Raw genomic sequence first — 57,671 nt, 5'->3', positions numbered from 1 at the left:
GACTTCACCAACGGCTTTAGCCCTTACTCGGCTACTGCGAACTACGGTTCGCAGGGTATGATCTATGAGACCCTGCTCTTCTTCAATCGCATGAATAGCCAGATCACGCCCTGGCTGGCGCAGAGCTACGATTTCTCCAGCGATGCCAAGACCCTGACCTTCCACCTGCGCCCTGGCGTGAAGTGGTCCGATGGCCAGCCGTTCACGTCGGCAGACGTGGTCTTTACACTGCAGATGCTCAAGCAGTACCCGGCAGCGGATACCAATGGCCTCTGGCAGTATATCCAGAGCGTCCAGGCCTCCGATGATCAGACGGTGACCGTCACTTTGAAGGCCCCCTATACGCCCATCCTCTGGTATCTGGCTGGTCAGACCTGGATCGTCTCAAAGCATGAGTATGCCAGCGCCGGCGATCCGACCAAGTTCGTCGACGCCAATCCTGTCGGCACTGGTCCCTTCATGTTGAAGTCCTTCTCGCCGCAGCTGATTACGCTCAAGAAGAATCCAAATTACTGGCAGCCCGGTAAGCCAGCCGTCGATGAGATCCGCTATCCAGCTTTCGATTCGAATACCAGCGCCGAGCTGCTGCTCAGCCGCGGTGATGTCGATTGGACGGGCCTCTATACGCCCAATATCCAGCAGACCTATGTTGCCAAGGACCCGGCCCATAATCATTATTGGTTCCCCAACCGCAACATTGTGATGCTGTATTTGAATACGGCGAAGGCCCCGTTCAACCAGCTGGCGGTGCGCCAGGCCATTAGCACGGCGATCGATCGCGAGCAAATTTATAAGGTAGCCGAGAGCGGCTACGAGCCAGTGGCCAGCCCCACCGGTCTGGTCCTGCCGGAGAACCAGAGCTTCCTGAATCCGAAGTACGCTAATGTCTCCTTCGCTAAGGACCCCAATCAGTCCCAGCAGCTGCTGGAGAGCGCTGGCTTCCATAAAGGGTCGGACGGCATCTATGTCGACAGCAGCGGCAAGAAGCTGTCGTTCCAGATCGATGTGGTGACCGGCTGGACCGACTGGGTGACAGCGGTGCAGATCATCGCCAGCGATCTGAAGGCGATCGGCATCGATGCGAAGGTGAATTCGATTTCCTTCAATGCCTACTTCAGCGCTCTGCAGATGGGCAGCTACGATATGGCAATCTCCTGGACCAACCCGGGACCGACGCCCTTCTACCTGTATAATTCGCTGCTCAATAGCAGCAACAGTGCCCCTCTTGGAAAGCCAGCAGCCTCCAACTGGGAGCGCTGGATGGACCCGACGACTGATAAGCTGCTGGCCCAGTACGCGACAACGACTGACCAGGCGCAGCAGCAGCAGGCGCTCTATGGTCTGCAGCAGATTATGGTGGAGCAGCTGCCGAGCATTCCTCTGGTCTACGGAGCGACCTGGTACGAGTACAGCAGCCGCAATTTCACCGGCTGGCCGGATGCGCAAAATGCGTATGCTTCCCCGGCTCCCTTCGACTTCCCCGATGCCGAAGTGGTGGCCTTGAATTTGAAGCCCGTTGCCTGAAACCCCGTGCGTAGGCGAGGTGAGGGAGCCGATCGGGTGCGGCTCTCTCTCCTCCCTCCGCATCGGCCCGGCTCGGCCCGGCTCGGCCCGGTCCGCCTGATACCGGCTCCCTCCTGCCAGGGAGGTGGCGCGTTCAGGCCGACTCAGCGCTCCGCTTCCCGAGGAGCGCCCGCGCGACCTGCGCCGCTCGCCAGCAGGCTGCGGCCAGGCCCGGGGCCAACCACAGGCCTTCGGCGCTGACTCCGATGGTGCTCCATTTCGTTTCCGTTCGATGACAATGGACTGGCATGAGTAACGGACAGGCAAGCGGGTTTGCTTTCCTAGCTCAATAATAAGGAACGACTCTGGCCAACACCCGGCAGGGCAGCGCCCGCCGATGCTCTCGGCGGCTGGTGAGCGCTCACCGCTACATCGTCGCTTGGCTGGCTGCATACGGCACGGCTGCCTCTCTCGGCTGGGAGGAAAGGGGACCCAGAATGAGGCATTTACTGCGCCGCCTTGGCTTCTACCTGGTGGCCCTGTGGGCCTCGATTACCTTGAATTTCGTTATTCCGCGCTTGATTCCGGGTGATCCGGCTGGCGCGCTGATGGCCCGTTTCCAGGGACGGATGACGCCCCAGGCCATTCATGCTCTGGAGCTGCAGTTTGGTATCTCTCACGATCCGCTCTGGATGCAATATATTCAGTACCTGGGAAATCTGCTCCACGGCGATCTCGGAACCTCTTTTACCTACTTCCCGACGCCCGTGGCCACTGTCCTGGCTCAAGAGCTGCCCTGGACGCTGACCCTGGTCGGTGCCTCCGTGCTGATCAGCTTTGCGCTGGGGTCGCTGATCGGCGTCTTTATCGCCTGGAGACGCGGCTCGTTTCTGGATAATATTCTGCCACCTTTCTTGACGTTTTTCTCAGCTATTCCCTACTTCTGGCTGGCTCTGATTGCGCTCTATCTCTTGGCCTATACTTTGAGGTGGTTCCCGGTGAACGGCGGCTACGATACGTCCTTGACGGTCGCGCTGACACCGGATTTCTTGCTGAGCGCGCTCAACCATGCCCTGCTGCCCGGCTTCACGATTGTCCTGGCCTCGGTCGCCGGCTGGATGCTCGGGATGCGCAACGCCATGATTACCACCCTGACCGAGGACTATGTCTTGCTGGCCGAGGCCAAGGGCCTCAAGGAGCGCCGCGTGATGTTCTCCTATGCGGCCCGCAATGCTATTCTGCCGAATGTGACCGGCTTCGCCCTCTCGCTTGGTTTTGTGGTGGCTGGCTCGCTCTTGACCGAGGTGGTTTTCTCTTACCCTGGCGTGGGCTTCGCCTTGCTGCAGGCCGCGCAGAATTCCGATTATCCCTTGCTGCAGGGCATTTTCCTGCTGATCGCGCTGGCCGTGCTGGGCGCCAATTTCCTGGCGGACCTGGCTTATCTGGTACTGGATCCACGGGTACGCTAGCGGCGCTGGCGATCGACAGGCTGTGACAGGTGGTCTGTCGCTGAGGTCAGTTGGCGGCTCCGTGGCCGCGGACGAACGGCAGGCAGCCCGGCCCTGACCCAGACCTGAGCAGCGCTGAGAGATCGAAGACAGAGAGAAGGAGTGATCGATCATGGCTATGCTACCTCAATCGCCAGAGCCAGCGGCCACGTCGGCCAGCGAGCTGCAGCCGGGAGCAAGGACGGGCGCGGCGCTGGACGCCGCGTCGACTGGAGCTGGCAAGGCCAGCCCGGCACTGGCCCCGACTCCAGTGTCTGAGCGGCCCTGGATGAGTCTATGGCGCATCTTTACGCTCAATCGCAAGGCGATGGTGGGGATGTGCATTGTGGGCTTCTTCTTCCTGGTGGCGATCTTTGGGCCGTTTTTTATCCATACGGACCCGAGCGCCTTGTCGAACGATGTGCTGGTGCCGCCATCGCCCAGCCACTGGCTGGGGACGACGCAGACCGGCCAGGACATCTTTAGTCAGTTGGTGGTGGGCACGCGGGTCTCGATTCTCTGGGGGCTGGCGACGGGCCTGGTGGTGACCACCATCTCGGTGCTGGTCGGCTTGTGCGCCGGCTACCTGGGAGGGATCGTCGATGAGGTGCTCTCGCTGCTGATCAATGTCTTTCTGGTGCTGCCGAGCTTCCCGCTGGCGGTGCTGCTGGCCGCCTATGTGCCCTTTAAGGGGCCGTTGACGGTGGCCGCGGTGATCACCCTGACGAGCTGGGCCTATCAGGCGCGGGTGCTGCGCGCGCAGACGTTGTCGCTGCGCCGGCGCGATTTTGTGGAGGCGGCCCGCTCCAGCGGTGAGTCGACCTGGCGCATTATCTTCTTTGAGATTTTCCCGAATGAGATCGCTATTGTGGCCGCCGGTTTCGTGAGCACGGCGATCTACGTGATTCTGGCTGCCGCCGGCCTGGAGTTCCTGGGCCTGGGCGATGTGACGGTGGTCGACTGGGGCACGATGTTCTACTGGGCCCAGAATAATGATGCCTTGCTGCTGGGGGCCTGGTGGTGGTTCGCGGCCCCGGGCCTCTGTATCGCCCTGCTGGGGGCCGGCCTGGCTTTGATCAATTTCGGCATCGATGAGGTGGCCAATCCTCGCCTGCGCAGTGAGGCGCGGCCCAGCAAGCGCCTGCTGCGGCAGATGCTGTCGCGCTCCGCTGGGACGGGCGTCGGCTCTGGAACGGGCACGGCCCCTTTCGGTGCCTCGCGTAGTCTCGGCTAGCGGTGGGTGTCGCGCTGCCCGGCCCTGGCCTCTGCCGTGGCGGGCCTACTCTCTCCGTCCGGGCGAGGCCAGGGCCTCTCTCTCGACGCCGCCGGCTGGTCGCTTACTCTCTTGCTTGAGAGACCATCATTCCCGAGAGGATAGAGAACAGGAGAACGCATGACGAGTATCCCCACTGTCTCATTCCAGGCGGTTGAGGACCTGGCTGCACGCTTCCCCACTGGCTTCTTCTGGGGAGCCGCGACTTCTTCGTATCAGGTGGAGGGGGCGGTCGCTGAGGATGGCCGCGGCCCTTCGATCTGGGATGATTTTTCGGCGACGCCGGGCAGGGTTGTCGATGGCCAGAGCGGCGCTCAGGCCGCGGATCATTACCATCGCTATCGCGAGGATGTGGCTCTGATGGCGCGCCTGGGCTTGAATGCCTACCGCTTTTCAATCGCCTGGCCGCGGGTACTGCCCGAGGGGCGTGGCCTGGTGAATCAGGCGGGCCTGGATTTCTATGATCGCCTGGTCGATGCGCTGCTGGAAGCGGGCATTCAGCCGTTTGTTACGCTCTATCATTGGGACCTGCCTTCGGCCCTGGAACACGAGGGCGGCTGGCGGGCACGCTCGACAGCTTACGCCTTCGCCGACTACGCGGAGGTGGTGGCGCGCCGGCTTGGCGATCGCGTCTTGCATTGGATGACGCTCAATGAGCCGTGGTGTAGCGCCTATCTGGGCTACGGGATTGGCGTGCACGCTCCGGGCCTGCGCGATCGTCAGGCGGCGGTCGATGCCGCGCATCATCTCTTGCTGGCGCACGGGCTGGCCCTGCCCCGCATGCGGGCGATCTTGCCCGCGCAGGCACAGATCGGCACAGCTCAGGTGCTGGTGAAGGTCTATGGCGCCGATGAACGCCCGGAGACGCAGCGCGATGTGGCTCTGGCCCATGCGTTCTCAAATCGCTGGTTCCTTGATCCGCTCTACCGCGGGTGCTATCCCGAGGGCCTCTTTGCGGCTTTGGGCCTCAATCCGCCGCCCATCGAGGAGGGCGATCTGGAGCTGATTGCGGCCCCTCTCGATTTTCTCGGGGTCAATAACTATTCCCGCATGCTGGTGCGCGGTTCGCCGGAGCCGCCGCTGGCCGATCAGTGTCGAACGGTCTCGCCTGTCCCCAATGCCTGTTATACTGATATGGCCTGGGAGATCTTCCCCCAGGGCCTGCGTGATCTCCTGCTCGATGTGAGCCGCGAGTATCCAGTGCAGCGGCTCTATGTGACGGAAAATGGGGCGGCTTTCCCCGATGAGTGGGATGGAGGCGAGACGGTCCACGACCCGCGTCGTGTGGCTTACCTGGCATCGTATATCAATGCCTGTGCCGAGGCTCTGGAGCAGGGGGCGCCGCTCTGTGGCTATTTCGTCTGGTCCCTGCTCGATAATTTCGAGTGGGCCGAGGGCTACCGTAAGCGTTTCGGCATTGTCTATGTTGATTATGCCTCGCAGCGGCGTGTGATGAAGGAGAGCGCTCACTGGTATGCGGCCCTGCTGCAGTCTTTTCACGCTCGCTCGCGCTGCTGCTGAGTCCGGCGGAGGATAACAGGCGCCTGCCTGCTCTGCCGCTCCTGTTGCCCGCGCGGTGAGCGCAACCGGCGGGGACAGGCCAGATGGTTCATTCTGTCCCTGTGCTTGCTTTCCCTCCCCAGAGGCCCAGCCCAGACTCTCAACACGAGGGCAGGGCTGGGCCTCCCTCTCCCTGAGCGCTTGCTTCCTGCACTGCTGATGGATATTCCTGGCGCGCGTCCTCTCCTCTTCTTCCGTCGGGAGGTGAGCGGCCTCTCCTTCAGGGATTTGCTGCCGTGGAGCTACCTGCTAAATCTGTGACTTGGGCGCGTTTTATTTCCAGTGGAAATAATGGTAATATACATTGATATAAAGAAGTTGACTGCCAGGTAGTCGCCCCGCGGGGTGCGTTTGTTGGAGGGTACGCTGATGGCCGCTGGTGATTGGTGTCTCTTGCAAAAACCTGAATTTCTTCGCGCATTACAAACTCTCTCTCCCAAAGAGATCCGCCTGGTGATCGAAAAGCTCAATCTCCTCTTGATCGACCCCTATCCCGATGGCCACACGCGCTGTCAGGTGCGCCATATGGGAATACCGGTCTATCGCTTGCGCTGCGGGGTTTTTCGCATTTTCTACACCCTGAAGCGCCCATATATCTGTGTACTGGCTCTGCGCCGGCGCGATCAGGCAACTTACGACGGCGAGCTGGACGCTGCTGTCCCGGATGGGACGGCGGCCCTCGCGCTGGTGGCCGCCGCCGAAGGGGCCGCTGAGGAGGAGCGGCAGACGGCTGCGCAGTCAGCCCCGGCCTACTGGGAGCGCTGGCTGGCCCCTCAGCCGCCACCCAAGCGCGCGCTGCCCGAGCCGATCACACCCGAGCTGCTCAGCCGCCTGGGGGTGCCGCCGGCCTTTCATGCTCGCCTGCTGCCCCTGACAACTCAGGAGGACTTGCTGGATTGCCCGGGGGTGCCCGATGAGTATTTGCTGCTGATCGATCAACATATGTTTGAGCGGCCCCTGGTCTCGGTGCTCCAGCAGCCCGACTATCTGCTGAGCGATGTCGAGGATCTGCTGCGGTATCGCCAGGGGGAGCTGGTCGGTTTTTTGCTGCACCTCTCGCCGGAGCAGGAGACCTTTGTGCGGCGTGGCCTGCACTCGGGTGGGCCGACGCTGCTCAAGGGGGGCCCGGGCACAGGGAAGAGTATGATTGCGCTCTATCGCGTGCGGGCCATCCAGGAGGAGCTGCGCCGTCAGGGGCGGGAAGAGGCGCGCCTGCTGTTTACAACCTATACGAATGCGCTGGTGCGTTCAAGTGAACAACTGCTGCGTCAGTTGCCAGGGGTTGATCTAGGCTGTGTAGAGGTGCAGACAGCAGATCGTCTGATCTTTCAGCTTCTCAGCAGTCTGGGGGAGCCTCCCAGGCCGCTGACGCCCCAGGAGGAGCAGCAGCTCTTTGCGCAGGCCCTGGAGACGGTGTGTTTCACAGGGTCGCCGGCTCAGCAGCGGGCGCAGCGTCAGGCTCTGTCGCAGCTCGGGGCAGAGTACCTGCGGCGCGAGTTGACGCAGGTCATTCTGGCGCGTCAGATCCCTTCGCTGGAGGCGTATTTGCGGGCGCCGCGCCCGGGCCGGCGGGTGGCGCTTTCGCCGCTGCAGCGCCGGGCTGTGTGGGCGCTCTATGAGCGCTTTGTGGCCCTGGTCCGTCTGCGGGGTAAGGAGACCTGGCAACAGATGCGGGTCCGTGCGGCGGAGTGTGCCGCGGCTGGATGGTTCCCACCTTGCTACGATGCGGTGCTGATCGATGAGGCTCAGGATCTTGATCCGGCGGCCTTGCGTCTGCTGGTCTTGCTCTGCCGCGATCCGCGGCTGCTCTTCATTACGGCGGATGCGAATCAGTCGATCTATGGCAGCGGTTTTGCCTGGACGGAGGTCCATGAGTTGCTGCGCTTTCGCGGGCGTACCTCGGTCTTGACGGTCAATTATCGTTCGACGCGCGAGATCGCCGAGGCGGCACGGGCCTATTTGCAGGCCCAGGAGTCAGGCGAGCTGGAGAGCGAGTCGGGCGAGCGGCGCTACGTACATAGCGGGCCGGTGCCGGCCCTGCGACGCGTGGCTTCGCGGGCTGAGGAGGTCGATCTCCTGCGGCGCTTCCTGCCGGCGGCGGCCCACGAGCTGCGGCTGGGGATTGGGGCCTGCGCCGTGCTGACGCCGACGGTGCGGGCCGGTCGCCTCCTGGCGGAGGATCTGCAAGCCCAGGGCCTGCCAGCCCGTTTTATGCGCAGCCATGAGCTGGACCTGGAGGCGGCAGGGGTGAAGGTGCTGACCCTGCCGTCGGCGAAGGGCCTGGAGTTTCCGGTGGTGGCGCTGGCCGGCTTCACTGATGGAAGCTGGCCGCGGAGCGCTCTGTCGGCTCTGAGCGCCGAGGAGCAGAGCGAGCTGCAGGCCATCGATCGACGGACGCTCTTTGTGGGGATGACGCGAGCGATGCGGGCCTTGCTGGTGGTGGTGCCCTCAGAGGCTTCCTCGCCTTTGCTGGAGGGCTTCGATGCCGCCTATTGGAACCTGGCCTGAGCCTGCGCAGGGCCTGCATCTGGCCCCGTGAGAAGACGGCAAGTCGGCCCGGGGCGGCGGTTGCTGTATGGCGGGCGGTATACTAGAATACAACGAAAGACAGCCTGGTCTCGCTGTGGCGAACGGCTGTCGGCAGTCTCCTGGAGGTGGGTTTCTCAGAAGATGATGTTGTCTGATGCGGCTGTCCCAGGGTCGCAGCCTGCCAGCGGCGAGGGGCGGCCACCGGCGCACCTGGCGCGTGTCTACCGGCGACTCCTGGAGGTCTATGGTGAGCCTGTCTGGCGGCCCTCGGGCGAGCCATTGGGGGAGCTGGTGGGGACGATTCTGTCGCAGCATACCTCGGATACTAATTCGGAGCGGGCCTACAGGCAGTTGCGGGCCGCTTTCCCCTCGTGGGAGGAGCTGCTTGCTGTCCCGAGTGAGCAGGTGGCGGCGGTCATTCGCTGTGGCGGCCTGGCCAATGTGAAGGCCCGCCGTATTCAGGAGGTGCTGGCTGAGCTGGCGCGCCAGCAGGCGGCCCAGGCCCAGGCCCAGCCCTCGCCGCCTGCGACCGAGACGGGGACGTTGGAGGCTTTCTTGTCTGCCGAGCTGCAGCGCCGCCAGCCGTTGGAAGCCTGGGAGTATTTGCAGAAGCTGCCAGGCGTGGGACCAAAGACGGCGGCTTGTGTGCTGTTGTTCGCGTTGGGCTGGCCGGTGATGCCGGTCGATACGCACGTGCATCGGGTGGCGCGCCGCCTGGGCTTGCTCGGGCCGCAGGTGAGCGCCGAGCAGGCCCATCTGCTTCTGGCTCAGATGACGCCCCCGGCCTGGGTCTATCCCCTGCATGTCAATCTGATTCGCCACGGACGGCGCGTCTGCCTGGCGCAGCGCCCGCGCTGTCCTGGCTGTCCTTTACTAAACGAGTGCCGCTATGCAGGCGGCCTGGTCGCCGAAGAGGAGACGGAACCCGCGCAGGCCGCTGCCGATCCTTCTTCGGCGGAGGATCACTAGCGAGCGCTACAGGCTGCCGATGCGCTCCGACTTTGGCTTCGGCTGTTCGGGAGGGCAGCAAAGCCGGAGCGGGGGAGCACAACACTGGCCCGCGCTGATAGCTGATTCTGTATGCAAGGAGCGAACTGATGGCGTTAGGCCAGGACTGGAGCCAGATTATTCATCAGAGCGAGAACGAGCGCTTTGTGGGACGCGAGCAGGAGCTGACGCTCTTTCTGGAGGAGCTCCGTCGCGTGCCGCCGCGCACGCTCATCTTTTATCTCACTGGCCAGGCCGGCGTTGGCAAGACGACGCTGCTGCGGCGCTTCCAGGCTATGGCCCGTGAGCTGGGCTTTCTGGTCGCCGAGTGCGACGAGCGCCAGCGTGATGTGTTGGCCGTCTTAGGTCATCTGGCCGCTCAGTTCGATCAGCACGGTTTGCGCCTCAAAGCCTTTGAAGATCGTCATCGCCTCTACTACCAGCGCTTGCATGAGATTGAGAATGATCCCCAGGCGCCGCGCGGCCAGGGGGGCCTGTCGGTGCGTATGCTGCTACGCCTGGCCTTTGTGGCCGGCGAAATGCTACCGGTGGTTGGCCCCGCCTTTTCCTATCTGTCGCTGGAGGAGGTCGAGGAACTGGCCAGCGAGTGGGGGCGCTATCTGCTGCGTAAGCTGGGCAATCGCGAAGAGATCGAGCTGCTGCGCGAGCCGGAGCACGTCCTCAGCCAGCTCTTCTTTGCCGATCTCAATCGGATCGCCGAGCGCTGGCCGGTGCTGCTCTGTCTCGATAATCTGGAGGCGACGCGCCCGGCTCTCTTCTGGTGGTTACTGCGCCTGCCCGAGTATAGGCCGTCGGGGCGTATCCGCCTGGTGCTGGCCGGGCGTGATCCGCTAGATAACGAGTGGGGCGTCTTGCGCGGGGTGACGCGCGTGATTCGCCTGGATGTCTTCACGGAGGAGGAGGCCGAGGCCTTTCTGGATCTCTACCATGTGCGCGATCCGCTGCGGCGCCAGGAGATTATCGAAGTCTCGGGCCGGCTGCCAGTCCTGATGAGCTGGCTGGCGGCGCCGCGTGAGAGTGGGGGGGCTTCCTATGCGGTGCTGCCGGCGGGGGATATGGTCGAGCGTTTTCTGCGCTGGGTGCACGATCCAGTCCTGCGGGAGGCGGCCCTGTTGGGGGCGCTGCCACGGGTGCTCAATCGCGATGTGCTGGCCTGCCTGCTGCGCTGCGCCCTGGGCGAGCAGGCTCCCCATGTGGAGCGCGTCTTTAGCTGGTTGATTGCGCTGCCGTTTGTCAGCGAGCGCGGCGAGGGCTGGCGCTACCATTCGGTGGTTCGACGCATGATGCTGGAGTATCTGCGCCGCCGCAGTCCGGTCGGCTATCGCGAGCTCCAGGGTTGCCTGGCGACCTTCTACCGCCAGCAACTGGAGGCGCTCTACGCTGATGGACAGGAGCACTGGCAGGCGGCTCGCTGGCAGGAGGGAACGCTCAACACTCTCTATCACGGGCTGCTGGCCGACCTCCACAGCGGCTGGAACGCGCTGCTGAGCTGCTTTATGCAGGCGCTCTACCAGGATCGCCGCTTTGCGGCCCGCCTGGTGGAGATGGCCGCCCTGGAGGAGGTCCGCCGGACGCTGGAGCGCGAGCAGCGCGAGCTGTTGGAACTGATGCAGGCCGGGCTGCGAGCGATGGAGGAAGGCGACTGGGCAACGGGGTTGCGCCTCTTTGATCGGCTCTGCCAGATCGCCGAGCTACCGCCGCGGGCGCGGGCTGCGGCCTTCTTTTTCCGTGGGCGTGTGCAGCGCTACCGCCAGGCCTATACGGAGGCGCTCGTCGATCTCAGTCAGGCCATTGCGCTGGATGAGACGAATCTGTGGGCTTTTGTAGAGCGCTCGCGTGTCTTGCGCCGCCTGCGCCGCTACAGTGAGGCGCTGGAGGATCTGACGCGGGTGGTGACGCTCAATCCGCTCGATGCGCGTTCCTGGGCCAGTCGCGGCCAGGTCTATACCCGCCTGGGACGCTATGAGGAGGCGCTGCAGGATTTTGAGCGCGCGCTTGCTCTGGATGAGGGCTATGTCTGGGCGCTGGTGCATCGGGCCGAGGTCTGTCGCCTGCGCGGCGCTTATGAGCAGGCCCTGGCCGATCTGGAGCGAGCCTTAGCGATCAGTCCGCACGAGGCGCGGGCCTGGGGTGAGCGCGGTGAGGTCTGTCGCCTGTTGGGCCACTACGAGGAGGCGCTGACCTGCCTGGCTCAGGCTCTGGCCCTGCGACCAGACTATGCCTGGGCGTTGGTCTGCCGCGGCCAGGTCCTGGCTGCCCTCGGGCGTCGTGAGGAGGCCCTGACCGATCTGGAGCGGGCCCTGGCGCTGGATGCAACGCTGGAGCAGGCGGCCCAGGCCCGGGCGGCCCTGCTGGCCGGGGAAGAGGCGCCTGCTATCTCGGCTCCAGTCACTCAGAGACTGGATACGGCTCGCACGCAGCCGCTGCCGCCGCTGGAGGAGGGGCCGCAGACGCGCTCGTCGGGCGGGGAGGAGGCTCCTGGCGGGCCGTCGTCTGGCTGAGCGCGCGGACACGGCGAGGCAGCGCGGCCCCTGCATGGATGCTTGTTTCAGCTCAGGAGGCCTCGCTTTTGTCGGCGGATCGCCGGGTGGCTGCCTGCTCGCCGTCGTCCTGGTCGCTCTCCGTCTCTGGTACTGGCAGCCCGAGCAGGCGCATGATCTTGAGGGCGTTGGTGGTGGGACAGGGGCCGGGCCGCAGGCGGTAGTCAAAGATCATCTCTCCATCACGCACTTCCTCGCGAAAGTGATAGTTGTTGATTCCCGCTATTTCTTCAGCGAGCTGCGTCAGGTCGAGGTCATGGGTGGCCACCAGGCCAGCGCAGCGCCGGCCCGTGGTGGCGAGGGCGCGCAGGTAGGCCCGGCTGCCGAGGCGCCGCTCGCGGTTGTTGGTGCCGCGGAAAATTTCGTCGATCAGGAAGAGCAGCGGCGCTGAAGACGGACGTTCGGCTGTGTCCAGCAGGGCGCGCAGGCGCCGCACCTCGGCGTAGAAATAGGAGGCGCCTTCGGTCAGGGCGTCGCTGATGCGGATGCAGGCGAAGAGGCGCAGGGGCGTCAGGCGCAGGCGGATGGCGTCGACGGGGGCGCCGGCGTTGGCCAGGACCAGGTTCATGCCGACGGTGCGCAGGAAGGTGCTTTTGCCTGCCATGTTGGAGCCGGTGATGATGGCGATGCTCCCGATCTGGCGCAGGGTGAAGTCGTTGACGACTTTGCTGGCGGGCGGCAGCAGGGGATGGCCCAGCCCCTGGCCTTCGTAGAGGAACGGGGTCCCGGCTTCGGCGGGCGGGATGAACTCAGGCAGGTGGTAGTCGGGGTTGAGGTCGGCAAAGGTGGCCAGGGAGCAGAGAGCCTCTAGCTCAAACCAGGTCTCTAGCCAGCGCGGCAGGTGCCGGAGCAGGCGGGCTTTCCAGGCTTCGAGGCGCAGGGCAATGAGGAATTCCCAGGGCGTGACGAGGTGGAGCAGCAGGGTCAGGAGCAGGTTCTGACCGAAGGAGGCCAGGCTGAGCAGGAGCGAGAGACGATGCAGGGCCTGGGACGGACTGAGCTGGTTGCTCTCGCTCTGGCTGAAGGGGCAACAGAGCTGCTGTACGAGGGGCTGCTGTGGGAAGTGGCGCCGTTCGAGGTAGGCGAAGATGGCGCTGAGCTGGGCGCAGGCTCTCTGTAGCTCAAAGGTTTCGTCGAAGAGGTCGCCGGCGTCGCCGCGCCGCAGGAGGAAGAAGAGGATGCTCAGGGCGGCGCTGAGGAGCCACCAGGGCGGCAGATGGAGGGTGAGCTGCCCGGCCAGCAGCAGCAGGGTGAGCAGGTTGAGGCTGCCCATGTAGGTGAGGTCCTGCCGGAGCCGGGCTTTGGGCGGCTCTTGCTGGAGCCGACGCAGAAGCTGGCTGCCGCGCGCCAGTCCACTGGCTCCGCCGGCCAGGTGGGCCTCGATCTGGAGCCGGTTGCGGAAGAGACGCAGGGGAGTCAGTTCGGCGACCAGGGCTTGCCGGCGCTGGATGGTGGCCAGGTCGGGGGCTTCCTCTAGCAGCCAGCTCTTGAGGAGCAAGGCCCCCTCGCGGGTGGTGGCGGTGTTGAGGAGACGGTGCAGCGAGCGCGGCCCGCTGATGTCGAGGTCGAGGTCGAAGGGATGGGTGGCATCGCTGTCGTAGAGGTCACGCCCACCAGGGAGGGGGGCGATGGCTTGCCAGTCGACGAGCAGGCGCGCTTGCTGGTCGTGGAGCAGGCGCGAGAGGAGCCGCAGGCGGCTGAGGTGGCTTTCGAGGCGCCGGTGTTGGGCGACCAGGACGCTGAAGAGGATCAGGCCGAGGGCGACGCTGAGGAGGCCGAGCCACCAGCGCAGGGCCAGGCCGAGGGCGAGGCCGCTGATCAGGCTAACGGCGAAGACGAGGACGCGCAGCCATGAGTAGCGATTGCTGCGCGCGTCCAGGTGCGTGATGCGCCGCTGCAGGCGCTCCTCGTGTCGCTGCAGTGCCCGCAGACGAGCGGCTTTGTCGGGATGCATGGGCGGTGCTCCTCTCTATCTGTCAGGGTTGTGATGGCCGCCGACTCGACCTCGATGCGCGCGGTGGGCCAGACCAGGCAGGTGGCTGAAGAGAGGCTGGCACGAGTCGGCGCAGGGGAGGACGTGCCGCGGGCGTGGATCTGCCCGGGCGCGCTTCCCGTTTGATCAGATGATAGCGCGTCTGGCAAGGGGAGGAATAGGGGGAAGCGATCTGGCGGAGCGGCTGACGATGAAAGAGAAAGAGAAAGAGACCCCCGCCCTCTGAGCGAGGACAGGGATCTCTGCAACGAAGAGAGGAGGCCGGGAGGTTGTTCGTTCGCCAGGAACGCGCTGCAAAGGGTGGGCGTCCCTGCCCAGCCTGTAGAGCTGTGGTTGCTGGCCCTCCCGTTTGCTTAGGGCCGGGTATCAGGGCGGGCCTGACTATGGCCCGCTGGTGCCGGGAATGGGAAGTAGGGTCTCGCTGCCATCCCGGCCTGTGATGACGACGCCAATGCCCGCCCGCGGAGCCAGGCGCCACCAGCGGCGGATCTCTTCCTCATCTGTGGTGGCACAGGCGAGCGTGGGAACACGCGGGTGCGGCACGCTGCAGCTCGGACGCTCGCAGGCACAACGCCCGTCGGGCAGGCGCTCGTAAAGGGGAACAACGCGCCAGCCGTGCCGCGCGTAGGACAGGGCATAGTCCAGCAAGCGGCTCCTGTCGATGGCTACGTGACGTTCCAGGTAGGTCGCCATTGGGGCGGCTCCTTTGCTCGGGTGAGGCAGACGAACACATGGAACAGTGACCAGGGCAGGTACATCCCCTTGTCCTTCCTGCTCCTCTCCTCCGGCCTGGCTGGCCAGGACCATCGGGCCGTCGGCGGCGACAAGATCAGCGCGCGAGCGCTTGCAACCCTGCCGACCACCCACACCGGCCTCTCCGGCGGAGCCCCCACTCCGCCGGAGCCGGTGGGTGCAGCCTTCCAGTAACCAGAAGGATTACTTATATTGTACGTGATGCTCCAAATATATGTTTGTCGATAGAGGGCCGCTGCTGATGGTGAAACCGGGCCGGCGCGGTGGGCAGCCTGGGCCGATGGCGAGCGGGGAGCGCTGAGTGAGGCAGTCCGCCGTGAATATGGCCTTTTTGAGAGGCTGATTCGAAACTCGGCGAGGGCTGGCCAGAAATGCGGTCGGATTCTGACCGCATTGGCCTCTGGACGCAGCGCTACTGCCTGTGGTATACTCGAAAATGCCATGCTGCCTCTTCAAAACTCGCCCCTTGCGGTTTGCAGAAGACGAGTTTCGAGAAAGGTCGTAAGACGATGTATGCTGGACGCGAAGGAGGAGGGGAAACGAGCCTCTCAGATGCCAAATTGGGGCCTCAGCAGAGGGGACGATCCGCACGAGGATACTGAAAGTACGTGGTATACTACAAGATAGTGAGAAGTGAGAGGCAAGACTGATCTGACTGGCGCATGCGCGGATCGTTGTCCGCTCCTGACCGCCTGGCCGCTCCCGTGGCCATAACCAGGACTGGGCCAGACGACGCGACACGGCTCTGCACGGCCTTGCCCTGGCCAAACAGCCCAGGCTCCAGGCTGCTCCATCCTGTACGCTCGCGCAACTGCAACGACAACAGAGCAGCTCGGCCAGCAGCCACCAGGAGACGATGACGAACCAAGCTCTGCCCCTCTCGTTCGCCAGCCAACTGCTTCGCTCGGGCAGCGCCTGCCTGCCTCTCTGTCTCTCTATCTATCTCTGTCTATCTATCTGGCTGTGCTCGTATACGAGGCCGGGGAGGGCTTTCGTCTATGACACGCGATCAGGGGCCTGACGAGGACGGGCATCAGGAAATCACACGACAGCAAGCTGCCAGCGCTCGCATCGGCAATTATCTCTTGCTACGCCGCCTCGGGCGTGGTGGCTTCAGTACCGTCTATCTGGCCCGCCATCTGATCCTGCAGTCGCGCCCCCCGGTAGCCCTCAAACGCCTGTTCACTCCTCTCGATTCTCCCGAGATTCGCGCTCGCTTTATCGAAGAGGCCCGCCTGCTGGAAGAACTGCACCATCCCCATATTCTGCCGCTGGTCGATGCCGGCATCGATGAGGAGGGTTTCCCCTATCTGGTGACGCTCTACGCCGCCGGCGGCTCTCTGCGCGACCGGCTGCGCCGCGCCTCGGGTCGCCCGCTGCCGCTGGAGGAGGCCCTGGCCATTGTGGCCCAGGTCGGCAAGGCCCTCCACTATGCCCATGAGCGCGGGGTGATCCATCGCGATTTGAAGCCTGAAAATGTCCTCTTCACCGACCACGGTGAGGCCCTGCTGGCCGATTTCGGGATCGCTTTCTTGCTCGGCTCGCGCAGTCTGGAACAGGCCAGCGTGAGTGGCACGCCCGCCTATATGGCCCCCGAGCAGTTCCGCGGCCAGGTCTCCCGCCAGAGCGATGTCTATGCCCTGGCCTGCCTGGCCTATGAGCTGACGACCGGCCACCGCGTCTTTGAGGATCACGATGCTCTGGTGCTGATGTATCGCCATACGCAGGAGGAGCCACAGCCGCCACGGGTCTATAATCCGCATCTGCCGGCCCCGATCGAGGCGGCGATCCTGCGCGGGCTGGCCAAGGAGCGCACGGACCGCTATGCCGATGTGCCGAGCTTTGTGCGCGCGCTGCATGCCTTCCGTCCCTTTGGCGGCCCCGGCCAGGATCTCGGCGAGACGGGGCTGATGGCCGGGCTGGACGATGAGACCGGCGCCGGCCCGGCGGAAGACGATGCGGACTGCGAGTCTCCGCTCTGGGATACCGCAGGGGCACGAACGCCCGACCTGCAGACGCGGCTCGCCGCGGCGGATGATGGGGAGCGTCTGGGGAGAGGCTCGCCGGGCAGTGACTGGAGATGGCCGGCTGCCTCGCGACCGGCTGAGCCTCCTGCGGAGAGGAGCAGGGAGCGCTGGACGCCACCCGGCCCATCAGGCTACGGGCCAACTCTGCAACCTCCTGCCTCTGGCGCTGGCCGGGGAACCCCTGAACGGCAGACCGGTCCTGCGCTTGTCTCATCAGCGGTGCAGGCCAGCGGCCCCGGCATCATCGAACTGGCTCGCCTCTCTCGTCCCTCGCCTCGCCCGACGGACCGGCCAGCCAGCCAGGAAGGCGCGCAGACACGGGCGCTGGCCGCCCTGGACGCAGGGACAACCGGTCTGCCCGCTTCGCCCCGCAGAACGCCGCTCGCCTGGTTGACGGGCTGGGGCAGGCGCGGCCTGGGAAAACTGGCGCTGATCTCGCTGGCAATCCTGCTGGCCGCCCTGCTGCTGATGAGCGGGCTGCCACTGAGTCGAGGGCTGCTGCTCTCGGCCAGGGTGCAGATTGTCCCGGCGACGCATACGCTGCAGCGCACTTATACGCTGAGCGCTCGCGTCGGCGCCCAGGCCGATCCGGCTCGCTTGCTGGTTCCCGCTCGCCTGCTCTCAACGCCGCCCCAATCGCAGTCTCGCCAGGTCTCCGCCTCCGGCCACGCCTCTACCCCTGGCACGCGCGCCCAGGGCGTACTGACGTTTTATAATGGCAAATTTATTCCCCAAGCTGTCCCCAAGGGTACTACTATTACTGCTTCTAATGGAGTTAAAGTTTCTATTGACGCTGATATTTCAATACCTGCTGGAAATCCTCCTAACTTTGGGCAAATAAGTGTTAGTGCTCATGCTGTCGATTCTGGATCGGCAGGTAATATTAAAGCGCTGGCGATTAATCAATTCTGCTGTACGTCCGATCAAACTATTACTGTCAAGAATCTGCAGCCTTTCACCGGTGGGCAAGATCCGCAGAGCTACACCTTTGTCCAGCAGAGCGACATCGATAACGCCGCGTCGGCGCTCACCCCGGCTCTCGTTCAGAGCGCACGCGCCGCCTTCGCCAGCCTCAAGAGCGCCAGCGAAGAGAGCGTCGGTGATCCGCAGTGCGCTCCCCAGGTCAGCAGCGACCACCGCGCTGGCGATCGGGCGGCCAGCGTTACCGTCAGCGTCACTGTCGCCTGTAGCGGCCTCGTCTACGACCGCAATAGCGTGACCACCCTCGTCACCGCCCTGCTCAACGCCGACGTCGCCCGCAGCTACGGCGGCGGCTACCGTCCAACCCAGCCGATCCAGACGCAGATCAGCGCCGCGCGCGCCGGCGATCAGAGCGCCGTGCTCACTGTCCAGGCCAGCGGCACCTGGCGCTATCAATTCAGCGCCAGCCAGCTCAACGCCCTCAAACAGCTCATCGCTGGCCGTGATCCTGAACAGGCCCGCACCATCCTGCGCCGTCAGCCGGGCGTCGCCGACGTCACCCTCAGCCTGGCCCTCGGCCAGAGCACCCTGCCCACCGATCCCACGCGCATCACCATCACCGCCAGCCCCTGAGCGCAGCGCCTCCCTCCCTGTCCGGCCCTGCAGACGATGGCCAGCACCAAAAAGGCGCCAGGCACGCTCTGCCTCACTGCGAGCGAGCGCACCCGCGCCATTCTATCCTCATCTATGCGCCTCGCCGGCGGGCCTGGCCTGCTCAGGCCCCCTCAGCTCACGCCTGCCCTCTGGCCCTCGCTAGAGACGGTTAAGGGCGATCTGCGCCAGGCTCTGCTCAAGATCAAGCTGGCGATGTCCCGGGCTGAGCGCCTCCACCACCAACACCGTGTTGTCCTTGAGCACCGTCAGCAGCGTCTCCTGCCCAAAAGATGAACTGCGCTGCGTCTGAAAGGCCGCGTCGCCCAGGCTCACCGTCGCCGTCTGTCGGCTCAGGTCCAGGGCCGCGCTCTTGGCCTGATTATAGAGCTGCTGGGCGCTGGCGGCATCGGCGGCGATCGAGAGCGCCAGCGAGGCCCGCGCTACATGGCTGTCCGAGGCCGAGGTGTAGAGACACTCACTTACCGTGGCGTTCTTCGGCTTGCTCACTACCTCCTGCGGCTGCGACCGTACCGCGGCACCCAGTACCTGACGGGCCTCATCCGTCGTGATCAGCGAACAGGCCGAGGTCGTGGTCGCCACTTGCTTGCTGCTACCACAGGCGGCCAGCAGGAGCAGAGAGAGACCAACCATCAGCAGTAGAGCAGCCTTGCGAGGGAAACGTCTTCCACGCATCGAAGCACACACTCCTTTTTTCTGACACTGCAATCTACTATCCACAATCTACAATCCACAAGCGCCGGAACCACAAAGCCAGTGAGCCGGCCAGCGGGCATCAGTGCACCACTGCCGGCTACTGTCAACCACGCTCTACTCCTACCTCTTTTGCTGCCTCCCCCAAAAGTCAGATCAGGGTATGGTGCATTCCCCTTCAGTTTGCTCACGCTGCTCTGCACTGCTGATCAGGTCAGAGGGTGATGACAAATGAACTTGCTGCCGCTTGCCCTGGGCCTTCACACGACTTCTGGTCTTTTGTGGTGGCTCTGGCTCCTCCTCGTCTACTGTCTCGATTAAATCCTCGACACGGACGTTTAGCGCCTCAGCAAGCCTCGCCAGTGTGGTAGTCGTGACTTCGACGTATGGATCGTGAAATATGCGGCGAATGGTGTTGTAAGCCACCTCAGACTTCGTGTGAAGCCTGGTCATCGAAAGACCCTTTGCTTTTGCTACTTCCTTAACCCGTAGCCGGACTTTCATGGCTTGAGAATAACCTATTCTTGCCCTTGACAGTAGAGTGCTTGACGTGGTACCATTCTAAAAGCGACATCTAAATGGCGATTTTGAGATGGCAAATGTAGGCATGAGGGAAGGAGGAGCCACAGTTAGGAGTCAAGGAGAGGGAGGTACGCAAGGGTGGCCAAAGTTGGGGAGAAAAAGGGCCTGCCACCTCTCGTCTCGTGTCCGCCGCAGGGGGCAGGACGCGGGAGGGAGTGGTGGTCAGGCCCTCCAGATGAAGGGAGGAACAGTTAGGACGATGGGAAAGAGAATCTGCTCCGTGGCTGATAGCGGCGAGGAGGGCGGGCGCGCTTAGGAGGTGCCCCGGGGGGCGTCTCCTCATCGGGCAAGAACTCGATCAGCGTATGAGCCTGCACCCCCAGCGCCATCGCGATCTTGACCAGCGTACGCAAATTCACCTGTGCGTACGGATCGCGGAAGATCCGGCGCACGGTGCGATCGTTAAGATTGGCGGCCTTGCAGAGGGCGGAAGGAGTAAAGCCCTTCGCTTCGGCGATTTCCTTGACGCGCAGTCTGAACACGGTCAGCTCCTTCCTGATCAACGAGAGCGGGCTATGGCTCCGGGACGGCGCCGATAGGGACACGTATGCGGGCGACCAACGTGGAGGCACTTTTTGCTCGGGCGCACCATCGACACGTCGAGCTGTGCCATTTTAAGAATATCATCGGCAGGCTTAAAGAGGATTTTCAGAATCAAGAAGCGGACTTTTCTCCCTTCGATCATCCGCGACACCTCGACTGGCTCCTTTCACAACAGAACAAAACAAGCAGACAGTAGATCCATTGACTGGACAGTAGATGGCAGAGTGTGGCAAAAACGCGCTCAGCGTGCCAGCGCCCTGCGTCGGGTCTTTCCATCGCAAAGACAGAGTGTATGCCTGGGCGACTCTGGCGCATTCGGATAGAGAGAACCCTCCTATCTCTATGGACGATGATTGAGGGAAAAAATCAAGCATGGATTAGACGGGTGAATGTTTCCGAGGGCCGGCCAGCCAGGTCTCAGATGCGTCCGCCTCGTCGGGCACATCTTCAATGAGATCAGCAGTGGAGACGCCGAGTGCCCGCGCGATTTTCGCCAGCGTCGAGAGATTTACCTCTTTGTATGGATTGCGAAAGATGCTCTTGATCGTACGGAAGTTGACGTCGGCAGCTCGGGAGAGTGACGACATGTTGAAGCCCCGAGCCTCGGCAACCTCTCTGACTTTGAGCCGTACCATTTGCCACCTATGCCCTTTCAACCTGCTTCTTGTGCATCAGGCGTATCGTCACCCGGCTATGCCTGGGGCGCTGTTGGCGGCTGATCCTCGTCGGGTACGTCTTCGATCAAATCAGAGGTCGAGACTCCGAGTGCCCGGGCGATCTTCGCCAGTGTTGAGAGATTTACTTCTTTGTATGGATTGCGAAAGATACTCTTGATCGTGCGAAAGTTGACGTCGGCGGCTCGGGAGAGCGACGACATGTTAAAGCCCCGAGCCTCGGCAACCTCTCTGACTTTTAGCCGTACCATTGCACTGGTATCCTTGATCTGGTAGTGCCCTGATTCTACCAGTCTAACCAGCTTGACAGAATTGAGATCGTAATAGTATTCTCTTGATAGATGCTAATTAGATACTATTACTATGATATCAGCCCTGGAGGAACATCTATGAGTGGCAGTGAGATTGCCCGCCTGCGGCGTCAGCTAGAGGCCGAGTATCTGGCCGGGCGCTGGGCCTTGTATGGGTTAGCGTGTGGCTGGGCCAAGCACGAGTATATTCAGCGGCGGCTGCGCAACATGGAGGAGTATCAGAGCAAGCTGGCTCAGCTTGTTGGGCCGGAGCGGGCCGCGGCCATCGTCTGTGAAGTCATTGACGACGTCCGTGACAAGGATCGGGAGCAGCAGGCCCCTGGCCAGACGGCGAGTGAAGAAGCGACGCCGGAGGGAGAGGGCAAGGTGGGGATTGAGGAGAAGGCGCGGCTGAATGGAAACGGTCTCAATGGCAGCGGTGCTGGTGCCGGGCAGCCGCTCGCGGAAGAGAAAGCCGCTCTCGACGAAGGGGAGCGCGAGCCGATCATCAAGAAAACCCTCTGGCTCCTGGCCTATCGGCATAGTGAAGAAGAAGCTGACATGATCTACCTCTTCTATGCGGTCAGCGACGAGGAGGCCAGGATCATTGCCGACTTGAAGATGGAGCAGGGCGGGCGTCACTGCTGTCTCCTCATGCTCCGCAAGCTGCCGGCGGGCTTTGGCGTACCCTATGGGCGCTATCGTGGCTGCATCCATGTTCGCCCGGACGGCAGCATTATCGAAGGTGACTATCTCAAGATGCGGACCGTCACGCGCGATTGAGCGCATTCGGGTTAAGGAGGCCGAACCAACCAACGCCAGATACCTCTCTCTCTTAACTACCGAGTGGTCCGCTTGCCTTTGTCTGTCTCTTTCGAGCGCGGGAGAGCTGGGGGAGGATGCTGACAGCAGCGCCTCCTCTGGCTCTCCTTCTTATAGCCATAGGATCTATAGCAACCGCAGACCAGGACCGGCAAGCGAGCCACCTGCCTGCTTCTCCTGGCCGCCCGGGCCAGCTCCTCGCCTGCTATCAGTCCGTTCATCGTCTACCTCTCCAAGCAGATTCCCGGCCCAGCCATTGCCGTAGGCGGCCAGGATGGGGTATATATACCTCTAAACAGGCATGATCTCGGGAGCATTCTCACCCCGAGCGCAGCGGCTGAGTGAGAAGCGGGGGGACGTTCCCCGAGTGCCGAGCAAGTGTAAGCGCACGATCCTTGTTTTGGTGCCGCCGCCGTCGCCGAATCGTCGTCGAAGCCAGCCTGGGAGAGCAGGGATCAGATCACTCCTGAGCGAAGCGGTCAACGAGCAGAGCAAGTCGGTTCTGGTTGAACAGACAGACCAGACGAGACGAGAAGAGACGACAGGAGAGAGCGACAGTGAGCGAACGAGAGCGACAGGCAGGCACCTTTGTCCAGGGACTCCTCATCGAGAAGCAATGCGACTACGACTCCTTCTATCACCTCACCTTTCTGCTGCGCAGCAGCATTCTGCTGCCGGTCTTCAGCAGTGCCTCGCGGTTGATCGGATCACAAGGGAAGTTGGGGGCGCAGCTCCAGGTAGGGAGGAACTACCATCTGCTCCTCCTCATCCGACCGCGGCAGCTCAAATACCGCCGTCCGGAGGAGCATGCGGGAGCCGGAGCAGCGAGCAAACCGGGGCTGGCGGCTCTGGCCCTGCGGCAGATTGCGCGTGATGCGCGGGGAGTCTCAGGTGAGCGAGTCATCCTGCAGCACCATCCTGTCTCGGGGCGCATTGTTGATCCTGACTGGGAATGGGAGCGGCAGCGCTACATCCTGGTCGAGACAGCGGTTGGGAGGGCAGTGCTCAACCGCAAGGCAGCGGAGGACGACCTCAAGGGCAGGGGAGGCGAGCTAGCCGCGGGGGGTCTACTGGAATGGGAGCTATGGCGCAGCGAACTCCTTGCCCTGCTCGATGGCGTGGGGGGTCCAGCCTAGCCGATGGCCGGGGCTGGCTGGTCGAAGCGAGCCACCGCCGATGTCGGTCGGTCGGGAGAAGAAAGTGAAGAGGAGTGGAGTGAGGTAAAGCGAAGCCAGCGAGCCTGCGGCACGGGGTGCCGTCTCTGCCTTTGCAGCCGGAAAGCGGGCGTCTGCTTTACAAAATGTGGACGTCGGCGATTGCGCGCACCGCGAAGGTAGTGTACAATGTATCAGGTTCAGGCGAAAAGGCCATTTCTTGGTACATGCGAGGGTAAGGCTGATGAGACAGGCAGATGGCTCAGAGCTGCTCGGTGCAGGCGATCCACGTGCAGAAGAGATCGGCGTTATCTACGTTGCGCCTACTGATGAGCGAAAAGATGTCCTGACAGCGATTCTGACCCAGGAGAAGCTTGGACGCAAGCAGATAGCCATTGTACTGCCAGAGCAGAATCGCGCCTTCCAGCGCCGCGTTGATTTCGAGGTGCTCAAGATGCGGCGCAACCCGCAAGCGCGCCTCATCTTCATCGCCCCACCGCGTTCGGAGCCAGCGGAGTACGCGCGCCAGCGGCGCTTTCCGGTCTACTCATCTCTTGACAATTACGTACGCTCGCTACAAGACATGTGGGAAGAGGACGGGGCAGAAGAAGGTCAGGGGCCAGCCTGGTCGCAGCGCCTGCGCCGTCTTCTGCGATTGCGCGAGCGCAAGAGCGCGGGGGAGGGAGAGGGAGAGAGAGCAGCCCCGGGAGCTGAGCAGCAGCAAGCGAACGATGTCCGTCCTGAACCATCACGACCCGCCTTTAGAGGGACCTCACCAGGTAGTGCAGCGGCAGCAGGAGCAGCAGGGGCAGCAGCGGCTCTGAGCTGGAGCGCCCTGCGGAGCGAGCAAGAGCGGAGTACCAGAAACAGAGCGGCGGAACCCGCGGGGAAGCAGAATCCCGGCAACACGGGGGCAAGACCCTTCCCGGGAGAGGAGGAAGACGAAGAGCTGCCGCCGATCTCGCTGGCAGCGGCTACCCCTGCAGGACCAGAGGCCGAAGAAGCGGGAGCGGGAGCGCAACCGGAGTCGGCCCCAGCAGCGGCGCCGGAGGAGGAGGCTTCCTCACCGATCTCCCCAGCAGCGGCAGGAGCCGCGGGCCTGGCTGCTGGGGCGGCAGCGGCGATGGCCGCCGAGGAGGCCCAACAGCAGCAACAGGAGGGAACAAGGGCGAGAGCTGTGCCGCCGCGCTCGCCGGCAAGCGGAGCGGGACCGGGTATCATTCAATTCCCCCATTCGCGGCGGATCACGGCCAAGCTACCGGTGGCGAGCAATGCCTATACACCCGAAGCCGAGCCGGCGCGCCGGGGTAGCCCATTGCCGTCAGACAGAGGAACAGCTATAGGGGCCGGGGCCCTGGCCGGTGCGGCAGCGGGCGCGGCCTTCGGCGAAGCGGGAGCGGGTGCAGGAGTCAGCGGAGGAGGGAGTGGCGCCAGTGGCGCAGCGGGAGCGGGAGCAGGTGCCGGCGCAGGTGCAGGTACAGGAAGCGTGGCGCCGCCGAGCGGTGTTTCGACACTGCCCCCGCCGCTGACACCGCTGCGCCAGCGTGGGACCAGGCAGCGGCGACGGGGACCGTTCTGGCTGGCACTGGTGGCAATTCTGTTACTACTGCTGCTGATCGGTTGCGGAGCGCTGGCCGCGATTAATCCGAAGCTATTGGGGCCGGTAGCGGCCATGATGCCCTTTGGGTCGCCGGGGGCGACGGTGACGATCACGCCGGCCAGCGTCGACCTGAAGAACCAGTACCTGATCACCGGGGTGACGGGCCAGCCAGACGCGGCCCAGCGCGAGATTCAGGCGCGGGTGCTGACGGCGACGCCGGCGGCGCAGACGAAGACGGTGCCAGCCACGGGGCATGGTCAGACACCCGGCGTGCAGGCTAAGGGAACGATTACGTTCGTGCATAGTGGAGGTACCTGGGAAAGCGTGCTGAAAGGGACAACCTTCCCCTTGCAAAATGGGCTGAAGATTACCACCGACGAGACCGTCAGCCTGCCGCCAACAGCTCCGCCAAACTTTGTGTCTCGTACTGCACGCGCCCATGTTGTCCAGGTGGGAAGCATTGGTAATCTGCCAGCAGGAGCCATCAATAACCAGCTCTGCTGCGGCAGCGTTGACATTTTCGCCACCAGCAGCGCCTTTACGGGCGGGCAGGACCCACAGAGCTTCACCTACGTGCAGCAGAGCGACATTGACAACGCCGCCAACCCGCTCAAGGCCAGCCTGGCCCAGCAGGCCCAGCAGCAGTTTCAGCGCCAGATCCGGCCCGGCGAGCAGCTCGTCAGCCAGCCTAGCTGCAACACCAGCGTCAAGAGCGACCACCAGGCCGGCGACCACGCCAATAGTGTGACCGTCACCGTCTCGGCCAGCTGCAGCGGCGAAGCCTTCGACAAACAGGGAGCCTTGCGCCTCGGCGCCAGCCTTCTCAGCCAGGAGGCCGGCAAGAGGCTGGCTGCGGGCTATGCCCTGGTGGGCCAGATCATCACCACCATTGACGGGGCCACGCCCATCAGCAGCGGCGGCGGCAGAGGCAGCATCTCGATCACAGTGACCGCCGAAGGGCGCTGGGCCTATCAGTTCGACGACGCCGCCAAAAAGCACCTGGCTCAGCTCATCGCCGGCAAATCGAAGAGCGAGGCCCTGCAGCTCCTGCAGCGGCAGAGCGGCATCAAAGAGGCCGACATCGCCATCTTTCACGGAAGCGATCGGCTGCCGAGCGATGCCAGCCAGATCACAGTGACCATCGGAAACGTGAGCGGGCTGTCGCCGGCCCCCAGCGCCAGCACGACGCCGGGCAGCCCGCTCCCAACGACCACGGCCACAGCCGCACCCAGCCCGGGCGCATCCCCAATCTCGGGCAAGGGCTAGCGGGCGCCGGGTTCGGCTCGCGCCTTGCACGCCAGCGCCAGCAACGGGACATACAACATTCTCTCGTAAAAACTGCGCAATAAAAACGTGACCTATTCTGAATCCAATACAGGCCGGGATAAAAGCTTAGAAAGCAGTCACTGGACGAACCGGGGAGGGCTTCGTCTATGGGACAAAGCAAGGAGCCGGAGGGGCGTCAGGAGACTGGCCTCTCCCTCCTCGGCGACTATGAACTCATCCGCCGGCTAGGGCGTGGCGGCTCCAGCACCGTCTACCTGGCCCGGCATCGCTTCCTGAGCCGCTGGTCGCTGGTCGCCCTCAAGCGCCTTCAGACCCCGCTCGACTCAGGCGAGGGACAGGCCCGATTCAAGGCTGAGGTCCACCTCCTGGAGGGACTGAGCCATGCGCACATTCTTCCCCTACTCGACGCCGGCCTCGACCAGGAAGGCTGCCCCTACCTGGTGACCCAATACGCCGCAGGTGGCTCGCTGCGCCAGCGACTACGTCAGGCTGGCGGGCGACCTCTCCCGCTGGCCGAAGCGGTAGCGATCCTGACTCAGGTCGGGGCAGCCCTGCAGTATGCTCACGAACACGGCATCATCCACCGCGACCTCAAGCCGGAGAACATCCTCTTCGCCGCCGATGGTCGGGCCCTGCTGGCTGACTTCGGCATCGCCCTGCAACTCGGCTCGCGCAGTCTGGAGGCCGCCAGCCTGAGCGGCACCCCAGTCTACATGGCCCCTGAGCAATTCCGCGGGCAGGTAGGACGCGAAAGCGACCAGTACGCCCTGGCCTGCATTGCCTACGAGCTGTGCACGGGACGGCGTGTGTTTCCAGAGCAGGACCCGCTCGCCCTCATGTACTGCCATACGCAGCGGGAGCCAGAGCTGCCACGGCGCCTCAACCCGCAGCTACCGCCGGAGGTAGAGGCCGTCATCCTGCGCGGTCTGGCCAAAGAGCGCCACGAACGCTATCCCAGCGTCAGCGCCTTCGTGACGGCCCTGGCGGCCAGCGCAGAAGATAGAGCAGCGTGGCCGGGAGTAAGCAGCCAGCCCAGGAAAAGCGCCATCTGGGGCGAGGAAGAGGAAGAGAAAGAGATCAGCGCAAGCGAGCATAGGCGGGAAGGCGACTATCCAGCCGATCCCTTGCCCCAGCTTCCCACTCGCCGGCTCCTGACCCAGGGAGAGCTGGCAACGCCCGCCACGCCTCTGCCCGGGCCAGAGCAGCCAGCCTCATGGCAACGCTTCCCACAGTTGCGCCGTCTGCAGGCGCAGCGAGCGCAGCGAAGCGAGAGAGGCAGAGACAGCCAGACGAAAGCGGTGGTGCCCCCCCAGCTCCAGCGGCTCGGGAAGGCTGCCAGCCCCGTGGCCCCCGTGTCACCTGCAGCCCGCTCTCACAAGACAGCCCGCATCAATCCAGCAGGGGCAGCTCAAGCAGCGCGTCCCAGGGAGCGAAAAGGCCACTGGCGCTGGCTGGCCCTGCCTGTAGCCCTGGTGCTCCTGCTCCTGGCGGGGAGCCTGGTTATGGCCTACAGCGACCCGGCGGCACTGGGACCGCTCGGTGAGATTCTGCCGATCGGGGCCCCGCTGGCCACGGTCCACCTCACCCCAGCCAGCGTCTTCCTCAACCAGCAATACCTGATCACTGGCGTGACGGGGACAGCCAGCGCGGCCCGACGCGAGGTACAGGTGCGCCGCCTGAGCGCCACGGTCAACTCAGCGGCGAAGACGGTTCCAGCCACGGGCCACGGGATGACAGCCGGGACCCAGGCACATGGGACAATTACGTTCTACAACGGCACGGGCCTCAGTCAGGTCGTTCTCAAAGGGACGGTCCTGGTAGTGAGACAGGACATTAGCATCGTCACTGACGAAACTGCCTCAATGGCTCCTAGCCCCGACCTTGACCACCGCACCACCAGCACTGTCCCTGCTCACGTCTTGCAACCAGGAAGCCTCGGGAACCTGCCTGCTGGAGCACTCAACCAGTACTGTTGCGACCAGGCCCTCGCTATTCAGGCCATCAATGGCCCCTTCACCGGTGGGCAAGATCCACAGCCCTACACCTACGTCCAGCGCAGCGACCTCGACAACGCCGCCAACCCGCTCAAAGCCGGGCTGCTGCAGCAGGCTCAGCAGCAGCTCCTGCAGCAAGCGCACAGCGGCGAGCGCGTCGTCGGCCCCGACTGCAGCACCAGCATCAAGAGCGACCATCAGATCGGCGATCACGCCAGCAGCGTCACCGTCAGCGTCAGCGCCACCTGCAACGGCGCCGCCTACACGCCGCAGGCCGCCCTTGACCTGGGCGCGGCCCTCCTGCGTCAAGAAGCCGCCCGCCACCCCGGAGCCGGCTACAGCCTCGACGGGCAGATCAGCACCACCATTGCCGACGCCAGCCTCAGCAGCACTGCCACCAACCAGAGCGCCGGCGCCATCATCACCGTGAAAGCGCAGGGACGCTGGACGTATCAATTCAATGAGGCAGCCAGGCAGCGACTCAGCCAGCTCATTGCCGGCAAGCCGAAGAGCATGGCGCTCCAGCTCCTGCAGCAGCAACCCGGAGTCAGCAGAGCCAGCATCAGCATCGCCCGCAGCGACCCGGACCGGCTGCCCACAGACCCGGGCCAGATCACCATCGTCGTCGAAAACAGCACCTGACGACCAAAGAGGCAACATCAGCGACACTCGCAGAAGTCATCGCGCAGGAAAAACCGCCACTGAGGAAAACGTCTATACTGGTAGGTCACCAGCCGACGGCTGTGGTACAATAAAACGACAGCCAGAGCAACGAGGCACTCGACAGGAAAGAGAAGCTGGCCATCGCCGGTGCGCCGACCAGAGAGCGGAGCGGGGCCGGCCCTTCCTGACCCCCATTCACAGACACAGCCACAGATGAGACGAAAGGATAGAGAGGCAGCAGGCATGCTCGCGTTGGAAGGCAGGCAGCTCGGCAACTACGACGTCATCCGGCGCATCCGCGTCGGAGGCATGGGCGCCGTCTACGAAGGGCGCCAGCGTACCGCTTTTGGCAGGCGCGTCGCCATCAAAGTCATCCTCGGCGACTATGCCAGCGATCCCGACATGCGGCGGCGCTTCGCCCGCGAGGCGCGCACCATCGCCCGCCTGCAACACCCGCACATCCTGCCGCTCATCGAATTCGGCGAAGAGCAGGGGCTGCTCTACCTCGTCATGCCCTTCATCGATGGCGGCACCCTCACCAGCTACCTGCGGCGCATCTACCGTCCCCACGTCACCGGGCGCGAGCCGATCCCTTTCAACCTGGCCGAACTCATCGACATGTACCTGCAGCTCCTCGAAGCCGTCGAACACGCTCACGGCGAAGGTCTCGTCCACCGCGACATCAAATCCTCCAACGTCCTGCTGGAACTGCCGCGCAGCGGCGTCCCACACGTCTACCTGGCCGACTTCGGCCTCGTTCGCCCGGCCCGCCAAGCCGAAAGCCAGATTGGCCGGCCCATCCCCCTGGACCAGGTCCCCGGCACTCCGCAATACATGGCCCCCGAGCAGACGCGTGGCATCGTCACCCCCCTCACCGACATCTACGCCCTCGGCGTCCTCCTCTTCCAGATGCTCACCGGCGAACTGCCCTACGACGACCCCGACGACATCAAAGTCATCCAAATGCAACTACGCGCCCCCATCCCACGCCCCTCGCGGCGCAACCCGCGCGTACCAGCAGCCTTCGACCACGTTGTCCGCAAAGCGATGGCCAAGCGCGACGAAGAGCGCTTCCAGAGCATTGCCGTCCTGCGCGAGGCCGTCATCCTGGCCCTCGAAGAAAGCCAGACCATACCCGCGGCGGCCCAGGAAGCGCAAGAAGCCTGGCTGGAGCCTGCCCCCGCACCTGAGCCAGCGCCACAGCGCTCGCGCCCGCAGCCATTCCAGGACTACGACTACGCCTATGACAGTCCCGAGGAACCGCAGATCGAAGAACTGCCTCCCGAGGAGGACATCGCCGCCGCCACCACCCTGCCCGACGTCACCGCCGAAACCCTCTCGCGGCCCAGGCCCATACCCGATTACCGCTCGCGCCACGAGCCGCGCACCGTGGCCCTCCCCATGCCCGAGCCGCTCACCATCCCACGCCGGGGTCGTCCGCCCGCCCTACCGGCCCAGGGCCGCCCGGCCATCCAGCGCATCACCGAAGAGCCACAGCCACCGCTGAGAAGGCGAATCCGCCCCCCAACCAGCAGCAAGCGCCCCCTCTCACTCTTCGTGGCCATCGCCCTGATCGTCATCGCCATCCTGCTGCTCCTTCTCTTCGCCGCCCGCGGCCTCAACATCGGGCTGTTCCCGCCGGGCGTCCCCCTGCTTGGCGCTGATCCCACCGTCGTCATCACCATCAACGCCCAGAGCCGCACCCTGCAGGACACCTACCTGCTGACGGCCTCGCCCCAGGTCCAGACCATCGACCTCAACACGCGCACCATCCCTGCTCGCCTGCTCAGCGCCAGCCGCAGCCTCGCCCAAACCGTCAGCACCACCGGCACTCGTACCACCCAGGGAAGCAACGCCCGCGGCCTCCTCCTCTTCAGCAACCACGGCCTGCAGCCAGTCACCGTCCCGGCGGGCAGCACCTTCAGCGGCAGCTCGGGCATCAGCGTCCGCCTCCTGACCACGGTCGTCGTACCGCCACGCCAGAACGACCAGGACGGAACCGCCGTCGCCGCCGCCCAGGCCGTCAACCCCGGCGCCCAGGGCAACATTCCCGCCGGCGACATCGCCCAGCCCTGTTGCGGGCGCCCGACCCAGATCCAGGTCACCAACCCCGCGGCCTTCAGCGGCGGCAGCGATGGCCAGACCATCCACATCGTCGCCCAGGCTGACCTCGATCACGCCCGCCAGATGCTTCTTCCCCAGCTAGAGCATCAGCTTGCAGACCAGCTACGAGCCGCTCTCAAAGAGGGGGAAACCCTGGCTGGCACACCAAACTACCAGGTGAGCCTCACAGCCGACCCACCGCCCGGCAGCCAGGCTGACCAGGTACGCGTCCAGCTTCAGGTCACAGGCAGCGCCACTGCCTACTATCCCGCCCAGGCCCGCCAGCTTGCCAGCGACCTCCTGAGCCGCCAGGCCCAGCGCACCCTTGGAGCGGCCTACCAGCTGCAGCCTCGCAGCCTCAGCGCCTCCACGCCCACCGTCACCGACCGAGGCAACCACGGCCTCACCTACCTGAGCGTCAGCGTCCACGGCACCTGGAGCTACCGGATCAGTCCCCAGACCATCGCCCGCTGGCAGCAGGACCTGCGCGGTACCAGCAGCGAAGTCGCCCAGACCTATCTACGTTCCCAGCCTGGCGTCGCCTCCGTCCAGCTCCGCCTGCCCTTTGGCAGCCAGACCCTCCCCCAGCGCGCCGACCAGATCCAGATCGTCGTCAATAGCCAATAAGGCCGGGTGAAGCCAGAGCTGGCTGCCCACTCCCCTTGACAGCCAACCGGCATCACAGGTATCATTGAAAATGATGACTGACTGGTATTCAGTCAGTCAGTCAGTCAGTCGAACGCAACGATCGGCGGGAGCACCAGCCCCAAGCAAAGACTGCCCAGACAGAAAGCAGGCAAGCATGACACAGAGCACACACGCCGCCTTCATCACCACCAGCGAGCGCGGCCTACGCCACGACATCCTCCCGATGCGCCTCTACCACAAAGCCAAGAAACTCGGCATCTGGGACCCGCGCGCCATCGACTTCTCCCAGGACATCCAGGACTGGCAGCGCCTCAACGAGGGCGAGCGCGAAACCCTGCTCTACCTCAGCTCGCTCTTCCAGGCCGGAGAAGAGAGCGTCACCCTCGACCTGCTCCCTCTCATCCTGACCATTGCCCGCGAGGGGCGGCTCGAAGAAGAGATGTACCTGACCACCTTCCTCTGGGAAGAAGCCAAACACACCGAATTCTTCCGCCGCTTCCTCGACGAAGTTGCCCACGAACACAGCGACCTGCACCGTTACCACACCCCCAGCTATCGCAAAATCTTCTATGAAGAGTTGCCCCAACGCATGCATGCCCTCCTCAGCGATCCCTCGCCCGAGGCCCAGGCCCGCGCCAGCGTCGTCTACAACATGATCGTCGAAGGGGTCCTGGCCGAGACCGGCTATCACGCCTATTTCAACATGCTGGAGCGCCTCAACATCCTTCCCGGCCTGCGCCAGGGCGTCAGCTATCTCAAGCGCGACGAATCACGGCACCTGGCCTATGGCGTCTTCCTCCTCTCGCGCCTGGTCGCCCAGGAGCCGCGCCTCTGGGACGTCATCCAGGCCTACATGAGCGAGCTCCTGACCTACGCCCTGGGCGTCATCAACGAGCTATTCGAAGCACGAGAAACACAGGAATCGCCTGCCTTCGACCTTCAGATCGACGAATACCTCTCCTACGCGACTGCCCAATTCCAGAAGCGCCTCGAGCGCATCGGACGCGCACGTCGGCAAAGCCTGGAAGAAATCTACCAATCAAGTGAGACAGACGAACCGGCATAGCCTTCTGTTGCAGCGTCTCCTTCTTACCACTATGTATGGTCACCGCTCATCTGGCCCCCTGAGTCGGCAAAGGCTCAGGGGGCCACGGCCTGCACACTGCTCCCCCCCGGCGGATGATCCCGTCCTCAACCGGAACCGGAATATGCTATAGTAAAAACAGCCAGCAAAAGAAGAGAGGAGGGCAACCCCAAACGGCCCCAGCTCGCTCGCCCCGCCGCCAGAGACAATAGCGAGGGCCGGGGCCAGTCTCGCTATGTCCGATCAAGCCTATCGCCATCCCGTCAAAGCCATCGTCATCTTCGACGGCAGTTGCGACTTCTGCACCGCTACCGCCGAGCTCCTGCGCCGCCTGGACCGGGGCCGGAGAGTGACCTGCCTTCCCTTCCAGATCCCTGGCCTGCCCGAGCGCTACGGACTCAGCGTCAGAGCCTGCGAAGAGAGCGTCTGGACCATTCTCCCGGACGGACGGCGCTACCGCGGTGCCCAGGCCCTCGCCTGTACCCTGGACCTGCTAATCGGCTTCCCCTTCTGGCAGCGTCTCTACCGCCTGCCCGGCCTGGGGCCGCTCACCGAGCACCTCTATCGTTGGGTGGCCGCCCACCGCCAGTATCTGCCGGGCGTCAAACCCTTCTGCCAGCGCCCCAGGGCCCCCTGCGGTGCCAGCCAGCCTGAGTCGCCGCAGCGCTAAGCCCGGTCCGCCTGTCCCGCCTGTCTTCCCACCACCGCCCCAGCCACCGGCCAGGATCTTCAGGACTCCTCTGGCTCCGCCGGCAAAGCACCGCTACGCAGAGCCTGACGCACCTCTTCCACCTCACGCTCGTCGTGAAGATAGCGCTCGCTATAGGAGCGCTGCCAGATGCGCAACGGCGGCGTCGGACTGGGCGCGCGCACCTGCTCCAGATGAGCCAGCCAGGCCACCGCCACCAGCGACTTAAAGGACTCCACCACTCGCCCCAGCGTCATCGTCCGATTGGTATTGCCCTCAAAGGAGAGAATAAACTGCACCTGCCGCGGCCCGATCACAAACGTATCCAGCGTCAGCCCGGGAAAAGGGCGAGGCAGAGCCTGCCAGGTCTCCTCTAGAATCCGGCGCAGTGCCGGGTCCTCAAAGCTTGGCGCATACGGCTCCGCCTGCAACGTCACCAGGTAGGTCCCCGTCCAGCCATAGTTATGCGTTGGCAAGCGCAGCGGGCGCCCCACGAGGCTTTTCTCATAGCGGGGAGTCGAAGGAATTGCCGTCTTCTTCATCTGCATACGCCACACACCTCTTTCCACCTGACCTCCACAATTACTGAAGCCAATGACCACATTCTCATACAAAACGAGAATATTTTACAAAGGAGAGAAAAAACTGAATCATGCGGCAGCTCATCTACAGGATAGCACAGCTGCACACGCGCGGCAAGCCTCGACCACCAGTGGCAGCCAATCTGCCTACGGCTGGGAAAGGGGACGCTGCACACAGAAAGGACGGCGGGGAGCCAGGCGCAGCAGGCGCTCGCGCGTCACCTCAATCGCCAGCGGGCTGCCATCACAGGCGATCCAGCGCCGGCCCAGGCGCTCGGCCACCGCCGGCGTCACGCCGCTCCCGCAGAAGCAGTCGAGCACCAGATCATTCTCCTCACTGGAAGCCAGCAGAATACGCTCCAGCAACGCCGCTGGCTTCTGGGTCGCATAGCCGTTGCGCTCGGGATCACGCTGATGCAGATGGCTGATATCGCACCAGACATCAGCAGGCGTCATCGGCTCATCCTCGTAGTAGCGATAGAGACGGCCCCCCGCGCGAATCGTCCAGCAGACCCGCCCATCGGCCTCCACCTGGCGCCGCATATGATTGCGCCGCTCCCGCCCACGCAGTGGACCAACCCGCTCCCCATGAAAACAATACTGGCGCGAGCGGGTATAGAGGAGCAGCGTATCATGCTTGCGAGCGAAGCCGCGGGAGCGTCGCGGGCGCCCGCCGGAATGATAATGCCAGATAATCTCGTTCTGGAAACCGCCGCCCGCCGGCGCCGCTTCCCGAAACACCTCATCCAGCAGCAGGCGGGCAAAGTGGACAGCACGCCAGTCCAGATGCACGTAGAGGCTCCCACGAGGGGCCAACAGACGATAGAGCAGCAAGAACGTCTCATAGAGCCACTGCAGGTATCCATCGAGATTGCCCTGCCAGCGATCGTGATAGGCGAGACCGCGGCCACTGCGATAGGTCCGCTCGGTCATAAACGGAGGATCAATATAGATCAGATCGACGGTCCCGGCAAATTCCGCCAGCAAGGCCGGCAACACCAGGCTCTTATCTCCGTGGATCAGGCGATTCTCCCAGCCCGCCGCTGCTTCGCCCTCAGCCTCGCGGCCAGCGTCGGGACCTGCCAGCGCCGGAACGCGCTCACAGATCTGCAAGCGCGGTGCCGGGGGCAGCCCCGCCGCGTAGGGATTGTGCTTCTGCTGCCAGATCAGCTCTGCCACCACTGCTGAACTGATTCCTCCCTCCGGGGAAGTCTCCTCCAGCCCCACAGCGCCAGCCGGGCAGACGCGCCGGGCCTGACCGATGGTGGCTGTGTGCCCATACCCTCCCAGTGAGCACAACCCATTACTATAGCACAGGAAAACTCTACCGCAAATACAGGGGCGCTCGCCAGAACGCCAGAGCCACAGTGCCCACCTCCTCAGTGGCCTATCTCCATATGGACATATGAGATCGGAGAAGGTACAATGAAAACATGTGGGAGCGTGAGGAATGGCGGAAGCCAAAGCAACGGAAGAGAAGGAGGTGAACCCCGTTCAAGCGTCACAGCCCTAAGAAAGCCACATCGTATCAGGCAAAGAGTTTATTGTCATTGTGCCTGCGCCCACTGGCGGGCGGGACCTGGCGCTACTCCTGGCCGCGAGCGCCCCGAGTAGCCTGCAGCGCGCTGAGCACGCGCACTTTCACCATCACTGCAATGGAGGCAAAGCGCTCATGGAAGCAGCAGAACGTCGCATCACCGTAGCCTCACGCATCGATCGCCTGCCCCTCTCCTCACTGCACCGTAGGCTCAGCTTCGTGCTAGGCATCGGCACCTTCTTTGACCTCTACGATATTTTCCTGGGTGGCCTGCTTGGAGCCGTCCTCACTCCCCTCTTTCACCTCTCCACCTTCGAGACCGCCCTCATCATCGGCTCCGGCTTCTTCGGCATGTTCATTGGCGCCATTGTCCTGGGCGTCGTCTCCGACTACATCGGACGGCGCAGCATGTACATGGTTGACCTGCTGATCTACTCCCTCTTCTCGCTCATCGCCGCCTTCGCCCCCAACTTCATCTGGGTCGTCATCTTTCGCTTCCTGGCCGGCATCGGCCTGGGAGCCGAGCCACCCCTGACCGACATCTACATGGGCGAAATGATCCCGCGCCACGCCCGCGGACGCTACACCGCCTGGTCCTACACCCTGGGCTTCTTCGGCGTCCCCCTGGCTGGCTTCGTCGGGCGCTTCGTCGTCAAAGGCAGCTTCCTGGGCCTGGACGGCTGGCGCTGGCTCCTCATCGTCGGCTCGCTCGGCGCCTTGATTGTCTGGCTCCTGCGCCGCCACCTGCCCGAGTCGCCGCGCTGGCACGAAATCCGTCAGGACGAAGCCTCCGCCAACGCCGCCCTCACCAGCATCGAAGAGCAAGTCATGCGCGAGCATGGTCTCAAAGAGCTGCCCGAGCCGCAGCCGGTCGTCGTCGAGCCACAGACGCGGGCCACCATCGCTGAAATCTTCAGCGGCGTCTACGCCAAACGCACCATCATGCTCTGGATCTTCCAGATCCTCCAGACTGTTGGCTACTACGGCTTCGGCTCCCTGGCCCCCGTCGTCCTCACAGCCAAAGGCTTCAGCGTCGTCACCTCACTGGGCTACACAGCCCTCAGCTTCCTGGGCTATCCCCTCGGCTCCTTCATCTCCATCTTCCTCGTCGAGCGCATCGAGCGCAAATGGCTCATCGTCACCTCAGCCCTGCTGATCGCCCTCTTCGGCCTCAGCTTCGGCTTCGCCACCTCCGCCATTGTCCTGGTCATCTCGGGCTTCCTCCTCACCACCGTCAGCAACATCTTCTCCAACGCCTTCCACATCTACCAGGCCGAGATCTTCCCCACCCGCATGCGCGGCACCGCAGTTGGCATCGCCTACAGCCTGAGCCGTCTGGTCAGCGCCATCCTGCCCTTCGCCGCCCTCCCTGTGCTCAAGTCGTTGGGACCGGTCGCTGTCTTCGCCGGCGAGGCCGTCCTGCTCGTCCTCCTCTGCCTGGACGTCGCCCTCCTCGGCCCCCGCAGCACCGGGCGCACCCTGGAGATCATCGCTCGCTAGCGAGCTAGCGAGCTAGCTGCATCCGAGGAGGGTCCGTGCTCGCCCCTGGTCAGCAGTGACCAGCGGCAGCACCATACACAATAAGAGAGAAAGCTGAGGGCGAGGCAGTGGCTCTTGCCCTCAGTCTTCTCCACCTCCGCCTGGCCTCACCTTTTGCGAAAAAGGAACAAGCAAGAGAGACCACGCATCTCACCGACCTCCCCATCTCGGCCTTTATCGCTCCCACGGGTCATAATCACGAGGAGATCATCGACCGGCTGCCCGCTGGTCTGGAGCGTCCCATCACGCAAGAGCACCAGCCTGATCCCTCCCCGCCGACACCTTGAGTTGCCCTGAGCACATTGACGCCCTCCCACCAGGACCCGCTATACTCAAGCCAGACAGAAAAAAGACAAGGGGGGAAGAGAGGCCTTCCTACACGAAGGAGCGAGCAAACACTATGACAGCCGTAGCGACAGTCAACGTTACCCACTTACGCAAAGTCTACCGCGTCTACGAGCGCGAGGCCGGCCTGGGCGCCGCCTTACGCGCTCTCTTTCAGCGCCAGATGCAGGAAATTGTCGGCGTCGACGATCTGACCTTTGCCATAGAAGCGGGCGAAATCATCGGCTTCCTCGGCCCCAACGGGGCCGGCAAAACCACCACCCTCAAGATGCTGGCCGGACTCCTCTACCCCAGCGCCGGCGAGGTACGCGTCCTGGGCTACGTCCCCTGGCGACGCGAGCGCGCCTTCCTGCGCCAGATCGCCCTGGTCATGGGCCAGCGCCAGCAACTCATCTGGGACATCCCTGTCATCGACTCCTTTGAACTGAACCGGGCCATCTACCGTATTCCCCCGGCTCAGTACCGTCACATGCTGGACGAACTTGCCGATCTCCTGGACCTGGCGCCCCTCCTGCACAAGCCTGTGCGCAACCTCTCCCTGGGAGAGCGCATGAAATGCGAGATCGCTGGCTCTCTACTCCATCGCCCCCAGGTCCTCTTCCTCGACGAGCCAACCATCGGCCTGGACATCGTCATGCAGCGCCGCATCCGCGACTTTATCCGCGAATACAACCAGCGCACAGGAGCCACTGTGCTGCTGACGAGTCACTATATGGCCGACGTCGAAGCCCTCTGTCGGCGCGTCATCCTCATCCACCACGGCACCATGCTCTTCGACGGCGACCTCACCCGCCTGGTCGAGCGCTTCTCACCTTACAAGACCATCATCGTGCGCCTGGAAGAGCCAGCTGACCTGCGTCCCTACGGCGAAGTGCTCAGCCAGAGCGAGGATCACGTCAGCCTGCGTGTGCCCAAAAGCGCGATCGCCCGCGTCACCGCCCGCCTGCTGACGGACCTGCCAGTCCTCGACCTGAGCGTCGAGGACCCGCCCATAGAGACCGTCATCGAACAAATCTTTACCCAGGAGGAGGTTGTCTAAGCGCATGACTCACCTCATCGCCGTCTATCGCCAGCAGCTCAAAACGGCCATTGCCGAACAGCTCCAATACCGCGCCGCCCTCGTCATCTGGCTCATCGAGGTGGCGCTGGGGCCAGCGGTCTCGATCAGCGTCTGGTCGACCGTGGCCCGCAATGAAGGCGGGGAAGTGAACGGCTACAACCCCTCTGGCTTCGCCGCCTACTTCATTGCCACCATGCTGGTTAACTACGCCACCCAGACCTGGGTGTTCTGGGAATTCAGCCGGCGTGTGCGCGAAGGCGAATTCTCACCTCTGCTGCTGCGACCCGTCCACCCCATCCACGCCGACATTGCCCAGCACCTGGCCTACAAGATGCTCATGCTGCCAGTCATTGGACTGGTCACGCTGCTCCTCTGGCTGGCCTTCCATGCCGGCTTCACCCCCAGCCCGGCCAGCCTGGCTACCTTCCTGCCCGCGCTGCTCCTGGCCTTCGCCCTGCGCTTCACTCTGGAGTGGACCCTGGCCCTCCTGGCCTTCTGGCTGACTCAAGTCAACGTGATCAACCAGCTCTATGTTGTCGTCGTCCTCTTCCTCTCGGGGCAACTGCTTCCCCTATCCTTCTTGCCGGCCCCACTGCAGACAGTCACTGCCTGGCTCCCCTTTCAATGGATGGTCGCCTTCCCGGCCCAGTTGCTCAGCACTGGCCTCAGCGCCCAGGCCGTACTCACTGGCTTTCTCGCTCAGCTCCTCTGGCTGCTTCTCGGCCTCGGCCTGCTCACCCTCACCTGGCGACGTGGCCTCAAACGCTACACGGCGGTAGGAGGATAAGTCTGCTATGCGTACCTATCTGCGTCTCCTGTGGACCTTTTTCCGCGTCAGCATCCTGGGCGAACTGGCCTATCGGGCCAGCTTCTGGCTGCAGATCGTCGAGTCACTGATTGACCTGGGCACGGCCCTGGCTTTCATCAGCGTTGTCTTCTCCTATACCCGGGCCCTCAATGGCTGGAGTGCCGACGAACTGCTCACCCTCATCGGCGTCTACTTCCTCATCGGGGGCACCATCAACATGATCATCCTGCCCGGTATGAACCGCCTCATTGAGCAGGTGCGCCAGGGCACCCTCGACTACGTGCTCACCAGACCCGAGGACGCCCAGCTGCTCGTCAGCATCCAGCAGATCGACATGTGGAAACTCCTCGACGTCTTGCTCGGAATAGCCTTGCTCGTAGGGGCCATGCTCTGGCATGGCAGCCTGCCCGGACCCCTCCAGTTGCTGGCCTTCGCTCTGACCTTACTGGCCGGCGCTGTCATCATCTATAGCTTTGTGCTCTTCCTGGCCACCCTCTCCTTCTGGTATGTGCGCATGGAGAATATCCTCGTCATCTTCGAGAGCATGTACGAGGCCGGGCGCTGGCCGGTCGACATCTATCCCAGCTGGCTGCGCGCCGTCCTGACCTTCGTCGTCCCGGTCGCCTTCGCTGTGACCGTGCCCGCCGAAGCCCTGACCGCCCGCCTCACCTGGCTGGTCCTGGCGGCTACCCTGCTGCTCGCAGCCCTCGCCCTGCTGGCCTCGCGCCTCTTCTGGCGCTTCGCCATTCGCTACTACAGTGGTGCCTCGTCCTGAACCCCAAAAACAGGAAAGAAGTACCAGGGGAGAGCCGGCCTCTCCTGCTTGACTTCCGACACAACATATGGTATCTTACCGCCCGTACCTACCTATATCTTGTGCTCATTGGCAACCGAAGAGAGAAAGACACCCACAGGGCGATGCTGTCGTGGCATCGCTGAAACATGGGGGAAGTCCGGTGAGAATCCGGCGCTGTCGCGCAGCGGTAAGCTGCCCCGTCCCGATCGATCCCCGCCGACAACGGTCCAAAGCGCGGAGGAGAGATCACCAGCACTTGCTAGCATGAGAGGACCAGCCGACGGACGGAGGCACTAAGCCCGAATGCCCACCTGTGGGATCTGGCTCGATCCCTTCGCGTGAAAGGGTAGACCAGCGGGCAGCCCGTTCACGAGGCTGTCTGTGCGTGTCAGCCTGTTTCCGTCGAGGGAACAGGCTTTTTTTTCATCTCAAGGAGGGAAAACGGCATGTCATTCCCAGCGAATCAGACGCGCCCGGCCACCCCCGTGGCCATCGACCCCGAGCAGGTGCTTGCCGAGGTCTGCCACGGCTTTGAGGATCGTGTCGACCGCGCCCAGCTCCTGGAGGAGGTCCAGGCCACCCTCAGTGCTGGCCTCTCCGAAACGGAGCTGTGGCAGGCACTGCTGCTGGTAGCGCGTGCCCATATCGAGCAAGAACCGGCCTTCAGCTACATCACCGCTCGCATCCTGCTCCTGTCACTCTATCGCGAGGCGCTCAGCCCGGACGAGCACCTCCCCTGCAGCTTTGCCGCCATGCAAAGCGCCTATCGGCGCTATCTGCCGCGCTACATCCAGCGTGGCCTCGACACCGGGCTGCTTGATCCCCGCCTGGCCACCTTCGACCTGGAACGCATCGCCGCCCTGATTCATCCCGAGCGCGACCTGCTCTTCACCTATCCCGGGCTGCAGACGCTCTACGATCGCTATCTGCTCCAGTACGAGGGGCAGCGCTTCGAATTGCCGCAACTGCTCTGGCTGCGCGTGGCTATGGGCCTGGCTCTCAACGAAGCGCACCGGGAGGAGCGCGTCGCCGAATTCTACGAAGTGCTCTCGCAGTTCTATTTCACGCCGGCAACGCCTACGCTCTTCAATGCAGGCACCTCCCACCCGCAGCTCTCTTCGTGCTACCTGACCACCGTCAAAGACGATCTCTGGCACATCTTCAAGTCCATTCAGGATAATGCCCTGCTCTCCAAGTGGGCCGGCGGCCTGGGCAACGACTGGACCCGCGTGCGCGCTCTGGGCGCACACATCCGGGGCACCAATGGCCGTAGCCAGGGAGTCATTCCCTTCCTCAAGGTCGTCAACGATACCGCTGTGGCCGTCAACCAGGGCGGCAAGCGCAAGGGCGCCGTCTGCGCCTATCTGGAGAACTGGCACCTGGACATCGAAGACTTTCTGGATCTGCGGCGCAACACCGGCGATGAACGCCGCCGGACCCACGATCTGCATACGGCCTGCTGGATCTCCGACGAGTTTATGCGCCGCGTCGAGCGCGGGGAGCAGTGGACCCTCTTCAGCCCTGATGAGGTGCCCGACCTGCACGAACTCTATGGCCGCGCCTTCGCCGAGCGCTACCGCGAGTACGAGCGCCTGGCCGATGAGGGCAAGATTCGCCTCTTCAAGCGTCTGCCAGCGGTCGAACTCTGGCGCAAGATGCTCACCCGCCTCTTCGAGACCGGCCACCCCTGGCTGACCTGGAAAGATCCGGCCAATGTGCGCTCGCCCCAGGACCACGCCGGCGTCATCCACAGCAGCAATCTCTGCACGGAGATCTTGCTCAACACCTCGGAAGAGGAAACCGCCGTCTGCAATCTCGGCTCGCTCAACCTGGTGGCCCACATTGTCAATGGTCAGCTCGATCACCAAAAGTTACGGTCAACCATTCAAACGGCCATGCGCATGCTCGACAACGTCATCGACATCAATTACTATCCCACTCCGGAGGCGCGCACGGCCAACCTGCGCCATCGTCCCGTCGGGCTTGGCGTCATGGGCTTCCAGGATGCCCTCTTCCTGCTCGGCCTCAGCTACGCCTCCCAGGAGGCGGTCGAGTTCGCCGATCGCAGCATGGAAGCTATCTCCTACTATGCCATCCTGGCTTCCAGTGAGCTGGCTGCCGAACGCGGCCCCTATCCCAGCTATCGCGGCTCCAAGTGGGACCGTGGTCTGCTGCCTATCGATACCATCGCCTTGCTGGAGCAGGAGCGCGGCCAACCCCTGGAGATGGACCGCCGCACCACCCTCGACTGGGAAGCGGTGCGCACCCACATCCGCCAGCATGGCATGCGCAATAGCAATGTCCTGGCCATCGCCCCGACGGCCACCATCTCTTTGATCGTCGGCGTCAGCCCGTCGATCGAGCCGATCTACAAGAACCTCTATGTCAAGAGTACCCTGTCGGGCGAGTTCACCACGGTCAACACCTTCCTGGTCAACGACCTGAAGGCCGCCGGCCTCTGGAACGCCGACATGCTGGAAGCCCTCAAGTACTACGACGGCTCCTTGCAGGAGCTGCCAATGGTGCCAGAGGAACTGAAGCAACGCTACCTGACAGCCTTCGAGATCGACCCGCGCTGGCTGATCGAGTGCGCCAGCCGGCGCCAGAAGTGGATCGACATGGGGCAGTCGCTCAATCTCTACCTGGCCTCGCCCAGCGGCAAGCAACTGCATGAGATCTATATGCGGGCCTGGAAAAAGGGACTCAAAACGACCTACTACCTGCGCACGCTGGCCGCGACCCAGGTCGAGAAATCGACGGTCGATATTAATCGCTGGGGAATCCAGCCGCGCTGGATGAAGAATGTCAGCCCTTCCAGCGCCATCCAGATCAGGCGCGGAGCCTTCAAAGAGGCCAGCCAGCCCCCGCAAGCTGGCAGCCATGAGAGCCAAACGGAGGCGGCTCCTCTGACCCTGCCGTCCGCTGCCAGTCCCGCCGCAGCTTGCTCGCTCGATGACGACTGTGAAGCTTGCCAGTAGAGTAGGCCATCATTTCCCGTTGGCCCTGGTGCCACGCCACGCAACACACGGGCACCCTAGAAGGAGAACCAAGACCAATGGCGACCGACGCCTTTAACCAGAAAGATATTCTTGAAGAGAAACGCCTCATCAACGGACCTGCCGTCAGCGTCAACCAGCTGATGCCGCTCAAATATCGCTGGGCCTGGGAGCACTATCTGAATGGCTGCGCCAACCACTGGATGCCCAACGAGGTCCCGATGGCCAGCGACATCGAACTCTGGCGTAGCAATCGCCTCTCCGAGGCCGAACGCCTGGTCATCATGCGTAACCTGGGCTTCTTTGCCACCGCCGAGAGCCTGGTTGGCAACAACCTGGTCCTGGCCATCTTCAAGCACATCACCAACGCCGAATGTCGCCAGTATCTGCTCCGGCAAGCCTTTGAGGAGGCGGTCCATACCCACGCCTTCCTCTACATTGTCGAGAGCCTGGGCCTGGATGAGCGCGAAGTCTTCACGATGTACCACCGCATCCCGGCCATTCAGCGCAAGGATGCCTTCGAGATGAAGCTGACCTACGCGCTCCTCGACCCCACGTTCTCGACTGCCGAACCGGAACAGGCCCAGCAGTTTCTGGACAACCTCATCGGCTACTATGTGATCATGGAGGGCATCTTCTTCTACAGCGGCTTCGCCATGATCCTCTCCTTCCACCGTCGCAACCTCATGACAGGCATCGGCCAGCAGTTCCAGTATATTCTGCGCGACGAGACCATTCATCTTAACTTCGGCATTGACCTGATCAACGGGATCAAGGTTGAGAACCCTGACCTCTGGACACCCGAGTTTGAGCGGCATATTATGGAGTTGATTGAGGAGGCGGTGGAACTAGAGATCGCTTACGCTTACGACTGCCTGCCAGAGGGGATCGCGGGCCTGCACGCCCCGGCTTTTGCGCGTTACGTACGTCATATTGCCGATCGACGCCTGGAGCGCATCGGCCTGCCGGCGGTCTATCACGAGCCGCATCCCTTCCCCTGGCTGAGCGAGACCATTGACCTGAGCAAGGAGAAGAATTTCTTTGAGACGCGGGTCACGGAGTATCGATCGGCGGCGACGCTCGAATGGGATTAGCGGCGACGAACGTGCCCTGCTGATCGCTGCCGCGTCGGACCGGACCAGACGCGAGGAAAGGAAGAGGGAGGATTATGGTGCAGGCTACCAATCTCGGCTACCCGCGCATTGGCGCGAAGCGCGAGCTGAAGCGGGCGCTTGAGCAGTTCTGGGCAGGGAAGCTGGACGAGCAAGGACTGCGCGAGCAGGCCGCTGCACTGCGTCGGGAACACTGGCAGCTCCAGCAGCGCCTGGGGCTGGACCAGATCCCGGCCAACGACTTTTCACTCTATGACCACGTGCTGGATATGGCACTGGTAGTGGGGGCGGTTCCGCGGCGCTATCGCCGCGCCGGCGACAATGGGGCGCTGGCGCTGGACCTGTCAACCTATTTTGCAATGGCCCGCGGCGTTGAAGCCGGCCCAGCGGGTGAGGCAGTGCCGCCGATGGAGATGACCAAATGGTTCGACACGAATTATCACTATATCGTGCCCGAGTTTGAGGAAGATCTCTCTTTTCGCCTTACCTCAACCAAACCACTGGATGAGTTCAACGAGGCCAGGAGCCTGGGCATCCACACCCGCCCGGTCCTGCTGGGGCCGGTCTCGTTTCTGCTCCTCGGCAAGACGCACCGAGAGGACCTCTCGCCCCTGGGGCTGTTAGAGCAGTTGCTGCCAGTCTACGAGGAGCTGCTCCAGCGTCTGGCCGCGGCGGGCGCCGACTGGGTGCAGCTCGATGAGCCATGTCTGGTACTGGACCTTGAGCCTGCTGCTCTGCCGGCCATCGAGCAGAGCTACATCCGGCTCAGCCAGGCTGCACCCTCGCTGCGTCTGTTGCTGGCGACCTACTTTGGCGACCTGGGCCCGGCCCTCTCCACGGTCTTACACCTCCCGGTTGCCGCCGTACATCTCGACCTGGTGCGCGCCCCCCAGCAGCTGGAGCGCGCTCTGGCCGAAGCTCCCTCGTCTCTGATGCTCTCTCTGGGGATCGTCGACGGGCGCAATGTCTGGCGCACCGATTTCGAGCAGGCCCTTGCCCTCATTGAGCGAGCGGTTGAACGTCTCGGCTCCGAGCGCATTCTCCTGGCTCCCTCTTGCTCGCTCTTGCACGTGCCCGTCGATCTGGAGCTGGAGAGCGAGCTGGACGCCGAACTGAAGCAATGGCTGGCCTTCGCCAACCAGAAACTGCAGGAAATTGTCCTCCTGACGCGGGCAGCCAACGAGGGACGGCAGGCGATTGCCCATGAGCTGGAGCGCAACCGGCAGGCCGTCGAGCGCCGCCGTACCTCGCCGCGCATCCACAACGAGGAGATCGATCAGCGCGTGCGCCAGGTGCGGACCCAGCATGCGCGTCGGCAGAGTCCTTACGCTGTGCGCCGCCAGCGACAGCGCGCGCAGCTGCAGCTACCACTCTTGCCAACCACGACCATCGGCTCCTTCCCCCAGACCGACGAGGTGCGCGCCGCGCGGGCCGCTTTCAAGAATGGGCGCCTGGACGCCGCCGGGTACGAGGCCTTTATCCGGGGCGAGATCGAGCGCACCATTCGTTTTCAGGAGGAGATCGGTCTTGATGTCCTGGTGCATGGCGAATTCGAGCGCAGCGACATGGTCGAGTACTTCGCTGAGCAACTCGACGGCTTCCTCTTCACGCGCAATGGCTGGGTCCAGAGCTATGGCTCGCGCTGCGTGCGCCCGCCGGTCATCTATGGCGATGTCCAGCGCCGCGGCCCCATGACTGTGCGCTGGTCAGCCTTTGCTCAGTCGCTGACAACGCGCCCTGTCAAGGGGATGCTGACCGGCCCGGTGACCATGATGCAGTGGTCCTTTGTGCGCGACGATCAGCCGCGTGCCGAGACCTGCTATCAGTTGGCGTTGGCCCTGCACGATGAGGTTCAGGATCTGGAGGCGGCGGGAATTCGCGTGATCCAGATCGATGAGCCGGCTCTGCGCGAGGGCCTGCCACTGCGCCGCTCGGAGTGGGCCAGCTACCTCGACTGGGCCGTCGATTGCTTCCGCCTGGTCTCGGCCTCGGTGCGCGACGAGACGCAGATCCATACGCACATGTGCTATGCTGAGTTCGGCGATATCATCGAGGCCATCGCCGCAATGGATGCCGATGTGCTCTCGATCGAGGCTTCGCGCTCGCGCCTGGAGCTGCTCAACGCCTTTGTCCGCTATCGCTACCCGAATGAAATTGGTCCGGGCGTCTACGATGTCCATTCTCCGCATGTCCCTTCGGTTAGTGAGTACGAGCAGCGCCTGCTGCGCATTCTAGAGGTGTTGCCCGCAGAGCAGGTATGGGTTAATCCCGATTGCGGTCTCAAAACCCGTCGCTGGGAGGAGGTCAGGCCAGCCCTGACCAACCTGGTGCAGGCAGTGCGCGCTGTACGCACACGCCTGGCTAGTGGACAGGCTGAGGTACAATCAGGCCCTGCCCGCTAAGCAGTGCTCGCCCCGGGCCGGGCCCAGATCAACTAACGACGGCGCCGGCGAGGACAGGCCGCCGGCGCCGTCTGGCTTCTGCTCTCAGCGTCTTCCTTTCCTTACGGTTGCCTGGACGCCCCTCCCTATCTGGCTCGGCGTGAGTTGCTTTCCCTCTTCGCCCGCTTTGTGAAGGAGGTCACATTACTCCTGTGAGCTGCCTGCTAGCGACGATTGCTCTTGACAGCTATCTTGCCTTGCAGATGAGACGACAGATCAGGCGCTGTCAGCACAGAGATGTTGCTTGTCCTCCTGCCCGTCACCAGCGCGTTCTTTGGCTCACTTCAGCTTGAGAGCTGTCGCCTCCCTGTCCTTTTCCGATAGAAGCCCGATTGATCCGCTGATCTGTGTTGGATTTGTCTTTCTTTTCTCTCTTCTGGGTTCATGCCCTCGATGAGGTGGACTCATGAGTATAGCGGGCGATGCAGGAGGGCCAGGTGCCTACAGCCTGAGCCATCTCCTGGGGAAAACCAGCCTCGCCGAAACCTATGTCGGCGAGGAGCGCACGAGCGGGAAACCTGTCGTTTTCAAGTTGTTTCCTGCAGTGCGCCTTGAGAAAGAGCGTCTGCGCTTTGTGGAGACGCTGCGGGCCTATGCCCAGGTCCTTCATCCCGGCCTGGTGCGCGTGCTGGAGGTTGGCCTGCGCGAGAACTCGCCATTCGTGGTCACTGAGTATGCTCAGTCCGGCTCGCTGCGTCAGCGCTATCCGCAAGGGACGCGCCTGCGTCCTGAGATTGTGCTCCCGGCAGTGCTCCAGATTGGGGCGGCGCTCCAGCACCTGCATCGGCAGGGCCTCTTTCATTTGGATCTCAAGCCTGAGAATATCCTGTTCAAGGATGACGGGAGCCTGATGCTGAGCGATGCTGGACTGCTGAGCCTGCCAACCCTTTGGCAGGACCGCCTGGCTGCTGAGCGCGACAGCGCAGCCTACCTGGCCCCTGAGCAGATTATGGGCTTGCCGGTAGCGGCCAGTGACCAGTATGCGCTGGCCTGTCTGATCTACGAATGGCTGAGTGGGCACCCGCCGTTTATCGGCTCCTTCCGTGAGATCTGTGCCCAACACCTGCATGCTCCCCCCCCACCGTTGATGGGGCCTGTGTCGGAGGAGCTAAAGGCTGTGCTCCGGCACGCTCTGGAGAAAGATCCTGGCAAGCGTTTCCCTACGTTGCAAGCCTTTATTGAGGCCTGTGTCCTGGCCATGCGTGGAACGGCCAGCCAACCAGTCGCTGCCTCTGCCCCCTCCGGCAGCTCTTCCCCTGGGTCCAAGTCGCCAGCGCTACCACCTGCCCCTGCCCCCTCAGAGCAGGTGCTCTATCAGCCGGAGGGTGCGATGGCAACAGAGGAGCAGGTCAGCCAGAGGCACCTCTGTCGCCTCTGCCACCGGCCCTTGCCCGCAACCAGTGCAACCCTGGCCTGCCCCTCCTGCGGGTATCCGTCCGATCTTCAGGAGGAGCAGCGTTTTCTGGAGCAGCTGCTTGCTGAGCTGAGCCGCCTGGCCCAGGCCGGAGCGGCTTCCATGCGCCTGGGAGAGCTGGCGTCGCTCTCCGTTCCCTCGTTGCTGGCCCTCAGACGCGAGGTGCGCTACGGCGCTGCCGCTGTACCCCTGGGGCTGGCCATTGATCGCTATCGGCGTCGTCTCCTGGAGGTGCGGCAACTGCTCGCGAGTAAGCAGTTGCCCGGGCCAAGTGCCGCACCGTCTAAGGCCCAGACGCCACAACGAACGGCTGCCCCCCCAGCGATCTCGGGAGCAGCGGCGGCAGCACCAGGTCAGCCGGCGTCCCTATACGGACCGGAGCCTGCTCAGCTCGACGACACGCTGGTCAGGAAAGCGTTGCAGGCGCAGCAGGGGCCTCAACGTGCCGCTCCCGTTGGAGCCATGCCTGCAGGTGAGCGTGAGCCTGCCAGCGTGTCTCGGTCACCGCATCAGGCTCCTGAGTCGGTTCTCCAGGCGCCGGGGGCGAGCGTCGACAGGCCGCAGATCGCTATGCTGCAGCCTTCGACAGCGGCCAGCTCCAGGCCGATATCACAGGCAGCCACTCCAGGGCGCCCTCCGCTGCCTCCACGCCCACCACGTCCGCCGCACCCCAGCCCGCTCAGAACGCTGCGACCGCTGATCGAATCGCCGGCAGCCCTGATGGTGGCCTTGGGTACCTTTCTGCTGCTGGCCGCGCTCCTGGTCTTTCACATCGCCCAACAGACATTCGCACTGCCAGTGACCATCTGCGCGCAGGGCTTCTTCGCGCTGATGGTCGTAATCACCGGGCGCTCTCGCCACTTCCGCGAGTTCAGAGGGATCTATGCCCTCTTCTTCGCGCTCACAGTGCCCTTGCTCTTCCCTGACTTGAGGAGCATCGTCTCCAATGAGACGCCGTGGCTGCTGGCGCTGACGGCACTCTACGGCGCCGTGACCTACGGCGTGCTGGCCGTCTCCCAGCGCTTCAGTCCCTTTGCTATTCTCTGCGCCGTGGCCCTGGTGGCCGCTGATGTTTCCCTGGTCTGGGCCATCGCGCCTTCTCCATGGGGCTGGTGGGTGGCAAGCGGCTTACTGGTGCTGGCTCTCATCGAGACGGAGGCGTTGGGTGACCCTCAGCTCGCGCCAGGGGACTCCCCGCTAGCCCGGCTCTTGCGGACCTCCTGGGATGTGCTCCGCGCTCCTCTGGCCTTCTCGGCGCAGTTCCTGGCCTATATACTCACTGGCATTGCCAGTCTCTTAAGCTTCTTACTACTCCTGCTCTTATTAATCTTACAACCAGAAACACCCCCTCAATCCACTATGCCGCTCTCTGCCTTCCCGATCACCTTGCTCCTGGCCCTCGCCTGGTTCTTGCGCGTCGGCGCCCGCCTGCGCAGATCCTCTGTCCAGTATCCGCTGCTGGCGCTGATCACTTTGGTCGTGCCGCTCACCTGCAGTCTGATCGCCCCGCAACATGCACGGCTGATGAGCAGCCTGGGCCTGCTCCTGCTGGCCACCTGCTTTGAGGGCTATGCGCGTCTGGCACCACCCTCGCTCTGGCTCTTCCTGCGCCCCGGGCGCGAGCTGACGGCGCTACGCTTCCTCCTGTTGCTGCTGATCCCCTTCCTGGCAATTCTGCCCTCGCAAGCCGCTCTCCAACAGGAGGACCTCCTACCCGGCTCCCTGATTGTATTCGCCAGTGCCGCTCTTCTGCTGCTGATGACACTCTTCCCTGCGCCGGAGGCCGCGGCGGAGGGAGAGCAGCTCCTCCGTCCTAAGCGCTCGCCCTGGCTGCAGGTGCTACCGGGAGGCCTCTTTGTCTGGGACTATGCGGCCATTGGGCAGGGAATCGGTTGGGCCTCGATTGGTCCCTTGTGGGGGTTGGGCCTGCTCTGCGGCGGCCTGCCGGCTCTCTCCTCCTTGCTCCATCGTCTGTCCGGGCGCGCTTATGCCTCCCCCTGGGAGGTGGTGACGCTCGCCGTTGCGATCCTGATTTTGGTCCTCCTCCCGCAGCAGCAGGACCTCCAGGCTATGACCCTGGTGCCGCTGCTGCTGGGTGCCGTGGGGTATGCTTTGCTGGTCGCCCAGCGCCGTTCGCTCTGGCTCTTCCTGCCTGGCTTGTTCCTGGTCGTCGGGCTGTCGCTGCTCGGGCTGTGGGTCTCCGCGGTCCTTGGGGCGACAGATGCATGGGCCATCGTCTTGCTGGCGAGCTCTGTCCTGCTGCCACTTCTTGCGGCGACGCTGCGTCGCTTCCTACCGGCAGGATCGGCTGCGCTTCCACGCTTGGCACCCCGGGACTGGCAGGCTGAACGCCTGTTCACATTCTGGGAGTGGGACTGGCCGCTGACCATCGTGGCCCTGGGAACCAGCCTGTGGCTGGCAGTCCTGCTGCTGGTGGATTGGGCTAATACCTCCAATCAGTCGCTGCCCCAGTGGTATTGGAGCGGGATGGCGCTGGCGTCGTTCTCCTCGGGTTCCGAATGGCTGGCGGTGGGCGAGGCCCTGGTCATGGCGCTGGCCGCCTATCTGGCTGGCCTCTGGGGCAGAACCCGCCTCTGGCTCGTTCCTGCCGCTCTCCTGGCGCTGGCGGCCCTCTGGCTGGTTCAAGATGCATTCGTGGCTTTGACCGCTGTGGTCGTCGGCACCGCCGTGGTGGGCATGCTGGTCAGCCGCCTCAGAGGCCAGCGTTGGGCTGTTCCCTGGTATGTGGCCGGACTGTTCAGTCTACTGCTGGTTATGTGGCATGCACTGCCACCGCTAGAGGATCAGCCTCAAGCGTATAGCGCCTTTGTCTTGCTCGGACTGGCGGGGGTGGTGACGGTGGTGGGCCTGGTCGAGAAGCTGCCAGAGGCGCTGTGGCTGGTGCCCCTGTTGCTGTTGGAAGGCAGCAGCGCCGCCTTGCTGTCACCGCCAGGGGAGCAGCTCCCGAACGCGTTGTTGCTCCTGGGGCAGGTACCCCTCGCGGCCCTGGTTGGTCTGGGGCTGAGTGCCTGGCTGCGTCGCCGTCCCCAGGCCAAAGAGAGACAATGGCGCTGGCGCTGGACGCTCCCCTGGTACACAGGGGGCCTGGCTGCTATCGGCGCCACCAGCGTCGCCCTCTTCGCGAGACTATGGGCACCGATCCACTGGCCAGGAGGCCTGGAGGCAATAGGGCTGCCAAGACTGACCGATCTGGGACCGTACGTGCTCTTAGCTTGCGCTGGCATCGCCACCGCTGTTTCCTTGCTGGAGCAGGCACCTAGCCTGCTCTGGCTGGTCCCCATACTGGTACTGGAAGTCTCCTCCTTGATCCTGCCAGATCTCCTCTCGGCACAGCTGCGCTTCGTTGGGGAGAGCGTGTTACCGCTTCTATTGGTCCCTGGCTGTGCCCTGGTGGCTCTGGCCCTTAGCCGCCTGGGCGACCGGGGCCGCGAGCAGCGTCTGCTGCGTGCCAGCCCGTGGTATACGGCGGCCTTGCTGGCCCTGGGGACGGTGAGCATCGCTCTCTTCTCGGGAACCAGGCTGCCCTGGCAGCAGAATCCCTACGTACCTTTGGGCTATGCCGGACTGGCGACAGCCATCGGCGCGCTGGAGGGCTTTCCAGAGATCCTCTGGCTGGTACCCCTGTTACTGCTGGAAGGCAGCGTTGCCGCCCTGCTGTCACCCCCAGCGCGCCAGCTGCCAAACGCGCTGCTGCTCCTGGGACAGGTACCTCTCGCGGCCCTGGCGGGCCTGGGGCTGAGTGCCTGGCAGCGTCGCCGCCCCCAGGCCGAGGGGAAGCGCTGGCGCTGGGCACTGCCCTGGTACATGGCGGGCCTGATCTGCGTCGGCGCCACCAGCTTCGCCCTCTTCGACCCGCAGTTGTGGGCCACCAGTCTGCCCGCTCTTGCCCGGCTGGGGCCGTACCTGCTCTTAGCTTTTGCTGGGCTGGCCACTGCTGTGGCTCTGCTGGAGCAGGCACCTGACCTGCTCTGGCTGGTGCCTGTGCTCACCGCGCTGGCCACACTCGCCGCTCAGCGCTACAATGGCCCCGCCCTGCTCCCGCCCGTCCTCGTTCTGCTCTGCACGCTCGTTGCACTCGGGACCAGCCAGATCGCGCAGGGGCGTTGGAAACACCTGCCAGCTCCCAGGGCCAACCAGCTGCGCCTGCGACTGGGGACTCCCTGGTACGTCACTGCGGCCTTCGCTGCCTGCGCGACTCCTACCTTCCCTTTCGTGACGGAGCAGCTCGGCACGGCTGCCGTGGCTATCCTTTTGCTGGTCTCTGCCCTGCTGGCTTTCATTGTTGCCGTTGTAGAGCGTTGGCCCCTGGTTTCACTGGCCACCAGCATCTTCGGCCTGTGGGGACTGGGTGCGCTCACAGGGATGCCAGAGCCAACCTGGCGCCTCCTACCTGTGGGCGTCGGAGCGCTTGCCATAGCCTTCCTCGCCGATCGGCTGCTGCAACCCAGGGCCAGCCGCTGGTCACCAGCATTGGCCGGGCTTATCCGTCCTTCCTGGTCCTGGGCCTGGGTGCCGCTCATCGTTCTGACCTGGAGCGTGCTGGGCCTCTTTCACCCACACCCCTGGCCGGTCACCCGGCTCCCCGCAGCCGATTCCTGGGGACCCGCCCTGGCCGCTTTGCTCGTCTATGGCTCCGGCCTGCTGTTGCGCCAGGTGGTAATCTGCTGGCTGGGCGTGCCGTTGGCCCTCTCCTCCATCGTACAGCTCAGCGCTGGCTCTGGGCAGGGCAGGCCAGATATGGCCGGACTGGCCCTCTTCTGCCTCCTGTGTACCATCGGGCTGGCTTGCGGAGCCTTTCTACAACGGCACTGGCCTCTGCGGGCCTACGTCTTTCCACTCCTGGCCGCGAACTGCTCCGGCGTTCTGGCCGTGGGCATCGCTGGCAGTCTCGCGACAGAGCAGAGCAGCGTCCTCGGGGCCACCGCTCTGCTGCTTGGCTATGGCCTCCTGATCTGGCTCCTGGCCCTGGGCCTGCGCCTGCCTGTGCTGACGCTGCTCACCGGGCTTTGGACTGCCTGGGGTCTGGTCTTGCTTGTCGGATTCCAGCAGCTATCGCTTCCCTTCCTGCCGGTGTCCCTCACAAGGGACCAGATCCTAACGATTATTGGGACCATCGCTACCCTGCTGGGCCTGCTGAGTCCGCGCCGTCGACCAGAGCAAAGTGTCCCCTGGCAACGACGCGCGCCTTCTCCAGCCGCACCCAGCCGTGAGGAGACAGTACGATGAGAGAACACTCCCTTCCGCGGTCCAGCCTCCTGCTCTGGAGCTGGCCCTGGTACCTGCTCGCCGCTCTCGCCGCTACCATGACTGGACTGCTCAGCAGTTCCTGGCCACGACTTCTGGAACTGGCTATCTTCGCATTCTTAGCCACGCTCGTCATGCTCCGCGAGCGTCTTCCCGAGGCCTTGGTCCTGCCAGCAGCACTCCTGGCCTGGCTGCTGGCATTGTTGCCATCTGCACTCCCCCTCTCGCTCGACGAGGCACTGCTTCTGGCCAGCCTTGTCTGCGTCCTGCTTTTCCTATCGCAGTTCACCTGGCGCCTCATCAGGCCAGAACCTCTCTGGCTGGCCCCCACCGTGCCCGCCCAGCTGCTGGCTCTCAGTGGCCAGGTCATGATCATCTTGATCTACTTCGTTCTCATAACTCAGACGCAGACCGGCGCGCTCGCTCTGACGGTCCTGGGCCTCTTCGTGGTCTGGCTGGCTCTGCTGCAGCCGCGGCGCGCCTTCCGCCTCTGGCTGGGCTATACTGCAGGCTTCCTGTTTACCCTGGCCTCGACCTGGGAAATATGGCAGCTCTGGAAGCCGACGTTTGATCTCCTCTGTCTGCCCCTGGCCAGCTATCTGGTCGTTCTCAGCCCCTTCCTGCTCCGCGATCGCCAGACGCCGGGCAGCCAGGGGATAGGACGCATAGCCATCGTGATCGGCGCTTGCTTGCTACTGAGCCCTTCCTTCATTTTGAGCATTGTCGCTTCTGAAACAAAGCAGCAGCTCGTTTCGCTGCTGCTCGTCCTGGCTGAGTCGCTCAGCCTGTTCATCTTTGGCATTGCTATGCGCGTGCGCTTCTTTCTCCTGGGAGGGGCCGCTCTGGTCGTCGGAGGCGCTATCAGAGCTGTCATCTACACCTTTCTTGGCGGCCAGCAGTATGCCCTCATCATCTGGACAGCGCTGGGCATCGCCGGCCTGGCCCTGCTGGGAGGCGCCATTTTCCTGACCCTGCGGCGCTCCCCCCTCCAGCTCTGAGCAAGCGCTCGCTCGCAGGCTGCAGTCGCCTCCCCAGGAACGCCGCTGGTCTGGCTCCCTGGCATCCGGCTGGCGCCCACAAGCCAGCGGACCGGCTCGGGTCCTCTCTCACACATAGCCCCGCAGCCGGTCCGCTTCTCTGTAAGCCGCTTGCGCCTCGCGCTCTCGCCCCAGCTTCTTGAGGACATTGCCACGACGCTCATACAAATCTGGCTCATCGGGCTGCCGCTGGAGAAGCTGCTCATAGAGCGATAACGCCTCGATATAACGCCCCACAATAAAAAGCGCATCAGCCCGCCGCAGCGAAAGCCTCCCCAGGCCAGTCCTCTCCTCGGCCTCCAACGCCAGCCGGTACGCCTCGCGCGCCTCCCGCTCACGCCTGAGCTGCAGCAGTGTGTCTGCCTGACCATAGCGGGCATCGACCAACCCAGGGTCATAGCGCAGCGCCTCCTCATAGGCTGCCAGGGCGGCCCGATACGAACGCAGCTGATAGAGCGCATCGCCGCGCGCGCAGTGTGCAGCGGCAAAGGTCGGCTGCAGCTGCACCGCCCGTTCGAAAGCTGCCAGCGCCTTCCCATATGCCTCATGGGCCAGCAGAATCAGACCGCGGCCATAGTGGGCAGCCACATTGCTCGGATCGGCCTCCAGCGCCAGCTCGTAGGCCCGCAACGCTTCCGCCTCCCGGCCAAGCCGCTGGAGCGTAGCCGCACGCCCGCTTTGCGCATAGCTATCCTGCGGGTTTCGGCGGAGCGCCTGCTCATAAGCCGTGAGTGCCTCCTCGAAATGGGCCAGCTGCCAGCACGTATCACCCAGCCAGCGCCAGTCAAATGGCAGCTCTGGATCACGGGCCGTGGCCTGCAGATAACTCCGCAGCGCCTCCCCATACTGTCCTTGCCGGACTAGCTGGTCGCCAGTCGCCTTCAGCGCCTGAGCCTGCGCCCGCGCCAGAAGCCGGACTCGCTCCTCTTCCTGACGCCTCTGCTCCGCCTCCCGACCCTCCTCTAGTGGAGACTCTGCCGGGGACAACGCGGGTGACCCGGCGAGTGCTGACGGCGGCTGCAGCTCCACGGGCTGGGCCAGGGACGGAGTCGCAGCGGGAGCAGGAACCGCCGACTGCTGGAGGGGAGCGGCGGCGGGAGCAGGAGAAACAGGAGTAGGAGAAAGCTGAGGCCGGGGCTGGGCAGCAGCAGGTGCGGCAGGGGGCTGCTGCTGACTCCGCCTCAGCATAGTACTTTCGCGCAGCGGCTGCGGATCGACAGGATCAATGCGCTCCACAATCCGGTAGCGCTGCAGAGCGGCCTCGACCTGGCCTTGGGCGGCCTCCTCACGCGCGCGCTGGAGCCAGCAGGCTTTCAGCTCTCGGTACTGCTCGGGATCGTGGGGCGCGGTGCGCAGGGCAGACAGAAACTCGGCGACCGAGGCGTGGCGCCGACCCGGCTCCTTCATCAGGGCCTTCAGGACTGCCAACTCGATATGGATGGGCAGCTCTGGACGAAACTGCGACGCAGGGAGTGGCAAAGCCTCACGCTGCTGCTGGGCCCAGGCAAACCAGCCTCCCCCGGGAGGAACAGTCAACGGCTTGCGACCAGTCAGTAGTTCATACGCCAGGCACCCAAGCGCATACTGATCGCTGGCTGGCGAGACCTCTCCGGCAAATTGCTCTGGGGCCATATACGGCAGTGTCCCGGCAATCGAGAGGCGCTGCGTCGCCGCCGCATCCAGGATGACTGCGATCCCGAAATCAGCAAGCAGAGCACTGCCAGCAGCATCGAACAGGATATTTTCCGGCTTTAAATCCCGGTGGACCACTGGCTTCTCCTGCGAGTGGGCATGCTCTAAAGCCTGTCCCACCTGCTCCAGAATCTGCAGAGCTTCCTCCAAGGGCAAGCCGTCCGGCTGCTGACGCAGACGATCACGCAGCGATCCGCCAGCCGCATAGGCTGCGATCAGATAAGGGGGAAAGTCCCGGTCAAGACCGGCATCGTAGAGCGGCAGAATATGGGGATGACGTAGCGCCTCTAGCAGGCGGGCCTCTTGCAGAAAGGCCTGCTGCTCCTTGACGGAGACGCCACGCGCGCTGCTGAGAAACTTGATCGCCGCACGGCGGGGCAGCAGCAGATGCTCGGCCAGATAGACCTCGCCAAAGCTGCCGCTGGCTAAACGCTCTCCAATGCGGTAGTTTCCAAGTTGTTTGCCGGTATAGCTACCCGGTGCAGCCGGAGCCATCGTTACTCTGCTTAGGCGGGCGCTGCTCGCCTCTCTAGCGGTGGAACCCTCTTTATCCCCCCGCTTGCCATAAGGATACCATAAAGGACGACAGCGGGCTAGGGTGATCGCGAGCCAATTGTCCCAAAACAAACCTGGTGCCGTGGCTAGTCCCTCAGCCACAACACCAGGTTGCTGCGCAGGTAATGGAGCTTTGCCGCCAGAGCAAAGATCCTGCTGACCGACGAAACTGGCCTAGAAGGGCGGATAGGCGTTCTGGACCAGGGTGTCGAAGCCCGCCTGGAACCAGGCCCCAGCCACCGGCGCGTTCGGCATCGCTCCCGTCGGCTGGTTATTGTTCATCGAATTGCCCCCGTAGGTCGGGTCGCACATCCGATCAAAGCCCTTGCCCGTCGGGTTGTTCGGCCCCTGCGGGATCAGGCTGCTGGAGCCATCCGACTCCCCGGGCGGCTTGATCCACACAAAGGCGTCAAAGCCACTCGCCGGGTTGGCCTGCGGACGCGCTCCGATCCCGCCCGGCTGGTTGCACCAGTTCCCTCGACTGTAGCGCCGGTCGATGCGCGTCTGATCCACGAACGTGTTCACATCCGTGGCGCTACTCGGCCCCGTCGGGCGGTTCGGCCCTCCCCAACCGTTGCGCGACGTATCGATGAGCATCCCGATCGTGCTCGGGAAGCCCTGCGCTATGAAGGCATTGCGCATGTCAATGTCATAGGGCATCTCATCGATATAGTTGTTCCACTGGTAGAAGTTCGCCGAGCGCACCGGCTGCCCCCCGATCATCTCGTTGGCCGTCATATACGGCTCCGTCGTCGGGGTGTAGTTGGCCGTGTTGCTGATGAAGCCATCAATGCTGTTGACCCCCGCCGCCGTCCCCTTGATCGTGTTGCTGATCAGCGTCACCGCCGGCTGGAAATTGCTGCTCCAGCCCAGCCAGCCGCTGTGAGCAATATCGATGAACAGATAGACGTTGGGAATGGGGTGCAGCTTGTTGATGGCGTACTGAATCCCCTGCACATAGGCCCCGCTGGAGTTGGCCTCCGCACACTTGGCAATGCTGAGGTTGGTCACCAGGTTGGGCAGCGAGTCCGGCTCAATAATGGCCACAATGCGCAGGTTGCTGTACTTGGCCTGGCTGAAGGTGGCCGCAATCGGATCGATGAACTGCGACTCGTAGATGGCCAGCCCGTTGTTGGAGACGCTCAGCTCTCCATTGGAGGCCAGAGCCGCACAGTCGCGATCCGGCAGATCGTAGACCACAAAGGTGATCACGATCGGCTGGCTGCTGGAAGCCGCCTGCTGCTCGGCAGCATCCAGATAGCCGGACAGGTTGGTCGGGTAGCCGGTCCCGCCGGTCACCGCCGCGATGCTATCCAGCCAGACGGCGGTCGGGTAGTTGGCTACCTCGGCTTCCTTCTGCCCCAGGGTGCCCCCGACACTGGCCGCGCCCGCCTTGACCTCT

38 protein-coding genes and 1 riboswitch (1 of these 39 cut by a window edge) are annotated in these 57,671 nt (G+C 63.7%); of the genes, 26 read left to right on the top strand and 12 right to left on the bottom strand.

Annotated elements, in window-relative coordinates; genetic code table 11:
* The 7 genes from A4R35_RS04180 to A4R35_RS04150 form a co-directional block, all read left to right on the top strand.
* A protein-coding gene (locus A4R35_RS04180; RefSeq protein WP_112426828.1) for an ABC transporter substrate-binding protein crosses the window boundary here: on the top strand, positions 1 to 1,524 show its 3' portion. 186 nt of this gene lie to the left of the window's left edge; the window shows 1,524 of its 1,710 coding nt (coding positions 187-1,710); the start codon falls outside the window, past its left edge; its stop codon occupies positions 1,522 to 1,524.
* Between the two features lie 476 nt (positions 1,525 to 2,000).
* Positions 2,001 to 2,972 (top strand): ABC transporter permease, encoded by a 972-nt coding sequence (locus tag A4R35_RS04175; protein WP_112426826.1) that lies wholly within the window; start codon positions 2,001 to 2,003, stop codon positions 2,970 to 2,972.
* Positions 2,973 to 3,123: 151 nt separating this feature from the next.
* Entirely contained in the window at positions 3,124 to 4,224 is a 1,101-nt protein-coding gene (locus A4R35_RS04170) for an ABC transporter permease (RefSeq protein WP_223258187.1), read from the top strand.
* Positions 4,225 to 4,383: 159 nt separating this feature from the next.
* Complete coding sequence (locus A4R35_RS04165; protein WP_112426824.1) at positions 4,384 to 5,784, top strand: GH1 family beta-glucosidase; 1,401 nt, start codon at positions 4,384 to 4,386, stop codon at positions 5,782 to 5,784.
* Between the two features lie 492 nt (positions 5,785 to 6,276).
* The gene (locus A4R35_RS04160; protein ID WP_146747109.1) at positions 6,277 to 8,331 is read left to right on the top strand and encodes a 3'-5' exonuclease; all 2,055 of its coding nucleotides are present in this window, start codon (positions 6,277 to 6,279) and stop codon (positions 8,329 to 8,331) included.
* Positions 8,332 to 8,493: 162 nt separating this feature from the next.
* On the top strand, positions 8,494 to 9,321 hold the full coding sequence (locus A4R35_RS04155) for an endonuclease III domain-containing protein (RefSeq protein ID WP_223258186.1): 828 nt from the start codon (positions 8,494 to 8,496) through the stop codon (positions 9,319 to 9,321).
* Positions 9,322 to 9,449: 128 nt separating this feature from the next.
* A complete protein-coding gene (locus A4R35_RS04150) occupies positions 9,450 to 11,861 on the top strand; it encodes a tetratricopeptide repeat protein (protein ID WP_112426818.1) in 2,412 nt (803 codons plus the stop codon).
* 52 nt (positions 11,862 to 11,913) lie between these two features.
* On the opposite strand, the gene A4R35_RS04145 is transcribed toward A4R35_RS04150, so the two are convergent.
* Positions 11,914 to 13,854 (bottom strand): MutS family DNA mismatch repair protein, encoded by a 1,941-nt coding sequence (locus A4R35_RS04145; protein ID WP_112426816.1) that lies wholly within the window; start codon positions 13,852 to 13,854, stop codon positions 11,914 to 11,916.
* Between the two features lie 420 nt (positions 13,855 to 14,274).
* The gene (locus A4R35_RS04140) at positions 14,275 to 14,586 is read right to left on the bottom strand and encodes a bifunctional DNA primase/polymerase (RefSeq protein WP_112426814.1); all 312 of its coding nucleotides are present in this window, start codon (positions 14,584 to 14,586) and stop codon (positions 14,275 to 14,277) included.
* Positions 14,587 to 14,655: 69 nt separating this feature from the next.
* On the opposite strand from A4R35_RS04140, the gene A4R35_RS24595 reads away from it, so the two are divergent.
* Together A4R35_RS24595 and A4R35_RS04130 are read left to right on the top strand one after the other, a co-directional pair.
* Entirely contained in the window at positions 14,656 to 14,820 is a 165-nt protein-coding gene (locus tag A4R35_RS24595) for a hypothetical protein (protein WP_223258185.1), read from the top strand.
* Between the two features lie 824 nt (positions 14,821 to 15,644).
* Positions 15,645 to 18,227 carry a serine/threonine-protein kinase gene (locus A4R35_RS04130; RefSeq protein WP_112426810.1) on the top strand — a complete coding sequence of 861 codons (2,583 nt, stop codon included), beginning with the start codon at positions 15,645 to 15,647 and terminating at the stop codon, positions 18,225 to 18,227.
* A 180-nt stretch (positions 18,228 to 18,407) separates the two neighbouring features.
* On the opposite strand, the gene A4R35_RS04125 is transcribed toward A4R35_RS04130, so the two are convergent.
* From A4R35_RS04125 to A4R35_RS04105, 6 genes are all read right to left on the bottom strand, one after another.
* Positions 18,408 to 18,941, bottom strand: coding sequence for a hypothetical protein (locus A4R35_RS04125; protein ID WP_112426808.1), 534 nt, complete (start codon positions 18,939 to 18,941; stop codon positions 18,408 to 18,410).
* A 174-nt stretch (positions 18,942 to 19,115) separates the two neighbouring features.
* Positions 19,116 to 19,463, bottom strand: coding sequence for a helix-turn-helix domain-containing protein (locus A4R35_RS04120; RefSeq protein ID WP_112426806.1), 348 nt, complete (start codon positions 19,461 to 19,463; stop codon positions 19,116 to 19,118).
* 269 nt (positions 19,464 to 19,732) lie between these two features.
* Positions 19,733 to 20,023 carry a helix-turn-helix domain-containing protein gene (locus tag A4R35_RS04115; RefSeq protein WP_189361309.1) on the bottom strand — a complete coding sequence of 97 codons (291 nt, stop codon included), beginning with the start codon at positions 20,021 to 20,023 and terminating at the stop codon, positions 19,733 to 19,735.
* A 17-nt stretch (positions 20,024 to 20,040) separates the two neighbouring features.
* Positions 20,041 to 20,235: a hypothetical protein gene (locus A4R35_RS24160; RefSeq protein ID WP_189361307.1), complete on the bottom strand. Its 195-nt coding sequence runs from the start codon at positions 20,233 to 20,235 to the stop codon at positions 20,041 to 20,043.
* Between the two features lie 226 nt (positions 20,236 to 20,461).
* The gene (locus tag A4R35_RS04110) at positions 20,462 to 20,719 is read right to left on the bottom strand and encodes a helix-turn-helix domain-containing protein (RefSeq protein ID WP_223258184.1); all 258 of its coding nucleotides are present in this window, start codon (positions 20,717 to 20,719) and stop codon (positions 20,462 to 20,464) included.
* Positions 20,720 to 20,775: 56 nt separating this feature from the next.
* Positions 20,776 to 21,009: a helix-turn-helix domain-containing protein gene (locus A4R35_RS04105; RefSeq protein WP_112426800.1), complete on the bottom strand. Its 234-nt coding sequence runs from the start codon at positions 21,007 to 21,009 to the stop codon at positions 20,776 to 20,778.
* A gap of 138 nt (positions 21,010 to 21,147) precedes the next feature.
* Here A4R35_RS04105 and A4R35_RS04100 point away from each other — a divergent pair, with 138 nt between their 5' ends.
* The 7 genes from A4R35_RS04100 to A4R35_RS04060 all read left to right on the top strand — a co-directional run bounded on the left by A4R35_RS04100 (position 21,148) and on the right by A4R35_RS04060 (position 33,073).
* Positions 21,148 to 21,831 carry a hypothetical protein gene (locus A4R35_RS04100; protein ID WP_112426798.1) on the top strand — a complete coding sequence of 228 codons (684 nt, stop codon included), beginning with the start codon at positions 21,148 to 21,150 and terminating at the stop codon, positions 21,829 to 21,831.
* Between the two features lie 596 nt (positions 21,832 to 22,427).
* Positions 22,428 to 23,006 carry a hypothetical protein gene (locus A4R35_RS24155; RefSeq protein WP_189361305.1) on the top strand — a complete coding sequence of 193 codons (579 nt, stop codon included), beginning with the start codon at positions 22,428 to 22,430 and terminating at the stop codon, positions 23,004 to 23,006.
* A 262-nt stretch (positions 23,007 to 23,268) separates the two neighbouring features.
* Positions 23,269 to 25,890 carry a hypothetical protein gene (locus A4R35_RS24150; protein ID WP_189361303.1) on the top strand — a complete coding sequence of 874 codons (2,622 nt, stop codon included), beginning with the start codon at positions 23,269 to 23,271 and terminating at the stop codon, positions 25,888 to 25,890.
* Between the two features lie 167 nt (positions 25,891 to 26,057).
* Entirely contained in the window at positions 26,058 to 28,547 is a 2,490-nt protein-coding gene (locus A4R35_RS04075) for a serine/threonine-protein kinase (RefSeq protein ID WP_112426788.1), read from the top strand.
* Positions 28,548 to 28,811: 264 nt separating this feature from the next.
* Positions 28,812 to 31,298 (top strand): protein kinase domain-containing protein, encoded by a 2,487-nt coding sequence (locus A4R35_RS04070; protein ID WP_189361301.1) that lies wholly within the window; start codon positions 28,812 to 28,814, stop codon positions 31,296 to 31,298.
* Positions 31,299 to 31,473: 175 nt separating this feature from the next.
* Entirely contained in the window at positions 31,474 to 32,385 is a 912-nt protein-coding gene (locus A4R35_RS04065) for a R2-like ligand-binding oxidase (RefSeq protein ID WP_112426784.1), read from the top strand.
* A 253-nt stretch (positions 32,386 to 32,638) separates the two neighbouring features.
* Complete coding sequence (locus tag A4R35_RS04060; protein ID WP_112426782.1) at positions 32,639 to 33,073, top strand: thiol-disulfide oxidoreductase DCC family protein; 435 nt, start codon at positions 32,639 to 32,641, stop codon at positions 33,071 to 33,073.
* 59 nt (positions 33,074 to 33,132) lie between these two features.
* On the opposite strand, the gene A4R35_RS04055 is transcribed toward A4R35_RS04060, so the two are convergent.
* Together A4R35_RS04055 and A4R35_RS04050 are read right to left on the bottom strand one after the other, a co-directional pair.
* Positions 33,133 to 33,639, bottom strand: coding sequence for a hypothetical protein (locus A4R35_RS04055; protein ID WP_112426780.1), 507 nt, complete (start codon positions 33,637 to 33,639; stop codon positions 33,133 to 33,135).
* A gap of 180 nt (positions 33,640 to 33,819) precedes the next feature.
* Positions 33,820 to 34,854 (bottom strand): DNA methyltransferase, encoded by a 1,035-nt coding sequence (locus A4R35_RS04050; protein WP_112426778.1) that lies wholly within the window; start codon positions 34,852 to 34,854, stop codon positions 33,820 to 33,822.
* 490 nt (positions 34,855 to 35,344) lie between these two features.
* Between A4R35_RS04050 and A4R35_RS04045 the strand changes: the two genes are divergently transcribed.
* From A4R35_RS04045 to A4R35_RS04000, 10 genes are all read left to right on the top strand, one after another.
* On the top strand, positions 35,345 to 36,709 hold the full coding sequence (locus tag A4R35_RS04045; RefSeq protein WP_112433983.1) for an MFS transporter: 1,365 nt from the start codon (positions 35,345 to 35,347) through the stop codon (positions 36,707 to 36,709).
* A 107-nt stretch (positions 36,710 to 36,816) separates the two neighbouring features.
* Positions 36,817 to 37,035 (top strand): hypothetical protein, encoded by a 219-nt coding sequence (locus A4R35_RS04040; RefSeq protein ID WP_112426776.1) that lies wholly within the window; start codon positions 36,817 to 36,819, stop codon positions 37,033 to 37,035.
* Between the two features lie 113 nt (positions 37,036 to 37,148).
* Positions 37,149 to 38,132, top strand: a complete 984-nt coding sequence (locus A4R35_RS04035) for an ABC transporter ATP-binding protein (RefSeq protein ID WP_112426774.1) — start codon at positions 37,149 to 37,151, stop codon at positions 38,130 to 38,132.
* A gap of 4 nt (positions 38,133 to 38,136) precedes the next feature.
* The gene (locus tag A4R35_RS04030) at positions 38,137 to 38,940 is read left to right on the top strand and encodes an ABC transporter permease (RefSeq protein ID WP_112426772.1); all 804 of its coding nucleotides are present in this window, start codon (positions 38,137 to 38,139) and stop codon (positions 38,938 to 38,940) included.
* A 7-nt stretch (positions 38,941 to 38,947) separates the two neighbouring features.
* The gene (locus A4R35_RS04025) at positions 38,948 to 39,736 is read left to right on the top strand and encodes an ABC transporter permease (RefSeq protein WP_112426770.1); all 789 of its coding nucleotides are present in this window, start codon (positions 38,948 to 38,950) and stop codon (positions 39,734 to 39,736) included.
* A gap of 133 nt (positions 39,737 to 39,869) precedes the next feature.
* Positions 39,870 to 40,074, top strand: a riboswitch (cobalamin riboswitch).
* A 129-nt stretch (positions 40,075 to 40,203) separates the two neighbouring features.
* Positions 40,204 to 42,735, top strand: a complete 2,532-nt coding sequence (locus A4R35_RS04020; protein ID WP_112426768.1) for a ribonucleoside-diphosphate reductase subunit alpha — start codon at positions 40,204 to 40,206, stop codon at positions 42,733 to 42,735.
* Between the two features lie 77 nt (positions 42,736 to 42,812).
* Positions 42,813 to 43,847 carry a ribonucleotide-diphosphate reductase subunit beta gene (locus A4R35_RS04015; RefSeq protein ID WP_112426766.1) on the top strand — a complete coding sequence of 345 codons (1,035 nt, stop codon included), beginning with the start codon at positions 42,813 to 42,815 and terminating at the stop codon, positions 43,845 to 43,847.
* A 71-nt stretch (positions 43,848 to 43,918) separates the two neighbouring features.
* On the top strand, positions 43,919 to 46,267 hold the full coding sequence (metE, locus tag A4R35_RS04010) for a 5-methyltetrahydropteroyltriglutamate--homocysteine S-methyltransferase (RefSeq protein WP_399358671.1): 2,349 nt from the start codon (positions 43,919 to 43,921) through the stop codon (positions 46,265 to 46,267).
* 445 nt (positions 46,268 to 46,712) lie between these two features.
* Complete coding sequence (locus A4R35_RS04005; protein WP_112426762.1) at positions 46,713 to 52,967, top strand: serine/threonine-protein kinase; 6,255 nt, start codon at positions 46,713 to 46,715, stop codon at positions 52,965 to 52,967.
* Positions 52,964 to 53,983: a hypothetical protein gene (locus A4R35_RS04000; RefSeq protein WP_112426760.1), complete on the top strand. Its 1,020-nt coding sequence runs from the start codon at positions 52,964 to 52,966 to the stop codon at positions 53,981 to 53,983. The genes A4R35_RS04005 and A4R35_RS04000 overlap by 4 nt, the downstream gene beginning before the upstream one ends.
* 108 nt (positions 53,984 to 54,091) lie before the next feature.
* Here the strand turns inward: A4R35_RS04000 and A4R35_RS03995 are convergent, their stop codons facing one another.
* Both A4R35_RS03995 and A4R35_RS03990 read right to left on the bottom strand, forming a co-directional pair.
* Positions 54,092 to 56,209: a protein kinase domain-containing protein gene (locus tag A4R35_RS03995; RefSeq protein ID WP_112426758.1), complete on the bottom strand. Its 2,118-nt coding sequence runs from the start codon at positions 56,207 to 56,209 to the stop codon at positions 54,092 to 54,094.
* Between the two features lie 234 nt (positions 56,210 to 56,443).
* A partial coding sequence (locus A4R35_RS03990; protein ID WP_148668801.1) for a glycoside hydrolase family 6 protein occupies positions 56,444 to 57,671 on the bottom strand: 1,228 nt, incomplete at its 5' end.

Origin of the sequence: Thermogemmatispora tikiterensis, from assembly GCF_003268475.1 — a bacterium.
Classification (GTDB): Bacteria; Chloroflexota; Ktedonobacteria; order Ktedonobacterales; family Ktedonobacteraceae; genus Thermogemmatispora; species Thermogemmatispora tikiterensis.
This window is presented reverse-complemented; position numbering and strand designations above follow the sequence as displayed.

Coding starts and splice junctions, on each gene's coding strand:
- A4R35_RS04165 (WP_112426824.1), top strand. CDS start 4,384: ATGACGAGTATCCCCACTGTCTCATTCCAGGCGGTTGAGGACCTGGCT.
- A4R35_RS04070 (WP_189361301.1), top strand. CDS start 28,812: ATGCTCGCGTTGGAAGGCAGGCAGCTCGGCAACTACGACGTCATCCGG.
- A4R35_RS04045 (WP_112433983.1), top strand. CDS start 35,345: ATGGAAGCAGCAGAACGTCGCATCACCGTAGCCTCACGCATCGATCGC.
- A4R35_RS04000 (WP_112426760.1), top strand. CDS start 52,964: ATGAGAGAACACTCCCTTCCGCGGTCCAGCCTCCTGCTCTGGAGCTGG.
- A4R35_RS04125 (WP_112426808.1), bottom strand. CDS start 18,941: ATGCGTGGAAGACGTTTCCCTCGCAAGGCTGCTCTACTGCTGATGGTT.
- A4R35_RS04005 (WP_112426762.1), top strand. CDS start 46,713: ATGAGTATAGCGGGCGATGCAGGAGGGCCAGGTGCCTACAGCCTGAGC.
- A4R35_RS04155 (WP_223258186.1), top strand. CDS start 8,494: ATGATGTTGTCTGATGCGGCTGTCCCAGGGTCGCAGCCTGCCAGCGGC.
- A4R35_RS04060 (WP_112426782.1), top strand. CDS start 32,639: ATGTCCGATCAAGCCTATCGCCATCCCGTCAAAGCCATCGTCATCTTC.
- A4R35_RS04075 (WP_112426788.1), top strand. CDS start 26,058: ATGGGACAAAGCAAGGAGCCGGAGGGGCGTCAGGAGACTGGCCTCTCC.
- A4R35_RS04035 (WP_112426774.1), top strand. CDS start 37,149: ATGACAGCCGTAGCGACAGTCAACGTTACCCACTTACGCAAAGTCTAC.
- A4R35_RS03995 (WP_112426758.1), bottom strand. CDS start 56,209: ATGGCTCCGGCTGCACCGGGTAGCTATACCGGCAAACAACTTGGAAAC.
- A4R35_RS04130 (WP_112426810.1), top strand. CDS start 15,645: ATGACACGCGATCAGGGGCCTGACGAGGACGGGCATCAGGAAATCACA.
- A4R35_RS04055 (WP_112426780.1), bottom strand. CDS start 33,639: ATGCAGATGAAGAAGACGGCAATTCCTTCGACTCCCCGCTATGAGAAA.
- A4R35_RS04175 (WP_112426826.1), top strand. CDS start 2,001: ATGAGGCATTTACTGCGCCGCCTTGGCTTCTACCTGGTGGCCCTGTGG.
- A4R35_RS04025 (WP_112426770.1), top strand. CDS start 38,948: ATGCGTACCTATCTGCGTCTCCTGTGGACCTTTTTCCGCGTCAGCATC.
- A4R35_RS04110 (WP_223258184.1), bottom strand. CDS start 20,719: ATGGTACGGCTCAAAGTCAGAGAGGTTGCCGAGGCTCGGGGCTTCAAC.
- A4R35_RS04140 (WP_112426814.1), bottom strand. CDS start 14,586: ATGGCGACCTACCTGGAACGTCACGTAGCCATCGACAGGAGCCGCTTG.
- A4R35_RS04015 (WP_112426766.1), top strand. CDS start 42,813: ATGGCGACCGACGCCTTTAACCAGAAAGATATTCTTGAAGAGAAACGC.
- A4R35_RS04105 (WP_112426800.1), bottom strand. CDS start 21,009: ATGGTACGGCTAAAAGTCAGAGAGGTTGCCGAGGCTCGGGGCTTTAAC.
- A4R35_RS04120 (WP_112426806.1), bottom strand. CDS start 19,463: ATGAAAGTCCGGCTACGGGTTAAGGAAGTAGCAAAAGCAAAGGGTCTT.
- A4R35_RS04065 (WP_112426784.1), top strand. CDS start 31,474: ATGACACAGAGCACACACGCCGCCTTCATCACCACCAGCGAGCGCGGC.
- A4R35_RS04145 (WP_112426816.1), bottom strand. CDS start 13,854: ATGCATCCCGACAAAGCCGCTCGTCTGCGGGCACTGCAGCGACACGAG.
- A4R35_RS24150 (WP_189361303.1), top strand. CDS start 23,269: ATGAGACAGGCAGATGGCTCAGAGCTGCTCGGTGCAGGCGATCCACGT.
- A4R35_RS04030 (WP_112426772.1), top strand. CDS start 38,137: ATGACTCACCTCATCGCCGTCTATCGCCAGCAGCTCAAAACGGCCATT.
- A4R35_RS04020 (WP_112426768.1), top strand. CDS start 40,204: ATGTCATTCCCAGCGAATCAGACGCGCCCGGCCACCCCCGTGGCCATC.
- A4R35_RS04150 (WP_112426818.1), top strand. CDS start 9,450: ATGGCGTTAGGCCAGGACTGGAGCCAGATTATTCATCAGAGCGAGAAC.
- A4R35_RS04100 (WP_112426798.1), top strand. CDS start 21,148: ATGAGTGGCAGTGAGATTGCCCGCCTGCGGCGTCAGCTAGAGGCCGAG.
- A4R35_RS04170 (WP_223258187.1), top strand. CDS start 3,124: ATGGCTATGCTACCTCAATCGCCAGAGCCAGCGGCCACGTCGGCCAGC.